Genomic DNA, 57,671 nt, shown 5'->3' on the forward strand with positions numbered 1-57,671 from the left:
GCTGAACTTGGTAAAGCAATGCTTTCAATAAATGCCGTAAAAGGATTTGAATTCGGAAGTGGATTTTGTGGATCTAAGATGAAAGGAAGTGAACATAATGATTTGTACAATCCTGATGGAACGACAAAAACAAACCTTTCAGGCGGAATTCAAGGCGGAATCAGTAATGGAATGGATATTTATTTTCGTGTGGCTTTCAAGCCTGTGGCAACAATTATGCAAAAACAAGAATCATTAGATAACCAAGGAAATATCACCGAGATGACCGGAAAAGGGCGTCATGATCCATGTGTAGTTCCACGTGCAGTTCCTATTGTAGAAGCCATGGCAGCTATAGTTTTAGCTGATTTCTATTTGATAAACAAGACCTATGTCTAATTTTTACGAACTATTTCTGTAGCGTAATGCAAATTAAGTTCACGCAACTTCTTTTAAAAACAGAAACTAAGGAACTAATCACGGTTAAAACAAAATCACCAATATAATGACGCAAGCAGAAACAAAAAAACAATCTTTTTTCTCAGGCTTAACAGGACAAATTTTGGTAGCAATGCTTCTTGGAGCTGTCTTAGGAATTATTATTCATAATTCTGTTGGGACAGAAGTTGCACAATCTTTTAGTTCTAAAATAAAAATGCTGGCTACCGTTTTTATACGATTGGTTCAAATGATTATTTCGCCTTTAGTATTTACTACACTTGTTGTTGGTATTGCTAAATTAGGAGACATAAAGGCAGTAGGAAGAATTGGCGGTAAAGCATTAGGATGGTTTTTTACAGCATCATTTATATCCTTATTATTAGGAATGTTTTTCGTGAATTTATTAGAACCTGGAGTTGGTCTTAATTTATCTAACGTTGATTTGACCACAGCATCTGAGGTAACTGCCAAAACACAAAGCTTGTCTTTTGAAAATTTCATTGAGCACATTGTTCCCAAAAGTATTGTAGAAGCAATGGCTACCAATGAAATTTTACAAATTGTAATATTTTCTATTTTCTTTGGTTTGGCTGCGGCTTCCTTAGGCGATTATGTAAAACCAGTAATAAATGCCTTAGATAAAACATCACATATTGTTCTTAAAATGGTAAACTATGTAATGAAGTTTGCTCCAATTGGTGTTTTTGGTGCTATTGCAGGCGTTTTTGCAGTTAGAGATTTTCAAGAATTGGCGATAACATATTTCAAATTCTTTGGTTCTTTTTTAATCGGAATTTCATCACTTTGGGTATTTTTAATACTTGTAGGTTATATTTTTCTGAAAAGTAGAATGACCGTATTGCTCAAAAGAATTGTTAGCCCGTTGATTATTGCTTTTGGAACAACAAGCAGTGAAGCAGTTTTTCCAAAACTTACGGAAGAATTAGAACGTTTTGGAATTAAAGACAGAATAGTTTCTTTTATGTTGCCGTTGGGATATTCTTTCAATTTAGATGGAAGTATGATGTACATGACTTTTGCAAGTATTTTTATAGCACAAGCGTATGGAATTCATTTAGATATGGGAACGCAGATGACCATGCTTTTAGTTTTAATGCTCACCAGTAAAGGAATTGCCGGAGTACCAAGAGCCAGTTTAGTTGTTGTAGCTGCAACCTGTGGTATGTTTGATATTCCTATTGAAGGTATTGCTTTGATTTTGCCAATCGATCATTTTTGTGATATGTTTCGCAGTGCAACAAATGTTTTAGGAAACGCTTTAGCAACATCAGTTGTGGGGCAATGGGAAGGTGATGATGAGATTGAAACCGCAGTAAAATAGTCTGTCAAAAATAATATTCTATAAAAAAAAGAAGCCTCATTATGAGGCTTCTTTTTTATTTATTACATTACCCTAAACTCTATATAAAGAGAGTTTCATTATCTTGTGAATACATTAAAAACAGTAATGAATTTTGTAATTTTGTTCCTGATAAATTATTAAATGTTGCTATTTCAAATCTAGGACTAATCAATTGATTTCTCATTTGATATTCTTCATTTTGGTTTTTTTGGGAATCTTTTAGCGACTGTATTGGTTTTGGGAAATTTTTTGACGTATTCATAAGATTGGTTTTTTGACGTTATTTTAAATGCCTTTTATTTTTGAGAAATAATCAAAGTCGAGTTGAAAATGAGCGATTCAAAATTAAAATCGTTAAACCATATGTTTAGTAGGGTTTAACGATTTTAATCGAAAATTAAATTGTTATAAATAATTTAATTTCACGATTTTCTATTTGATTGCTATTTTTTTAGTTGTTTTTCTTTTACCGCCTTCTTTTTTAGCGATATCTATATGAAGAATACCATCTTTATAATTGGCTTCAATTTTACTTTCATCAATATATTCAGGTAGAGAAAATGATCTGAAGAAAGATTGATAATTGAATTCTTTACGGATGTAGTTGTCTTTTTTTCTGGTTTCTTCTTTTTCTTCTTCTTTTTCAGAAGAGATAAGAAGGGTATTATTGTCAATTTCAACTTTGAAATCTTCTTTTTTCATTCCAGGAGCTGCTAACTCAATTTTTAAGTGATCATCTGTTTCTTTTAAATTTACAGATGGCAAATTGCTTCCTATGGATGAAAAATTTCTATCTGTCCAATCAAAAACATCTTTTGTGAAAAGATCATCAAAAAAAGTGTTTACAGGTACTAACGGGAATAAGCCGTTTCTTTTAACTAATGTTTCCATAATTTTTAAATTAAATTGTTGATAATTAATTGTTTAACAAATTTAATTAAGTTGTTTGTTCATGGAGTCTGAATTAACATATAAATCGTTGTAAATAAGTATATTAACGATTAATAACGTTTTTGAAAACAGAAGCTAAAAGGAATTTCTTACACCCGATATTTAGAGCTAAAAGTTAGTTAATACCAACGCTTTTTATTTTGTTTTGATGCGTTTGATTTTCTTGATTTATGCGCACCGCCACTTCGGTTTGAATTGTTTTTTTGGGCAGGAGCGCCACCTTCAGGACTTCCGGAATGCCAAGGGTAAGGATGATCAATAACAGTTTTTACATCCACTTTTATGAGTTTTTGGATGTCTTTCCAATAGGCATGTTCGTCCTTGCTACAAAATGAAATAGCAATTCCGCCGTTTCCGGCACGACCGGTTCTCCCAATTCGATGCACATAAGTTTCCGGAATATTTGGTAAATCAAAGTTGATGACAAAAGGCAATTGATCAATATCAATTCCACGAGCCGCAATATCGGTAGCAACTAATACTCCAACTTCTTTGTTTTTGAAAGCATCTAAAACGCGTTGTCGGGCATTTTGTGATTTGTCACCATGAATAGCTTCGGCTGCGATATTATTTTTGCGTAATGCTTTTACAACATTATCAGCTCCGTGTTTGGTTCTTGAAAAGACTAAAACATCAGTCAGATTTTCATTTTTTATTAAATGATATAACAAATTTCTTTTTTCTGTTTTTTCAACAAAATAAAGGCGCTGTTCAACGTTTTCAGCAGTTGAGGATACTGGAGAAACGGTCACGGTTGCTGGATCACTTAAGAACATTTCTGCAAGTTCTCTGATAGCAATTGGCATTGTTGCAGAGAAAAAGAGTGTTTGTCTGTTTTTTGGTGTAAGCTTTACAATTTTTTTGACATCATTTACAAATCCCATGTCCAGCATTTGGTCTGCTTCGTCAAGAACTAATGTGTGTAAATGATCTAAATCTATAAAGCCTTGTTTGTGTAAATCTAACAATCTTCCCGGAGTTGCAATCAAGATGTCGACTCCGTTTCTTAAAGTGTCCACTTGAGGATTTTGTGAAACACCCCCAAAAATAGTCAATTGAGTTAGGTTGGTATATTTGCCATAAGTATCAAAACTTTGTCCAATTTGAACCGCTAATTCTCGGGTTGGAGTGACTACTAAGGCACGGATTTGTTTGGCTTTTTTTGAGGAACCTACAATTCGGTGTAATTGATGTATTATAGGAATAGCGAATGCGGCAGTTTTACCTGTTCCTGTTTGTGCGCAACCTATCAGATCTCTTCCGGCTAAAACGAGTGGAATTGATTGTTCTTGAATAGGGGTTGGACTGATATAGCCTTGTTCAAATACGGCTTTTTGGATACTTTTAGAAAGTGATAAATCTTCGAATAACATATTTTTGATATTAGATATCTTGTATTAGGTACACAGATAGTTTGGCAAAGATAGTATTATTATTTTTGATGGTTGATTATGTGAATTTTCTCTTTTTAATTAAAGACAATCCCTTGTAAAAGTGATCGGTTCTAAATTATTCGTGATTTGATTTTATGAAATCAGTTACTAAATGACCAATTAATTTCCCGATTAAGTGATTGTTTTTATCTTCACCTAAATCTGGTGCTCCCTCACAAATATGTAAATAAGTGGCGTTTTTATTTTTGGCAAAAAAGGATACAAATTGACGGAGTTCTTCTACCGAAAAGCCACTTAAAGTCATAGCACTACTGGCAATATTTGGAATAGCATCCAAATCTATTTCTATACCAAAAGGATCTGTATTGACAAATTCCATTGCTTGAACCATTTCCTGATGAAAGACTTTTTCTTTTCGAATGTTGATGCTGTCATAGGTTACATAACGCACTCGGTCTTCAATTTTTTTGAGGATATCCAACACGCTTTTTGAAGTGTAATTTTCGTGTAAGCCAAAGACAAAATATTTTTTTAAAAAACCTTCTTCATAAGCATATGAAAAACCGTTTCCGCTGTGACGACCTTCTAAAATTCTAAAATCAGAATGAGCATCAAAATTAATGGCGTTTATGGATTTTCCTTTGGCAAGAGCCGCACCTTTTATATTTCCGTAAGAATTATTATGGCCACCACCAATAACGATAGGTATTTTCCCCAGTTTTATAATATTAAAAATGATATGAGAAACATCTTTATCTATTTTTTCTACTAACTGACTCAATTTTGAACGATCATCGATATCATTAAAATCCAGATGTTCTACTTCTTTCATTTCTTGACAAACATTCAATTGTCCCAAAACAATGATTTGGCTTCCTTTACAAAAACGATTGTGTTGAATATTGGCAATCCCTTTTATGGCACTATCCCAAGCCGAAGCTGCTCCGGGTCTTCCAAAATTAGCTCTGATACCAATATCTTCCGGAATTCCGAGTAAAACATATTTTGCTTCACACGTTTTCAGGAATTCGATAGGATTAGTATCTTTTGGAACCGTTATCATTTTCTCTCCAAATTTTATTTCACCACTTCTATGGTTTGTAATTTTCGCAAGATCATTAATCGTAAACGGTATAAGCTTTTCCATAAAAAAATTTTTCCAAAAATAATATATTTGTGTCAAGTTACGTTACTACCTTATATTTATTATTAAATTTGTAAAAAAAAATTTAACCGATGGAAAATCAAAAAAGTAGTTCAAGTTTAAAAGCAGTCGTTGCCGTATTGGCAATTTTATTAGTGGGGAGTTTAGTATATATATTTAAAATGTCCTCTGATGCAGAAATCGTTCAAACTGAATTGAAATCTACAATGACTGAAAAAGAATCAGTTATGAAGGATTTGCAAGAGTTAAAAGCGACTTATGATGCAGCAATTGCAGAAAATACAACAATGTCTGAAGAGTTAATTCAAGAAAGAGACAAAGTTGTAAACTTAATGGATGATTTGAATAAATCAAAAGGAGATGTTGCTTCAATGGCAAAATATAAAACTCAATTTTTGGCGCTTCAAGGAAATATGAAAACCTTAATGGCTGAAAATGAAGGATTGAAAAAACAAAATACTACTTTAACTTCACAACGTGACAGTACAGTAGTGGTTTTGGGAGAATCTAAAAAATTCAATGAAGTATTAGTAGGACAAAATGAAGAATTAGCTAAAACTGTTGAGAAAGGTTCAAAATTGACTATTTTGAACACAAAAACTTCTGCATATAAATTGAGAAGTTCTGGAAAACAAGTTGAAACTGATAAAGCAAGCAGAGCTGATGTTCTTAAAATTAGCTTCACAATTGCTGAAAACCAAATTGCTAAATCTGGAGATAAAACATATTATGTTCAAGTAATTGACAGTAAAAACAATGTTTTAGGAGATAAGAAAACAGAAAATTTTGGAGATAAAATCCTTACTTACAGTTTTGCAAGTAATGTGAGATATGAAAACAAAACGGTTAATGTATCAGAAGATTTACCAGGTAAAGATTTTGCAAAAGGAACTTATTTTATCAATGTTTTTGATAAAGACGAATTGGTTTCTAAAACTAGTTTTACTTTGAAATAATATTTTTCAAAGACAGAATAAAAAAAGAGGAACTATAGTGGTTCCTCTTTTTTTATGTCAAAATTTTACCTTCAAGAAATACAGATTCAATTAGATTACTGCCAAAGGCATAAGGCAATTGATAATAAGAAGAAATAGGTTTTGTAATGCTGAAATTAGCTTTTTTGCCAATAGTAATACTTCCGTGACTATTTGAAATTCCCATGGCGTAAGCACCATTTATTGTAGCTGCATTTATGGCTTCATCGGGAGTCATTTTCATTTTGATACATGCGGTTGACACCACAAAATTCATATTTCCGGATGGAGTGGAACCAGGGTTATAGTCGGTTGCAAGGGTTAAAGGAAGTCCCGCTGCAATTATTTCCCGCGCCGGAGTATACGGAATACTCAGAAAGTAGGAGCAGGAAGGTAAAGCCACAGGCATTGTTTCTGTGTTTTTTAAAGCTTCAATATCTTCGGGTTTCATTATTTCTAGATGATCCACCGAAAGTGCTTTGTGTTTTATTCCAGCTTGAATTCCACCAATAGAATTGAATTGATTGACATGGATTTTTGGCTTTAAGCCAAAACGAATTCCGGCTTCCATAATCTGTTCGGTTTCTTCAACGGTGAAATAACCGGTTTCACAAAAAACATCTATGAAATCAGCCAAGTTATTTTTGGCAATTTCAGGAAGCATTTCAGTTATGATACAATCAATATATCCTTTTCTGTTTGTTGCAAATGCCGCAGGAATGGCATGAGCGCCAAGAAAAGTAGCTTTAATCGTTATAGGGTAGTTTTGTGATAATTTTTGAATAACGCGAAGCATTTTGAGCTCTCCGTCGATTGTTAAGCCATATCCGGATTTGATTTCGACAGCTCCGGTTCCTAAATGCATGATCTCTTCTAATCTGGTTTTAGATTGGTCGTAAAGATCTTCTTCAGATGTTTCGTTGAGTTTTTTTGCAGAATTTAGAATTCCACCACCACGATTGGCAATTTCTTCATAGGTCAAACCATTGATTCTATCTACAAATTCCTGTTCCCGATTGCCGGCATAAACAAGATGTGTATGACTGTCGCACCAAGTAGGTAAAATCATTTTTCCCGTTGCGTCAATCCTTTTGTCGGCATTGATTGTCGGTAGGTTTTTCATCATACCAAAATCAGCAATTAAATCATCTTCAATAATTAAAAATGCATTTTTAATCGTTGGGAGAACTGCCATTTCACTTCCCGAAACTTTCAAAATCGATGCGTCTCTAATTTGAATTAATTCCTTGATATTGATGATTAAGGTTATCATGATAATTATTCAGAAACCGTTATTTCAAACATTTTATTCCAGTTTTTTCCGGTTATAAAAATGGTTTTAGTTTTAGGATTATAGGCAATTCCGTTTAAAACATCATCAGGTGTTGCATTCAATAATTTTCTCAAACCAGACATGTCTAATATTCCTTCTACAGCTCCACTGGTTGGGTTTACAACAGCAATTGCATCTTTTTGAAAGACATTAACATAAAATTTCCCATTGATTAATTCTAATTCGTTGACTGCTTTTATCTTGAAATTCCCTGAATAGACATTAATATAATCAATCATTTTTTGAGTTTCCGGATCCATTTTCCAAATTTTTTCGGTACCATCAGTCTGATAAATGTATTTTCCGTCATTTGTCATTCCCCAACCTTCAATATCTTTGTCATAAGTGAAGGTTTTTTCTAGTTTTAAAGTAGTGGCATTATAAATGAAACCTGTTTTTTCCTGCCAAGTCAGTTGATAGATTTTATTATTTATAAAGGTAATTCCTTCTCCAAAATATTTAGAATCAATATTAACTTGTTGATATACTTTTCCTGTTTTGTAATCGTATTTTCTAAAATAAGAAGCCCCTTTTTCGCCTGTACTTTCATATAGAGTATCTTTATAAAACTCTAAACCTTCAGTAAATGAAGCGGTATCGTGTGGGAAAGTATTGACAATAGTATATTTTAATGATTTAGGCTGCACATTCGAAACCAATTCGATTCGCTGTGTTGCTACTGCATTTTCTCCTTCAAAATACACTAAAGCTTTAAAGTTTTGATAGCCCAGTTTTTGGTCTTTAAATGGAAAGTTTACTTTGTCCAACCCTTTTTTGGAACCGATTTTTTTGTCATTAACATAATAAACAATGCTGTCGATTTCTTTCGATTTTGGATTTAAAATTCCTAAATCTATCGCTTCCTGAGGCTGATATTGCTCCTTAAAAGTAGAAATATCAAAAGTAAACAGACTATTTTCTTCTTTTTTTGTATCGCCACAATTGGCTAAAGTGATTCCTAATAAAATGATAAATAGGAAGTTATAATTTCTCATAGTTTAAATTTTAAAGACCCCAATATACAACCTTATTTTATAGGGGCAAAGCACTTGCAAAAATATAAAAAGGTTGTATATTTGCACCGGCAAGTCCTACACGACCAGCTCCTGCAGACTCCCCCAGGATGGGAACATAGCAAGGGTACGTGGTTGAGCGGTGCGATGTAGGTCGCTTGCCATTTTTTTTAATCTGAATTTATTTCAGATTCTTTTCGAAATTCACAGAAATAAGTAGTCTTCCTTCGGGAGGATTTTTTTATTTTTGGACAATTCTAAAATAAAAATATGAATAAAGTAGTCTTAATTACAGGCGGTTCTTCGGGAATTGGTAAATCTATTGGGGAGTTTTTACACCATAAAGGATTTGTTGTTTATGGTACGAGTAGAAATCCTGAAAAGGTTTTGAATGCTATTTTTCCTTTGATTGCTTTGGATGTCCGTGATGTGGATTCTATTGATAAGGCTGTAGCCAAAGTCATTGCAATTTCCGGAAGGTTAGATGTTGTAATTAATAATGCCGGTGTTGGGATTACCGGTCCTTTAGAAGAAATTCCAACAGCAGAAATAAAGAATAATTTTGAAACTAATTTATTTGGCCCAATTGAAGTAATGAAGGCTGTTTTGCCACAAATGCGTGCGCAACAATCAGGTTTAATTATCAATATTACTTCAATTGCGGGTTACATGGGATTGCCGTATCGCAGCGTATATTCAGCCTCAAAAGGGGCTTTAGAATTGATTACGGAAGCGTTACGAATGGAGGTAAAACCATTTGGAATTCAAATTACAAATGTAGCTCCGGGTGATTTTGCAACTAATATTGCTGCGGGGCGTTTTCATGCTCCTCTACTTAAAGGTTCTGCTTATGAAAAAACCTATGGCGACACGCTTAAAACAATGGATGAACATGTAAACAGTGGGAGCAATCCAAATGAAATGGCCGAAGCGGTATATAAAATTATACAAACTAAGGAGCCAAAAATCCATTATAAAATAGGTGTTTTTATGCAAAAATTTTCCATCGTTTTGAAGCGAATTTTGCCTGACAAAGTCTATGAAAAAATGCTGATGAATCATTATAAATTGTAATTTTGAAGCGAATTTTTTTAAACACACAATTAAATATAACTATATTATGAAATTTTTTATTGACACAGCTAATTTAGCTCAAATTAAGGAAGCACAAGCATTAGGTGTTTTGGATGGCGTTACAACAAATCCATCATTAATGGCTAAAGAAGGAATTACCGGAAAAAATAACATTTTGAAACATTATGTAGACATTTGCAACTTAGTTGATGGTGATGTAAGTGCTGAAGTAAATGCAATGGACTTTGACGGAATGGTTAAAGAAGGTGAGGAATTGGCTGATTTACATGAGCAAATTGTGGTTAAATTGCCAATGACCAAAGAAGGTGTGATGGCTGCAAAATATTTTTCAGATAAAGGAATCAGAACTAATGTTACTTTAGTATTCTCAGCTGGACAAGCTTTATTAGCTGCCAAAGCTGGTGCAACTTATGTTTCACCGTTCATTGGTCGTTTGGATGATGTATCTACAGATGGTTTAGCTTTGATCGAAGAAATCAGATTAATTTATGATAATTACGGTTACGAAACTCAAATTCTTGCAGCTTCTGTTCGTCACACGATGCATATTGTAAATTGTGCTAAAATTGGTGCTGATGTTATGACTGGACCATTATCTGCCATTTATGGTTTATTGAAACACCCATTGACTGATATCGGATTGGCTCAGTTTATTGCTGATTTCGAGAAAGGAAATAAATAAGAAACAAGTTTTAGTATAAAAAAAAGTCCCGTTTTACAGTGTAAAACGGGACTTTTTTATTTGGTTTCTAGCGAGTTATTAGTGACCTCCTCCTTCGCTTTGGATATGATTAATTCCTTGTCTTTTTAATATTTTAGGGCAATAGTAACCGTAAAAGCCTAAATATGCAAAACCAAGAAGTGGAACTATATAAGAGAAATGCGTCCATGAAATACCAAATATTCCATTTGGACTAGTTAAATCTATATCGCAGATACTTCCTTGAACCAAAGGAATAACTCCTCCTCCAAGAATCATCATGATTAAGAAAGAAGATGCTTTTCCTGTATTTTTTCCTAAACCGGCAATAGCTAAATCAAAAATAGATGGCCACATGATAGATAAGAATAATCCACCGGAGATAAGGAAGAATTTAGCAATTTCTGTATCAGGACAAACTAATCCGATAAGCATCATCAGTAATCCTGAAAGACCAAAAAGCATTAATGTTTTACCTGCATTTTTACCACCTATAAAGCTTACTGCAATAAACATTAATATCCAGATAGGATAAATATAAAAGGCAGAAACATCATGACCTGCAAATATGTTAGCTCCTATAATAACTCCAAATCCTAACGCAGGTACGATAAATTTAAGAGCAATATTAGCTATTTTTGAAGTGTTAAAAACATTTACACCACCATTCCAACGACCAATCATCAAACTTCCCCAGTATAATGCAATAAATGGCGAAATGGCATCTTCTAAAATACTGCCAAATTCTGAAGTTTTTAACAAAGCTGGTAAATTACTAATTATAGTTACCTCGGTTCCAACGTAAATAAAAATAGCCAACATTCCTAAGTAAAGCTGTGGATAGTCTAAAATGCTGAATTTTTCGTGAGCATGTTTAACTTCTGCTTCTTCTAGTTTTACAGGATCCTCAATTTTAGAAAAGTTCATAAAAATGGCTACTGCAATAAAAGCAAGTCCTAAAATGATGAACGGTGATTTAATATCTTCTAATGAAAGGGATGTTTTTTTATCATCTCCCATTCCGAACAAAGCAATCCCTAATAAAATGGCACCGATAGTTGTTCCAAAAGAATTTACACCTCCAGCCAAAGTCAAACGGTGCGCTCCAGTTGATGGGCTTCCCATTTTGATGGCTAATGGATTAGCAACAATTTGTTGAATAGAAAAACCTAAACCTACGGTAAATAAAGCGGTTAAAAAGAACGGAAAACTTTCCATTGTTGCAGCAGGAACAAATAAAAAGGAACCAATAGCTGAAAGAATTAAACCAGCAGAAAGTGTTTTTTTGTATCCAAATTTTTGTAAAACATCTACTTTTAAAGATATTAGAAAGAAAATTATTGATCCTACAAAGTAAGCTGCATAAAAAGCCCAAGCGACTAATTGTGATTGAACTTGAGATAAAGTAAATACTTTTTTGAATACTGGGATTAGAATGTCGTTTGCTGACCCGACAAAACCCCAAAAGAAGAAGACGATTATCAAAGAGATAAACTGTCCCCATTTGGTTTGCACATTTTCTGAACTCATGATTTTTTTTTGGTTTTTAAATTATTTAATATGTTTTTTGCTGCAAGACTGTAAATATATTTCTTACCTAAACTAAAAAAAAATATTTTCCTATAAAAATTATCATTTTTATATAAACAGCATTATTTATTGAACAAAGTACATTTTTGTTGAGTTTTTGACTGTGAATTAACGGGTTTTGATTAAAAATTTATTCTAAAATTTTACTTTTTGCATCTTTACTGTAATTGCGTCCGATAGGAATGGTGTAGGAATGTATTTGTATTTTATTTCCTTCAATCGACTTTACTTTGTCAATTGCAATGGTGAAGGATTTGTGAATTCTGATGAATCGATCTGCGGGTAATTCATCGGACAAAGAAGTTAAAGATTTGCGGGTGATATACGTTTTGTCTACTGTAATTACTTTTACATATTCTTTCATTCCTTCGATAAAAAGAATTTCATCAATGTTTATTTTGATCATTTTTTTATCGACTTTGATAAAAATATGAGAATCAATTCGTTGGTTTTCAATTTTGATGTTGTTTTTCAGATTGAATTCGGTTGTAATTTTATTGATGCATTTAACAAATCGTGGGAGCGGGATGGGCTTCAACAAATAATCTAAAACATCTAAATCGTAACTTTCAACAGCAAATTCTCTGAATGCACTCGTTATGATTACTCTGGTTTTATTTTCAATCAAACTGATTAATTCAAAACCGGTCATCATGGGCATATTAATATCCAAAAAAACGGCATCAACACCATTGTTGTTAATAAATTCAAGAGCTTCTAATGCATTATTAAATGTTCCAATAATTTCAAAATCTGAAAAATCAGTAAAATAATTTTGTAAGACTTTAATAGCTAGTGGTTCATCATCAATCAAAATGCATTTAATTTTCATCAGCAATGGGTATTTGTAAACGAATGATATAATAATTAAACTTCACTTTTTGTTCTAAAGTAAAGTTGTTTTTGAAAATTAATTTCAATCTTTTCTTGGTATTTTGGAGTCCAATGCCCTTTTTGGGATTATTATTTTGTGAAAGTACAAAATTATTCAGGATAACAAAATCTAAAGTCGTTCCATCAATCACTTTAAAATTAATCTTTATCTGCAGTTGCTCATTATTGGTTCCGCCGTGTTTAAACGCATTTTCAATAAGAGAAATAAGCAGTAAAGGCGGAACTTTGACGTCGTCAATATCCGATTCTATGTTTATCGTAACTTCAACATTTTCAAAACGAAGTTTTTCAATTTCAATGTAATTTTGAATATAATCGATTTCGTTGATTAGCGGAACAAATTTAGTTTCTTCGATTTCATACAGCACATATTCCATTAATTTGGAAAGCTTTATAATTACATCAGGAACTTTTTCTGAGGATTCTAATGACAAAGCATATAAGTTATTCAGCGTATTGAAGAAAAAATGCGGTTGAATTTGTGTCTTTAAATATTTGAGTTTTATTTTAAATTGTTCTTCTCTTAATACTCTATTTCGATCTCTTTCCTTAAGCCAAGTCAATGTCAGATAAACAGAAGAAGCCATTGCTAAAACATACAATTCGCCAATACATACAGCAACAATATGGTTTATTTCAAAGGGTTTGTATTCTCTGTTGGCTTCTGGCCAAATGTTTTCTGAAATGATAAAATAAGTTAATCCTGTTTTTAATAAATAAATGATAAATAGACTTAACAAAAGTGTAACGGCATATGCTATATATTTTGATTTTAATACATAGCGCGGGACCAGAACAAACAAATTGAAATACACCAGCGGAATGTGTAAAGCAAATTCTATCAAATTGGATTTAAAGGAATATTCGTAATCATTAAAATAAGCGCCCCAGCGAAGAAAATTCAGTAAGAAATACAATCCCCAAAACCAAAAATGATTTTGAAGTTTAATATCGAATTTCATTTCTTTTAAATGGCTCACTTTTTTTGGAATATTTTGAAGTTTATGATTTGCAACTTTAATCAATTTGGCAACAAAAATCGGTTTTTTCGAATAAAAAAATTTAGAAACATAAATAGTAATCATTTTGTAAACGCATTATTGAAAGAATCATGTCGTTGGTTTAAAAAACAGAGCCGTTGGTTTAAATAATTTTTTTTAGAAAATAGTTTCATTTAATTTTATAGGTATATTAAAACAATTAATATCAGCGAAGTAATTAAATCGAATAAATAAAAATAAAATGAAAAGTGCTTTAGAAATTAAACCTGACATTAGCTATAAAAGTGCCGGTAAATTTGAAGAAACCAGATATGAAAAAATTCATAACGAAATCTTCAAAAACTCAATTGAAGCGTCCGTTATCGTCGCTCAGGAAATAGCACAATTAATCAAAAGCAAGCAAGCGGAAAATAAACCGTGTGTGCTTGGTTTGGCAACCGGTTCTTCACCCATAAAAGTATATGACGAATTAGTTCGAATGCATAAAGAGGAGGGACTAAGTTTTAGTAATGTAATCACATTTAATTTGGATGAATATTATCCAATGAACAAGGAGAATAAACAAAGCTATCATTATTTCATGCACGAACATTTGTTCAATCATATTGATATAAAACCGGAGAATATCAATATTCCCGACGGAACTATAGCTCTCGATCATTTGTATCAATATTGTATTGATTATGAAATGAATATTAAAAAATCGGGTGGACTTGATTTTCAATTATTGGGAATTGGTCGTACAGGCCACGTAGGTTTTAATGAACCTGGTTCACACGTTAATTCAGGAACTCGCATTATTACCTTAGATCACATCACAAGAGTCGATGCATCATCCGATTTTAATGGTATTGATAATGTTCCAAAAAGAGCAATTACCATGGGTGTTTCAACAATTCTTAGATCTAAGAGAATTGTTTTGATGGCTTGGGGCCAAAATAAAGCTGATATTATCAAAAGAACTATTCAAGGTGAAATCAGTTCTGAAGTTCCGGCTACATTTTTACAAAATCATACCAATGCAACTTTTGTTTTAGATCAATCTGCCGCTTCTGAATTGACACGATTCAAAACACCTTGGTTAGTAGGAGAATGCATTTGGAATCAGGAATTAAAAAGTAAAGCTATAGTTTGGTTGTGTCAAAGCACCAATCAATCTATATTGAAATTAACAGACAGAGATTACAATAATAACGGAATGTCTGATTTGTTGGCGCTGGAAGGTTCTGCGTATGATTTGAATATAAACATGTTCAATGTTTTGCAACATACCATCACAGGATGGCCGGGAGGAAAACCGAACACCGATGATTCCTTTAGACCTGAAAGAGCAAATCCGGCGAAGAAAAGAGTTATTCTTTTTAGTCCGCATCCAGATGATGATGTGATTTCTATGGGAGGAACTTTTTCAAAATTGATAAAACAAGGTCATGATGTTCATGTGGTGTACCAAACTTCCGGAAATATTGCAGTAACCGATGACGAAGCTTTAAAATTCGCTGAAGTATGTAATGATTTCGTAGGAGAGGATAACAGCAAAATTAATTTTCAGGAAATAATTGATTTTTTGAATAACAAAACAGAAACACAAGTTGACTCCCTGGAAGTTCGAAAATTAAAAGGACTTATCAGAAGAAGAGAATCCTATGCCGCTACCCGTTACATAGGGCTAAAAGATACGAATATTCATTTTCTGGACATGCCATTTTATGAAACCGGACAAGTAAAGAAAAATCCAATTGGAGCAGAAGATATCGAAATTGTTAAAGATATTATTGCAAAAATAAAACCACATCAAGTTTTCGCAGCTGGTGATTTAGCAGATCCACATGGTACTCATGAAGTATGTTTGAATGCTGTTTTTGCTGCTTTGAGAGCGCTAAAATCTCAACCTTACATGAACGATTGTTGGTTGTGGTTGTATCGTGGAGCTTGGCATGAGTGGGATATTCATGAAATTGATATGGCTGTTCCGTTGAGCCCTGATGAGGTTTTACTAAAAAGACATGCCATTTTATACCATCAATCCCAAAAAGACAGAGTAATGTTTCAAGGCAACGATTCTAGAGAATTTTGGGTAAGAGCCGAAGATCGTAATAAAAACACCGCAAAATTGTATGATGATTTGGGATTAGCGGAATACGAAGCTATAGAAGCTTTTAAACGATTTGATTACTAAAAAAAAAACTATTTGTAATTACTTTTTTTTCATTGACATAAATCAAAAACCATTTTTTTGACTTGTTAAAATCGGTTTAATTTTCTAATCAAAATACTTATGAAATACATTTTAATTCTTTTATTTTCTGGCTTTGTAGCCAATGCCCAAATAAAAACAACCTCATTAGATTTGATGCCCTGGCCGCAAAAGATAGAGATGAAATCGGGTACTTTTACTTTAGATAAAAATTTTAAAGTAAACATAAAAGGACAACCTGATGCCAGAATTTTTCAAGCTGCAACTCATTTTCTTCGAAGATTAGACGGGAGAACGGGATTGTTTTTAGAACAAGGATTTGTTACGAAAGAAAATGAATTTCCCACTGCTTCCTTACAAATAAATTGTGCCAAAGCAGGAAAAACAGGATTGTATGAAGACGAAAGTTATCAATTAGAAATTCAGTCTACAGGTATAACAATCAACGCTACATCAGATTTGGGGGCAATTCATGCCTTAGAAACAGTATTACAATTGTTGCAAAACAACGCGAGTTCTTTTTATTTTCCGATGGTTAGTATTACTGATTTTCCCAGATTTACTTGGAGAGGTTTGATGATAGATGCCGCAAGACATTTTCAGCCGGTTGATGTTATCAAAAGAAATCTTGATGCAATGGCTGCTGTTAAAATGAATGTTTTTCATTGGCATTTGGTTGATGATCAAGGATGGAGAATTGAAATGAAAAAACACCCAAGATTTACAGAATTAGCTTCGGATGGGGATTATTATACACAAGAAGAAATTAAAGACATTGTAAAATATGCCGACCAAAGAGGAATTATGGTGATTCCTGAAATTGATGTTCCTGGTCATGCTACGGCAATACTCACTGCTTATCCAGAAATAGGAAGTAAAGTGGTGAATTCAAATGCAAATTTTTTAGAAAATAAAACGCAGACTTCAACGATAGCTCCCTATTCTTTAGAGCGAAATTCAGGGATTTTTACACCAACTATAGATCCATCAAATCCCAGAACATATGAGCTGTTGAGTGAAATTTTTGATGAGGTTTGTCCGCTTTTTTCGGGAAAATATTTCCATATTGGAGGAGACGAAAATGAGGGGAAAGATTGGGATGCTAATCCTAAAATACAGGCGTTCATGAAAAAGAATAAATTGGCAAACAATCATGAATTGCAAACGTATTTCACGATGCAATTAATCCCGATGCTTAAAAAACATCAAAAGGAATTAATGGGTTGGGAAGAAATCATGACAAAAAACATGTCGAAAGAGGCTGTGATTCATTCTTGGAGAGGTCCTAATGAAGGGCTTTTGTCCGGACAATCATTAGTAATTGCAGCAAAGAGCGGTTATAAAACTGTTTTGTCAAACGGTTATTATATTGATTTGATGCAAAGTGTAGCAGATCATTATTTAAATGATCCAATTGCTAAAAATATAGCGTTGACCAGTGAAGAAAGAGCAAGAATTTTGGGAGGTGAAGCTGTAATGTGGAGCGAGCTTGTAACACCGTTGACTATTGATTCCAGGATTTGGCCAAGAACTGCAGCAATTGCCGAAAGATTATGGTCAGATGCTGCAATTACTGATTTGAGCAGCTTGCGCAAAAGGTTAAAAACCATTTCTTTTAGATTAGAAGAATTGGGGATTACTCATTTGAAGAACAAAGATGTAATTTTAAGAAACATCAGTAACAATCAAAAAACAGAAGCTTTAGAAGATTTTTCAAAGATTTGTGAACCACTGAAAATATATACCAGAAATAGCGAAGGAACAGAATATAAGGTGTATTCGCCGTTGACTTTATTTGCGGATGTTTGTACCCCGGATGCGGAAGATGCAGTAGCTTTTGAGGTAGCTGTCAATCAATATTTAGAAAATAAAAGCCCTGAGAATCAAAACAGAGTTACTGATTTTCTCAAAAAATGGATTGAAATTAACTCTAAACTGATAGCGTTAAGTTCTAACGCTCCTTTGATTCAGCCTATTTTACCTTTGTCAAAAAACATAAGTGAAGCATCGCAGCAACTTCTATTGAAAATAGAAAAAAAACAAGCCGTAAATACTGCGATTTTGAGCGATTTAATAGAACAATGCAATTCAAAAAAGTATGCCGATGTAGAATTGGCCGTTTACAGCAGTTTGATAAAATTACTATAAAGAAGAAACAATTCTAAATAAAATAAGGATTGGTAAAATTGAGTTTGGTTATTTATATTTTGCCTTATTTTATTTAGAATAAATAGTAGCTTCTTTTTAATTTTTTAAATAGGTTTTTTAAAGAAGATGATATTCTAAACCTGACATTTTTGTCAGGTTTTTTTATGGAATTTAATCAAAGACTTGTCAAACTAAATTTCGATAAATGTCTTCTTTTTGATTTATAAAAATCAGTATTTTTTTGTATTTTTGCAAAAATTTTTAATAAAAAGACATTCATGTTAACAGTCAATAATTTATCAGTTCAATTTGGCAAACGAATTTTGTTCGACGAAGTAAATACTACTTTTACACACGGTAATATTTACGGAGTTATTGGAGCCAATGGTGCTGGAAAATCTACATTCTTAAAAATAATAGCAGGTGATATGGACCCAACTTCGGGACACATACATTTGGAACCAGGGAAACGCATGTCGGTTTTGAACCAAAACCACAATATGTTTGATGAGTACACCGTTCTGGAAACAGTAATGATGGGGAACAAAGTTTTATACGCCATCAAAAAAGAAATGGACGAATTGTACTTGGATTACAATGATAAAAATGCAGATCGAATAGGGGAGTTGCAAGTGCAATTTGAAGAAATGAATGGTTGGAATGCAGATTCTGATGCTGCATCAATGTTGTCAAATCTTGGTATTTCAGAGGATAATCATTATACGTTAATGGGCGATTTAGAAGGAAAAATCAAAGTGCGAGTGCTTTTGGCGCAAGCCCTTTTTGGAAATCCTGATTTGCTTATTATGGATGAGCCTACCAATGATTTGGATTTTGAAACTATTGCTTGGTTAGAAAATTTCCTTGCTAATTATGAAAATACAGTAATTGTAGTTTCGCATGACAGACACTTTTTGGATTCAGTTTGTACACACATTTCAGATATTGATTTTAATAAAATTAATCATTACTCCGGAAATTATACTTTTTGGTATGAATCAAGCCAATTAGCAGCAAAACAACGCGCACAACAAAACAAAAAAGCAGAAGAAAAGAAACAGGAATTAGAAGAATTTATTCGTCGTTTTAGCGCGAATGTGGCCAAATCAAAACAAGCTACTTCCCGTAAAAAGATGATTTCTAAATTGAATATTTCCGAAATTAGACCATCAAGTCGTCGTTATCCTGCGATTATATTTGACCAAGAACGTGAAGCTGGAGATCAGATTTTGAATGTACAAAATTTGAGTGCTTCTGTAGATGGTGAGGTTTTGTTTAAAGGAGTGGATTTGAATATGGCAAAAGGCGATAAAATCGTGTTGTTCTCTAAAGATTCGCGTGCAACAACTGCTTTCTATGAAATCCTAAACGGAAACCAAACAGCAGATTCCGGAACTTGTGATTGGGGAGTTACCACAAACCAAGCGTATTTGCCGGTAGAAAACCATTCGTTCTTTGAGAGTGATTATTCGCTTGTAGATTGGTTGCGTCAATGGGTAAAAACGGAAGAAGAGCGCGATGAGGTAAATATTCGCAGCTTCCTTGGGAAAATGATTTTTTCTGGAGAAGAAGCCTTAAAAACGTGTCGTGTTTTATCTGGAGGAGAAAAAGTACGTTGTATGTTATCTCGAATGATGATGGAAAGAGCTAACGTTTTGATGCTGGATGAACCAACAAATCACCTGGATTTAGAGTCAATCACAGCGTTTAATAATTCTTTGAAAAACTTCAAAGGTTCGGTAATTTTTACAACACATGATCATGAGTTTTCTCAAACTGTTGGAAATAGAGTAGTTGAATTGACTCCAAAAGGAGCGATTGACCGTTACATGACTTTTGATGAATATTTGGACAACGAAGGAGTTCAGGAATTAAGAACGAAGATGTATTCTTAAATAAAAATATTTTTTTTTAAATCCCATTATTTACTAATGGGATTTTTTATTTTTTCTATTTTTTGCCAAACAGTTTGCTAATCACAAAAAGGATTACTGCCAATACTATTACTACCAATGCAATTCCAAAACCCATACCAGCTTTAAAAATACCTCCAATAACTTCGCAGCTCGTGAACGATACAATCATTACAAATGCAACGATTAATTTGATTAATTTGTTTCCCATGATTTTTTTGTATTAAATGAAATTCAACAGATTAGTTTCGTATAAAAGTATCTCATTTTAAAAGTTGAATAGTTACATAATTCGTGTAAAAACTTCTATTATTCCTTTTTTAAATTATTAAAATAGGGCTCAAAAACAGGATTTTATAGCATGAATTTTAATATAAAAAATTACTTTTGATTTCAAATAGAAATTTTAATTCATATGCCAAATAATTCTTTTAATTTAAAAGCACCTAGGATAGAAGTTGTTGATGCTTTGCGCGGTTTTGCCATTATGTCGATTATGTTACTTCATAATATTGAACATTTTGATTACTATTTTTTTCCGGAATTCTTCCCGGATTGGTTGAAAGCATTGGACAAAATAATCTGGGATACTTTGTTTTTTTTATTTGGAGGAAAATCGTATGCTATTTTTGCATTGCTTTTTGGATTTAGTTTTTATATTCAAAATAACAATCAAGAACAAAAAGGGAAAGATTTCAGAGTACGTTTTTTTTGGCGATTGATACTGTTGTTTGGTTTTGGTTTTGTGAATACTCTTTTTTACTAAGGCGACATATTGATGCTTTATGCAGTACTCGGACTCACATTAATTCCGGTAGTAAATTGGAGTAATAAAGCTGTTTTTAGTATGGCTGTGATCTTGATGTTGCAACCTTTAGAATGGACTAAATATGTTTATATTTTGTTTCATCCGGATTATATTCCTGCGCCAAATACCTCTGATTTTTATTTTGGTAAAATGGGACTTTATCTGAACAGTAATTCTTTTATAGATTACGCTATCGGAAACTTGCAAATTGGGAAAATGGCTGCCATGTTTTGGTCTTGGGAAAACGGAAGATTTTTTCAGGCACCAGCTTTGTTTATGTTAGGAATGTTAGTTGGTCGAAAACAACTTTTTGTTATCAATACAGCAACATCCCGTTTTTGGAAAAAAGTATTCTTGTATTCAATCCTTTTATTTGTCCCTTTATTTATATTAAAAACACATCTACCGGATATTATTTCCAGAAAAGCAGAACTAGACCGACTTTCTGTTATCATTACTTCTTGGTCGAATGTTGCTTTTATGGCAGTTTTAGTTTCTTCATTTGTACAGTTATATCAAAAAATGAAGCTGAACAGATTGCTTTCTAAGTTGGTTCCTTTTGGCAAAATGAGTTTGACTAATTATATCATGCAATCTGTTATAGGCGCTTTTATATATTATCAATATGGGTTAGGGTTGTTTAAGTACACAGGAGCAACGTATTGTTTACTTATAGGAATCAGTTTGTTTATTTTACAATTATTATTTTGTACATGGTGGCTAAAAACCCATAAACAAGGTCCTTTGGAGTCAATTTGGCATAAAGCAACTTGGTTTTCATTTCGCAAATAATTATGCATTACACATGTAATTGTTTAAAAATGAGAAAGTCTCAACTTCAGGTTTGGGGCTTTTTTTTCGTCTAAAGGGGCGCTGATGGATTTAATTATTTTATAAAATTAGATTTTCTTCAAAAAAAAATTATATTTGAAATTCGCTAAGTTTAAATTTATACCAATTTTAAAAAATGACCAACAGTACTTTCAGTTTAAAAAATCCTAGAATAGAAGTTGTTGATGCCTTGAGAGGTTTCGCTATTATGTCAATAATGTTACTTCATAATGTAGAACATTTTGAATATTATCATTTGCCGGAATCCTTTCCGGATTGGCTTGTAGCTCTTGATAAAATAGTTTGGGATAGTTTGTTTTTTCTTTTTGGAGGAAAATCGTATGCTATTTTTGCCCTTCTTTTTGGATTTAGTTTTTACATTCAAAATGATAATCAAGTAAAGAAAGGAAATGATTTCAGGGTCCGATTTTTTTGGAGAATGATGCTATTGTTAGTTTTTGGTATGATTAACACTGCTTTTTACCAAGGGGATATTCTAACTTTATATGCCTTTTTGGGACTTATATTAATTCCGGTGGTGAACTGGAGCAACAAAGCTGTTTTTATAACTGCGGTTATTTTGATGTTACAACCTTTGGAATGGGCAAGATGCATCTATTATGCTTTAAATCCGGATTATGTGGCTCCGCCAAATTTATCTAATGCTTATTATGAAAGTATAGGGAATTTTATGAAAAACGGTTCTTTTATGGATTATGTAATTGGGAATTTGACATTAGGAAAAATTGCTTCATTATTGTGGTCTTGGGAAAACGGACGATTTTTTCAAGCTCCAGCTTTATTTATGTTAGGAATGTTGCTGGGCAGAAAACAAATGTTTACCACAACGGTTGAAAATATCCAGTTTTGGAAAAAGGTTTTGCGTTATGCTATTGTTTTATTTGTTCCCTTGTATTTATTAAAAACATATATTGCAACGCTTGTAACGAGAGTAACGATGTCTAATAAACTGTCGGTTATTTTTTCTTCTTGGTCAAATTTTGCCTTTATGTGTGTTATTGTTTCGGTTTTTGTACTCTTGTATCAAAAAGAATCAGTTGTGGGAACCCTTGCTAAGTTGATTCCATTTGGAAAAATGAGTTTGACCAATTATATCATGCAATCTATGATTGGTTCGTTTATATATTACCGTTACGGACTGGGACTTTTTGAATATACCGGCGCAACATATTGCTTGTTAATAGGTATTGTTTTGTTTTTTATCCAATTGTCTTTTTGTACGTGGTGGCTTAAAACCCATAAACAAGGGCCATTAGAATATATTTGGCACAAAGCAACTTGGATTTCTTTTGGTAAATAATAAATAATAGTTCTATTCTGAATTATTAATAAATCATTAAATCGGAATTTGTATATTTGCTCAACCAAACAAAATCGTATTATGAATCAAAAAGTATTGCTCACTTCTAAGGAAGTCAATATCATTCTGCACCGTTTGGCTTGTCAGTTAATTGAAAAACATCTAGATTTTTCGGATACGATATTAATAGGGATTCAGCCAAGAGGAACTTTTTTAGCAGAGCGTTTAAAAGATTTGTTAGAAAAGGAATATCAGGTGCCTAATATAGCTTTAGGGTATTTGGATATTACTTTTTTCAGGGATGATTTTCGTAGAACTAACAAGCCTTTAGAAGCAAATAAAACCCAGATTAACTTTTTAGTTGAGAATAAGAAAGTCATTTTTATTGATGATGTTTTATATACAGGACGCAGTATTCGTTCAGCTTTAACGGCAATACAATCTTTTGGAAGACCTTCCGGGATTGAACTTTTAACCTTAATAGACCGTCGATTTAGCCGTGATTTGCCTATTCAACCAGATTACAGAGGGCGTCAGGTAGATGCAATTAATGGCGAAAAAGTAAAGGTATGCTGGAAAGAACAAGACGGTGAAGATGGTGTTTTTTTAATCAATAATAATCAATAAAAATAGAAATGAGCGAACTAAGCGTAAATCATTTATTAGGAATAAAATATATCAACAATAAAGATATTGACCTTATTTTTGAAACAGCCGATCATTTTAAAGAAGTTATCAATAGACCCATAAAAAAAGTCCCATCCCTACGGGATATTACCATTGCCAATATTTTTTTTGAAAACAGTACCCGAACAAAACTTTCTTTTGAGTTAGCACAAAAAAGGTTATCAGCAGATGTTATCAGTTTTTCAGCGGCTCAGTCTTCTGTGAAAAAAGGAGAAACACTTATAGATACTGTCAATAATATCCTTTCGATGAAAGTTGATATGGTCGTAATGCGCCATTCAAATCCCGGAGCTGCTTACTTTTTGTCAAAAAATGTAAAAGCAAGTATCGTAAATGCAGGCGATGGAGCGCATGAACATCCTACACAAGCTTTATTGGACAGTTATTCAATTAGAGAAAAATTAGGTGATGTGGCGGGTAAAAAAGTGGTTATTGTTGGTGATATTCTGCATTCAAGAGTGGCTTTGTCTAATATTTATGCCTTACAAATGCAAGGTGCAGAAGTTAAGGTTTGTGGTCCTAATACATTAATTCCAAGGTATATTGAATCGCTCGGTGTTACAGTTGAACCTAATTTAAGAAAAGCGCTTGAATGGTGTGATGTGGCTAATATGTTGCGTGTGCAAAACGAAAGAATGGATGTGAATTTTTTCCCTTCTACCAGAGAATATGCTCAACAATATGGAGTAGATAAAAACCTTTTGGATTCCCTTAATAAAGAAATTGTAATTATGCACCCAGGCCCCATTAATCGTGGAGTTGAAATTACCAGTGATGTTGCAGATTCACAACAATCTGTAATTTTAAATCAAGTAGAAAATGGTGTTGCGATACGAATGGCAGTTATCTATCTTTTGGCTTCAAAAATTCAGTAGTTTGAGAGAAAGGTGGTAACTTAGCTTATCCGTAAATTAGAAATCTAAAAAAGATGAAAGTAGATCAAAAAGGCCACACGATTACAATTAAAGACACACAAGGTGATCTTTCTTCTTTTTTGACGAAAGTCACCAGCCAATTTAAAACATTCGAAAGCCATAATATAATTATAGATTTGTTGCATTATAATAACTTGTCTATTGACCAGATTAAGTTGTTTTTGCCATTATCTAAACAGCATAAAAAAAATAAAAAATCATTTATTATTGTTGCTTCCGATTTTGATTACAATGCAGTTCCTGCTAAATTAATTGTTGTTCCTTCAGTATTAGAAGCCCACGATATTATTGATATGGAAGAGATTGAAAGAGACTTGGGATTTTAAACCTAAATACATGGATTTTTACAAGAACTCAAAAAGACTAAACATTTTCCGAATCATAGTACTTGTTGGTTTTTTAATTTTATTGGGTGTTAATTTGTTTAGCGTATTTGTAAATAAATCAACTAATTATTGGGGAATAGCGGCAAATTTATTGATGGCTGTTTCAATGATTTTACAAATAAGACAATCCAAAAAAGAAAAGAATATTGATGCTATATAATTCAGTTTTAAATAAAAATTGGAATAAATTATAGAAAGTGTTCAATTTTAAGTCTATGCTAACTTTAAATTTAAACTAAAAATTGAAACTAACCATACTTGGTTGCTACGCAGCAACGCCGCGAACTTTTACAAATCCTACTTCCCAGTTATTAGAAATAAAAAATCGACTTTTTCTGATTGATTGCGGAGAAGGGACTCAAGTACAATTGCGCAAAAACAAAATCCGGTTTTCAAAAATCAATCATGTTTTTATTTCGCATTTACATGGAGACCATTTTTTTGGACTAATTGGTCTGATATCTACTTTTACATTGCTTAACAGAGTCACTGATTTGCATATTTATGGTCCAAAAGGAATAAAAGAAATTTGTCTGTTACAATTGCGTTTGTCAAATTCCTGGACAAATTACGGATTGTTTTTTCATGAATTAGAATCAAACGAAAGTGAAGTAATTTTTGAAGATGAAAAGGTTTTTGTGAAAACCATACCGTTAAAACATCGTATTTATACCAATGGTTTTTTGTTTCAGGAAAAGATAGGCGAGCGGAAACTCAATTTAGATGCTGTTCAAAATTATGAAATCGATTCCTGTTATTATCAAAAAATAAAAAACGGGAAAGACATTATTTTAGATGATGGAAGAGTTATTGAAAACGAAAAATTGACTTTTGATCCGCTTCCAGCAAAGAATTATGCCTTCTGTTCTGATACAGTGTATAATGAATCAATACTTCCTATTATAGCAAATGCAGATGTTTTATATCATGAATCTACATTTTTGCAATCTGAAGAGCGTTTAGCAGAAAGAACCTTGCATTCTACGGCGCAAGATGCTGCTAGAATTGCTTTTAAAGCAAATGTAAAACAGCTTATTTTAGGTCATTATTCTACTCGATATGACTCTGTAGAACTTTTTAAAGAAGAAGCTTTACAAGTGTTTCCAAATGTACTTCTGGCTGATGACGGTGTGTCGTTTGAGTTATAATTAAAAAAATCGGTGATAACCGTTATAAAAATAGTATAAAATGAAAGATTTAAGTAATTACAGGAAATCGTACGAAAAGAGCGAATTGTTAGAATCTAATATTCCGGAAGATCCTATTAACCTTTTTAACAGATGGTTTCATGAAGTCGAAGATTTTGGGGGTAATGAGGAAGTAAATGCTATGACGGTTTCAACGATTGGTTTAGATGGGTTTCCTAAATCAAGAGTGGTTTTGTTGAAAAAATTTAATGAAGAAGGTTTTATTTTTTATACCAATTACAATTCAGAAAAAGGAAAGGCCATTGAGTTGAATCCAAAGGTTTGTCTCTCTTTCTTTTGGCCTAGTATGGAGCGTCAGGTGATTATAAAAGGAATAGCTAATAGAACTCCGGAAAATATATCTGATGGTTATTTTGATTCGAGACCCGATGGAAGTAAACTGGGCGCAATAGTTTCTAATCAAAGTGAAGTTGTTCCTTCCAGAGCGTATTTAGAAGAAAATTTAAAACAATTAGAAGCTGATTATGAAGGTATAGTAATTCCCAGACCTAAACATTGGGGAGGTTTTTTAGTAACTCCTTTAGAAGTAGAATTTTGGCAAGGCAGACCAAATCGATTGCATGACAGAATTCGATTTATTGCTCAAGAAGATTATTCTTGGAAGACAGATAGACTTTCTCCATAAAGTAAGAAAAAAGAATATTTTTTAAATAAATAAATGTATTTTGTCGATATTGTTTGTTTTTTAGCGGTATTTTTAAGTTTTAAATCAAATAAAGAATTTAAAAAGCAAATATTTTACCGAATATTTTTTAATATAAAATAGGAATAACTTTTATAAGATGATTATTACTTTAGTAATTAAAGTTATAATCATCTTTTTTTTTAATAATTTTTTTTCTCTTAAAATTGAATTGTAATCCTTCTTAAGCCCATTTAATACTATTGTTTTTATAGAACATTTTTTAATATTGATATTTTCCTTTTTTTACAGCATTATAATTTCTTTAAGTTTTATGATTTTTTAGTGCTATGTAATTTCTTTTTTTTTGACTAATTCATAATTTGCGTTTTAAATATTTTTATTTTATGTAGTATATGTACTATGAAAAATAACAAAATATGTATTTCATCGATTATCTTGTGTGTTTTAGCGATGTTTTTTGTAAATTTGAGTAATAATTCAAAGCAGTTATTCACTTAAAGTTACACAATTTAAATTACCATTGCCATGAAATCAACAATTATCCGTTCGTTAATGCTTATAGCAATTATGTTCACAATGAATTCTTGTTCTCCTGATTCTGCTGATTCATCAGACGTAAGTTCAACTATAGCTTCTACATCTACTCTTGTAAAATATTCATATAGTGCATCTGAATTAGAAACTTTAAATTTAATCAACACTTACAGGGTTAGTATCGGATTAAACGCTTTGGAAAAAAATGATTATGTTTCTTTTAAATCTGAAGAACATGATAATTACATGATAACAAACAATATAGTTAGCCACAATGATTTTGTAGCTCGTTCTGAAGATATTATGAAAAAAGTTGGAGCAAAATCAGTTTCTGAAAACATTGCATTCAATTACAATTCTCCTCAAGGTGCAGTTGATGCTTGGTTAAAAAGCCCATCTCACAGAGAAAACATAGAAGGTAATTTTACTCACTTTGGAATTGCAATAAGAGAAAATCCTGCTACTGGTAAAAAATATTACACTAATATATTTATTAAAATATAAATTTAAATTCTTTATTTTAAACTAAAAAACTACCTTTTTGGCGGTTTTTTTTTATTTGTAATCTATTTATATTATATCAATAAATTGATGCAATGACAAAAGTAAAATGCCTTTTTAAGGACTTTTATAATGTGTCTTTCTCACTAATTAATATTCTTGTAGTAAGATTTATTTCAAACAAAAAAGCTACCTTTTTTAGAGACAGCTTTTTGAATTTTAAGATTAAAGTATTTATAAGGCAGTGATAATAAATTCACTTCTCCTGTTTAGTTGATGTTCTTCTTCGGTACATTTTACCCCGTCTGAACATTTATTTATCAACTGTGTTTCACCATAACCTTTACCGGTTAATCTACTGGAATCGATGCCGTTTTTGATTAACCATTGTACAGTAGATTTTGCCCTTCTTTCAGATAATGCTTCATTATATTTGAATGTTTGTCGGCTATCAGTATGTGAACGAATATCTAATTTCATTGTTGGATTTTGGTTTAATACATCTAATATTTTTTCTAAATCTAATGCAGCCTCAGTTCGAATGAATGATTTGTCTAAATCAAAATAAATCATTTTTATACCAAAACATTTACCTAAATCATCACCAATCGCTACTTTACAAGTTGCTTTTTCAAGCGCAATAGGTAAAGTTGTTTTTCCGTTTGATACTGCTATTGTGATTTTTTGTTCTTTGGTAGTGTACTCTTGTTTTTCAGCTCTTATATTGTATGTTTTACCACATTCAACCTCAAAAGAATAGTAGCCATTTCCGTCTGTAATAATAGTACTAATACTATTGAATTGATTATCAAACAAAGAAACTTTTGTTCCGGGAAGTATTTCAGATGTTTCTAAATCAGTTACAATTCCGGATAATTCTTGCAAGCAAATTAGTTTTCGGGTCTCTAAAAATTTATAAATATCATCAGATCCTTGTCCGCCATCTCGGTTAGAAGTAAAGAAACCTTTTCTGGATTTAGTGTCAATTAAATAAGCAAAATCATCTTTGGGAGAGTTTATGTCAGAACCCACATTTTGGACTTCTCCAAAAGTTCCGTCTGAATTTATTTTGGACATAAATACATCTAATCCTCCAAGTCCTGGATGTCCGTCTGAGGCAAAATAAATTTCATTCTCATCAGTTATATTAGGAAAAGTTTCTTTTCCTTCGGTATTGATTGTATTGCCTAAATTTTCAGGTGTTCCAAAGCTTCCTTCTTCATTTATTTTTACTTTAAACAAATCAGATTGTCCCAAAGTTCCTGGCATATCCGATGCGAAATATAGTGTTTTTTCATCCGGACTTAGTGCAGGATGTCCTGTACTATAATTATTGCTGTTGAATGGTAATTCAGTAATATTTGTCCATTTATTTTCTGCTAAAGTGGCCTTGTATATCTTTATTAAAGTAATTTTATTTTCATTTTTTCCCTTTTTACCATCGAGATAGTTGTTTCTGGTGAAATACATTGTTTTTCCATCTTTTGTAAAAGTAGGAGTGGACTCATGAAATTTTGAATTTACAGTTGCGTCAAATTTAGTAATCGTCCCAGGAGTAATCTCTTCCCCTAAATCCGAAGTGTATAGATTGGTGAAATATTGACCAGTCCATTTGTGTTTGCGTTGACCAAGACTTCCGGTATCTCTCGCTGATGCAAAAACTAGTTGGTTTGAGTTTATTGCGCTTCCGTAATCTGAATATTTAGAGTTAATTCCCGCATCTTCAATCTTATATCTGCCAGAATTAGCTTTTATTACTTCTAAATAATTGCTGTCTTTTTTGAAAAGTTTTGCTCTGGTTTCGTTACCAGATTTTTGACTGAATTTTTCCAGCATTTCATTCGCTTGGTTTTCTTTCCCTATTGCTTTTAGTGATTGTGCGTAGCGATAATAATATTCAGGTTCCAAATCCGGAGTTAAGGCATACAATTCACCATACCATTTTGCTGCTTTTTCAAAATCAGAATTGAAGTAGTAGGCATTTCCAAGTTTTTGAAACATATCGGCAGATTTGTATCCTTTTTCAGCGACTCTTTCATAGGTTTTTATAGCATCTACATAAGCATAGCTGTCATATTTCTTATCGCCAGAAATGATTTTAGCTTTCTGTGAATACCCGTTGAATGAAAAAACACTTACTATTGTGATGTAAAGGAGTATATAATTTTTCATAATAATTATTTTTAGAAGAATCTTGGAGTTGTAATTTTACCGTTGTTTTTAAATATTTCATAACGCAAGAATATTTCATGTGAACCAGAATTGTAATTTTCTAAGTTTGTTGTTTCTTGGTCATACCCGTATCCTATATACATGCCATCTGAAACCTGAAATCCAACCATAGCGCTCATTGCTGCACTCCATCGATAAGCTACTCCAATAACAAATTTTTCGTTGATCATAAAGTTTCCTGAAACATCTATTTGAAGTGGTGCGCCTTCGGTCATTTTTGATAGAAATGCAGGTTTAAATTTAATTGAATCGGTAAAATCAAAAACGTATCCAGCGATTAAGTAGTAATTGATTTTTTCTTTGAAAATAGCTACTTCATTATCATCATATCTATTTGTTTCAATAAAATTTGGAATTGAAAGTCCCACATACGCTTTGTCAGAATGTAAATATACACCGGCACCAATATTTGGGGAAAATGTATTGTAATTTTGTAAAGACGGATCACCTGCTTGGGCGGGAGTCAATCTTGATTCATCTAAATCAAATAAATTAGCGGTTGCTTTGACTCCAAATGAAAGTTTATAAGTTTCTGAAGTGGGCACAGTATAAGAAAAATCAGCTGAAATTGTATTTTCGTGAGTAGGGCCAATTTTATCATTTATTAAAGAAATTCCTAACCCTAAGTTACTCGAATTTAAAGGAGTATTCATCGATACAGTATTTGTAACAGGAGCTCCTTCTAATCCAACCCATTGGGTACGATGCAATGCAAACATACTTAATGCACCTCTTGAACCTGCATATGCTGGATTTATATTAATTGTGTTGTACATATATTGAGTAAATTGAGCATCTTGTTGTGCAAAACTTACAAAGGTTGTAAACATCAAAACGATAGAAAATATTTTTGTTTTCATAGTAGCTGCTTATTATTTTAGTTGGCTATCAAATTTATTCTTTAAAAAAATACTTAAGTTCATCAGAAGAAATAGTAATAGAGTTTATTTTAAATTTGGGTTTTCATAATCTTACCTATTTAGAACCTGAGGACTTTGTATCGCCCTCAGGAATTAAATTATTTACTTAGGTATAAATACCCGTCTTTTTTATTAGTTACAATGTTGTTATTACCATCAATAGAAGTGTAATTCAAGATGTAAAAATAGGTTCCTGTTGGAAGTCCTGATGATTGACTTATAGTTGTTCTGCCACTAGAAGTACCATCAAAATAATTGGTTTCATTATTATAATTTTTTGTTTCAAAAACTAAAACGCCCCAACGGTTGTAAATCTCAACTGTATTCTCAGGATAACATATTACATCATCAATATTATCAATTACAAATTTCTGATTGAAAGCGTCACCGTTTGGAGAGAAAGCATTATGAACAAATATCGATTCACAAGGTAATACTATACAATCATCATTTATGGCAATATTTAATACAATACTTCTAGGACAAGTTTCATCATTTATTTTATATTCAAATGATACCGAACCTAAAGGCAGTCCAAAAGGAGAAAGTATACTTCCTTGTAGAGCATTAGTCGTATTAGTGTCGATCCAAGTTCCGTTAGTAGGAGTACCTTGAGGTAGTAAGTTCAATAAGTCTAATGTTGATGTATCTGCGTTACAAGAAGAACTATTGATAATCGTTTGAATAGCTCGTGTACCCGTTACCTCCCAAGTACAAGAAACGGTATTGAAAGTCGCCGTTTCGTAGCAAGCCAAAGCAGGTTGTTCCGGTTTAGTACCCGTTACTTCCCAAGCACAAGAAACGGTATTGAAATTCGCTGTTTCGTAGCAAGCTAAAGCAGGTTGGTCCGGTTTAGTACCCGTTACTTCCCAAGCACAAGAAACGGTATTGAACGTGGCCGTTTCATAGCAAGCAGTTATAGGTTGTTCCGGTTTAGTACCCGTTACTTCCCAAGCACAAGAAACGGTATTGAACGACGCCGTTTCGTAGCAAGCAGTTATAGGTTGTTCTGGTTTAGTTCCTGTTACCTCCCAAGCACAAGAAACGGTATTGAACGTGGCTGTTTCGTAGCAAGCTAAAGCAGGTTGGTCCGGTTTAGTACCCGTTAGCTCCCAAGCACAAGAAACGGTATTGAACGTCGCCGTTTCGTAGCAAGCTAAAGCAGGTTGGTCCGGTTTAGTACCCGTTACCTCCCAAGCACAAGAAACGGTATTGAAAGTCGCCGTTTCGTAGCAAGCAGTTATAGGTTGTTCCGGTTTAGTACCCGTTACTTCCCAAGCACAAGAAACGGTATTGAAAGTCGCCGTTTCGTAGCAAGCTACAGCAGGTTGTTCCGGTTTAGTACCCGTTACCTCCCAAGCACAAGAAACGGTATTGAAAGTCGCTGTTTCGTAGCAAGCCACAGCAGGTTGCTCCGGTTTAGTACCGGTTACCTCCCAAGCACAAGAAACGGTATTGAACGACGCCGTTTCGTAGCAAGCAGTTATAGGTTGTTCTGGTTTAGTACCGGTTACCTCCCAAGCACAAGAAACGGTATTGAACGTCGCCGTTTCGTAGCAAGCAGTTATAGGTTGCTCCGGTTTGGTACCCGTTATCTCCCAAGCACAAGAAACGGTATTGAAATTCGCCGTTTCGTAGCAAGCAGTTATAGGTTGTTCTGGTTTAGTTCCTGTTACCTCCCAAGTACAAGAAACGGTATTGAACGTCGCCGTTTCGTAGCAAGCAGTTATAGGTTGCTCCGGTTTGGTACCTGTTACCTCCCAAGCACAAGAAACGGTATTGAAAGTCGCCGTTTCGTAGCAAGCAAAAGCAGGTTGCTCCGGTTTAGTACCGGTTACCTCCCAAGCACAAGAAACGGTATTGAACGTGGCCGTTTCATAGCAAGCAGTTATAGGTTGTTCCGGTTTAGTACCCGTTACTTCCCAAGCACAAGAAACGGTATTGAAATTCGCTGTTTCGTAGCAAGCTAAAGCAGGTTGGTCCGGTTTAGTACCCGTTACTTCCCAAGCACAAGAAACGGTATTGAAAGTTGCTATTTCGTAGCAAGCCACAGCAGGTTGCTCCGGTTTAGTACCCGTTACTTCCCAAGCACAAGAAACGGTATTGAAATTCGCCGTTTCATAGCAAGCCAAAGTAGGTTGCTCCGGTTTAGTACCCGTTACTTCCCAAGCACAAGAAACGGTATTGAAATTCGCTGTTTCGTAGCAAGCCAAAGTAGGTTGCTCCGGTTTAGTACCCGTTACCTCCCAAGCACAAGAAACGGTATTGAACGTCGCCGTTTCGTAGCAAGCTAAAGCAGGTTGTTCCGGTTTAGTACCCGTTACTTCCCAAGCACAAGAAACGGTATTGAACGTCGCCGTTTCGTAGCAAGCCACAGCAGGTTGTTTCGGTTTAGTACCCGTTACTTCCCAAGCACAAGAAACGGTATTGAACGACGCCGTTTCGTAGCAAGCAGTTATAGGTTGTTCTGGTTTAGTTCCTGTTACCTCCCAAGCACAAGAAACGGTATTGAAAGTCGCCGTTTCGTAGCAAGCAAAAGCAGGTTGCTCCGGTTTAGTACCGGTTACCTCCCAAGCACAAGAAACGGTATTGAACGTGGCCGTTTCATAGCAAGCAGTTATAGGTTGGTCCGGTTTAGTACCCGTTACCTCCCAAGCACAAGAAACGGTATTGAAATTCGCTGTTTCGTAGCAAGCCAAAGTAGGTTGGTCCGGTTTAGTACCCGTTACTTCCCAAGCACAAGAAACGGTATTGAAATTCGCTGTTTCGTAGCAAGCCAAAGTAGGTTGCTCCGGTTTAGTACCCGTTACCTCCCAAGCACAAGAAACGGTATTGAACGTCGCCGTTTCGTAGCAAGCCAAAGTAGGTTGCTCCGGTTTAGTACCCGTTACTTCCCAAGCACAAGAAACGGTATTGAAAGTCGCCGTTTCGTAGCAAGCCACAGCAGGTTGCTCCGGTTTAGTACCCGTTACTTCCCAAGCACAAGAAACGGTATTGAAATTCGCCGTTTCATAGCAAGCCAAAGTAGGTTGCTCCGGTTTAGTACCAGTTAGCTCCCAAGCACAAGAAACGGTATTGAAAGTCGCCGTTTCGTAGCAAGCTACAGCAGGTTGTTCTGGTTCAGTGCCGGTTACCTCCCAAGCACAAGAAACGGTATTGAAAGCCGCTGTTTCATAGCAAGCAATTATAGGTTGTTCTGGTTTAGTTCCTGTTACCTCCCAAGCACAAGAAACGGTATTGAAAGTCGCTGTTTCATAACAAGCAGTTACAGGTTGTTCCGGTTTAGTCCCCGTTACTTCCCAAGCACAAGAAACGGTATTGAAAGTCGCCGTTTCGTAGCAAGCCAAAGTAGGTTGCTCCGGTTTAGTTCCTGTTACCTCCCAAGCACAAGAAACGGTATTGAAAGTCGCCGTTTCGAAGCAAGCCAAAGTAGGTTGCTCCGGTTTAGTACCTGTTACCTCCCAAGCACAAGAAACGGTATTGAACGTCGCTGTTTCGTAGCAAGCAGTTATAGGTTGCTCCGGTTTAGTACCCGTTACTTCCCAAGCACAAGAAACGGTATTGAACGTCGCCGTTTCGTAGCAAGCAGTTATAGGTTGTTCCGGTTTAGTTCCTGTTTGTATTGAACGTCGCCGTTTCGTGGTTTAGTACCCGTTACCTCCCAAGCACAAGAAACGGTATTGAACGTCGCCGTTTCGTAGCAAGCCACAGCAGGTTGTTCCGGTTTAGTTCCTGTTACCTCCCAAGCACAAGAAACGGTATTGAAAGTCGCCGTTTCGTAGCAAGCCAAAGTAGGTTGCTCCGGTTTAGTACCTGTTACCTCCCAAGCACAAGAAACGGTATTGAACGTCGCTGTTTCGTAGCAAGCAGTTATAGGTTGCTCCGGTTTAGTACCCGTTACTTCCCAAGCACAAGAAACGGTATTGAACGTCGCCGTTTCGTAGCAAGCAGTTATAGGTTGTTCCGGTTTAGTTCCTGTTACCTCCCAAGCACAAGAAACGGTATTGAACGTCGCCGTTTCGTAGCAAGCCACAGCAGGTTGTTCCGGTTTAGTACCCGTTACCTCCCAAGCACAAGAAACGGTATTGAAAGTCGCCGTTTCGAAGCAAGCAGTTATAGGTTGTTCTGGTTTAGTTCCTGTTACCTCCCAAGCACAAGAAACGGTATTGAACGTGGCCGTTTCATAGCAAGCAGTTATAGGTTGTTCTGGTTTAGTTCCTGTTACCTCCCAAGCACAAGAAACGGTATTGAACGTCGCCGTTTCGTAGCAAGCAGTTATAGGTTGTTCTGGTTTAGTTCCTGTTACCTCCCAAGTACAAGAAACGGTATTGAAATTCGCCGTTTCGTAGCAAGCCAAAGCAGGTTGCTCCGGTTTAGTACCGGTTACCTCCCAAGCACAAGAAACGGTATTGAACGTCGCCGTTTCGTAGCAAGCCAAAGCAGGTTGCTCCGGTTTAGTACCTGTTACTTCCCAAGCACAAGAAACGGTATTGAAAGTCGCCGTTTCGTAGCAAGCCACAGCAGGTTGCTCCGGTTTAGTCCCTGTTACCTCCCAAGCACAAGAAACGGTATTGAACGTCGCCGTTTCGTAGCAAGCCACAGCAGGTTGTTCCGGTTTAGTCCCCGTTACTTCCCAAGCACAAGAAACGGTATTGAACGTCGCCGTTTCGTAGCAAGCAGTTATAGGTTGTTCTGGTTTAGTTCCTGTTACCTCCCAAGTACAAGAAACAGTATTGAACGTCGCCGTTTCGTAGCAAGCAGTTATAGGTTGTTCTGGTTTAGTTCCTGTTACCTCCCAAGCACAAGAAACGGTATTGAAAGTCGCTGTTTCGTAGCAAGCCACAGCAGGTTGTTCTGGTTTAGTGCCGGTTACCTCCCAAGCACAAGAAACGGTATTGAAAGTCGCCGTTTCGTAGCAAGCCAAAGCAGGTTGGTCCGGTTTAGTACCCGTTACTTCCCAAGCACAAGAAACGGTATTGAACGTCGCCGTTTCGTAGCAAGCAGTTATAGGTTGTTCTGGTTTAGTTCCTGTTACCTCCCAAGCACAAGAAACGGTATTGAAAGTCGCCGTTTCGTAGCAAGCCAAAGCAGGTTGCTCCGGTTTAGTACCTGTTACTTCCCAAGCACAAGAAACGGTATTGAAAGTCGCCGTTTCGTAGCAAGCCACAGCAGGTTGCTCAGGTTTAGTCCCTGTTACCTCCCAAGCACAAGAAACGGTATTGAACGTCGCCGTTTCATAACAAGCAGTTAGAGGTTGCTCCGGTTTAGTTCCTGTTACCTCCCAAGCACAAGAACCTGTGTTGAACGTTGCCGTTTCGTAGCAAGCAGTTATAGGTTGTTCTGGTTTAGTTCCTGTTACCTCCCAAGCACAAGAAACGGTATCGAATGTAGCTGTTTCATAGCAAGCAGTTATAGGTTGTTCTGGTTTAGTTCCTGTTACCTCCCAAGCACAAGAAACCGTATTGAACGTCGCCGTTTCGTAGCAAGCCACAGCAGGTTGCTCCGGTTTAGTCCCTGTTACCTCCCAAGCACAAGAAACGGTATTGAACGTCGCCGTTTCGTAGCAAGCAGTTATAGGTTGTTCTGGTTTAGTTCCTGTTACCTCCCAAGCACAAGAAAGGGTATTGAAAGTCGCTGTTTCGTAGCAAGCAGTTATAGGTTGCTCCGGTTTAGTACCCGTTACCTCCCAAGTACAAGAAACCGTATTGAAAGTCGCTGTTTCGTAGCAAGCTAAAGCAGGTTGTTCCGGTTTAGTACCCGTTACCTCCCAAGTACAAGAAACGGTATTGAAAGTCGCCGTTTCGTAGCAGGCTAATCCTATTGGTTTTGTCGGACCATTCACTGTAACAATTTGTTCACAAGTTGCTTTGTTTCCACATGCATCTGTGACTGTCCATGTAACAGTAGTATCACCAATAGGAAATATTGCAGGAGCATTATTTGTCACTGTAGGTGTAGAACAATTATCATCAATTGTAGGGTTTCCTAATGTAACATTTGATGCTCCACAAGTTCCTAAATCTGTATTTACAATAATATTTGTAGGACAAATAATTGTTGGTAAGATATTATCGTTTACTGTTATGTTTTGAATAAATTCTGAAGAGTTCCCACAAACATCAGTTGCTTTATATGTTCTTATAATACTGAATTTATTTGCGCAAGTTCCTGAAATAATTTCATCACCTAAATGACTGATAATAACAGATTCCTGACAATTGTCAGTAGCGGTAATAGCTGATATATTTATTGCAGGTACATCAGCGGAACAAAGAACAGTCGTATCTAATGATCCTGCTGTATTAGAAATAACAGGGGGAGTTGTATCTTTTATTGTGATTGTTTGACTCACTGATGTTATACCACATGCAGAGGTTATTTGAAAAGTTCTATTAACTATAATTGGACATGTACCACTTTTTGTATCTATATAAGACAGTGAATACATCCCAACATTTGCATTATTGGAGAATGAACCTCCTGCTGTTGTTAATTGTGATAAAGTAATATTAACAGCAGTTTCACGATAAGCAAGGTTTGTAATAGCACTAGTGGAACAGCCTTCAATAGTTGTATTAGTTGGGCCTGTAATTAATGGTTTTGGATACACAAGTACTTTTAATTCTTTTTTTGGACCAATACAAGAGTTAGTTTGTCCTTCGGCAACATAATAAGTAAACTCACCTGCAGTAGTTGTAGAAGGTGTTATTGATGTTTGAGCAGAAGAGGTTAACGTAGTATAATAATATAATGTATAGGCAGGATTGCTTGCTGTTGCTGTTAAAGGCTGAGCAACATCGTCTATACAATATTTAATATCAGTTGTGGAAGGTTGTGAAGTAATGTCAGTTACTATTATTTTAAATTCAAAATAACAACCGTTACTTACTCCAGGAGGAACTGCATAATAGGTTGAAGTTCCTACTACCGCTGGAAAAGGGTTGTTTATTGTATATTCGATTGTTGACCCTGTTACTATTGGATACGAACTATAAAAAGTAGATCCTGGAGGAAATGCACCGCTGATATCAGTAATAGGAATTGTTGTTGCTTCTTTGCAAAATGTAAAAGAAGTAATTGGAGGGGTGGACTGACAGTTGGTATTAACAAAATCTGCTGCATTAATGGTAATTACATGTGGAGCAGGTATCACATTTCCTTCACAATTTCCTCCCGAAGTATATCCTTGAATTAATGATTTATTACTTACACTTACTAATGAATTTACACCAACACCATTTAACAAGCCGTTGACAAGAACTACATTATTACAGTTTGCATTTTTTAGTAAAGTACAATCTTCAGTTACATTAAATTTGAATGAAAGCTCAGCTAATACAGTATTTGGGTCATTATTTGCGGGTAATGGTAATGTACCAAAATCCCATACAATAGATCCATTTGCACCAACGGTAGGTTCAAAAGTTAAATTATTAGGGGTTGGATTTGGAGAGAAATTAATGGTCTTTTGAGCACTATTAGCTACATATGTTGTATTGTAAGGAACGGGAATTGTAATTTTTGTGTCTTTTACAGGTTCTGTTCCTCTATTTTTTATTTGAATTTTATACTCTAATTGTTGACCAGGTAGAGCAGTATAAGGTCCGGCGCCAGCTGGTGAACCATTAATTGAAACAGCCGAAACAACTCCTTCAATTTCAGGAACATAAGCATCAACGGCCATGGCAATTGCGAAAATTACATAAGTGTCAATTGTTGATCCGTATTGAAAATTAGTTGAATTTTGATTATTTCCTATTATACTTTTGTCTGAATTAGGTAAATTAAACATACTAATGTCTAATCCTGAATTGTTTGTTAAAATTGGATTTCTAGCATTTCCACCTGTTTGAATAGATGAATTAAAGAAGTTATTTGTTGTGTTTCCGGTATGATTCAGACTTAAATAATTCGAAGAATTTAATTTTTGTATTTTGAAATAATCGCCGGTATAATTCACATCACCTTCACCAGCCATTATTCCTAATTTAATGCCTACATCACCAGTTGTAACAGAATTAAAACCTGTAACCGGAATGTTATAATTTACAGTTGTACTTTCTTTTACCCAGGCATGACCATCAAAAATAGTGATATCTCTATTTTTCATAGCAGAATTTTCATAGACAACAATTAATCCCCAACCTCCGTAAGTTCCGATATCACCACCTAAATTTCCTTCTTTTAAGGCTATATCTGCAGCAAAATATTCCCCAATTCCATGATCTTTTACATAGGAAGTAACTTCTGCATAAGCGGTATACATAAAACCGTCTTTTGTCGTAGGGAAATATATATCGGTAGCGGTAAATTCATCGTAAGTCGATGATCCTGGACCCTTAAATGAAATTTTTCTTTTATTTAAAGTCTTGGTTAAAGAACCTTTTGTAACAGAAAAATTATCTGGATTAGGATTGCTTTGCGATACTCGTCCTGTCCAATATAAACCCGCATATACAACTTTTGCACAACTTGAAGCGATACCATTATCAGTCGGTAATACTAATGTTGATGAGGATGAATTTAAAGTATTTGGATCACCGTCAATGTCAACATACTTCATAGTATTGTTTCCATTGGTTTTTGAATCTGTATAATCTTGAAGTGTTAAATTAGTATTACCCATCATGGTAAAATTTCCTTTAACATTATACGTCTTTTTCGAAGGAGTAAATGAAGAAGTTCGTTCCTTAAACGGAACCATAACTTGCGCATTTGATGTAAAATAGCTTCCTAGTATAAAAAATAATATAAATAAATAGTTGATTTTATTTGCTATTATATAATGAGAGTAGTTTTTTTTCATAACGATAACTTTTAATGGTGATTTATCAGATGATCAATTTATCCTCCAATTGATATTTTGTAAATAATCGTGTATTGTGGATTAGGATTTTGTATCAATTGATTGATATTCATTTCGTTAGTCTGAATGTTTGATAAAATATAGATGTATTTTAATTTGTTGAAACCTGAAAACTGTGATAAATCGATAGTTTTGCTTAAATCTGAAATAGAATTAATCTCAATAGTGACTATTTCAATATCATTTTTTAAAGTTGCTGATGAACCAATCGTACTTATTGAATTGATTTCTGTAAAAAAAGAAGTTGGTTTTTCTCCATATGTTTTTATTTCCCCTGAAAAAAAATAGACAGCTGATTGTAGATCATATAATAAATGTTCTAATTCAGTTGCACTAGCATTCTGCCCAGATGCCTTTAAATTCTGTATGTAAGAATCAGATGGAATGGATTGAGAATAAATAGTTGTACTATATAACACAAAAGCAATAAAAGGTAATATGCTTTTTAACGAAAAAGATAATCGGTTGTAAACTGCGATTATGTGTTCGGATTGCTTAAAAATTTGATTTGGGATATTTGTTTTCATACAATCAGGATTTTAATTTTTTGTAAAATATTTTGATATAAAAAGTTGTTTCATAATTTAATTTTAAATCATATTTTTCAATTTTGAAAAAAAAGTAAGAATATAAAGTTAAATGCAAGGAGTTGATTTGGTGCTTTTTATCTGTAAAAAACCTAAATAATCGATGAAAGGACGTTTTTAGTTAAAAAAAATAAAAAATTAGTATATTTTTAACTAATGTTTGTTAACATGTGTTTGATTTTGTGTTAATTAGGTTTGGTATTTTTTAATTTGTCTTAATAACTTTTTTGGGATAACAATTTGAAAATGTTTTTTATATAAAAGTTTAAAAAATAAGATGATAAACTTTTCTTTTGTAAATTGTAGCTTAAATATTGGATGCTTTGTAAAACCAATTAAGAAAAGATACTCTACTATGAAAAATTTAATATTAATTAGACATGCAAAATCAAGTTGGGAAGCTCCATTAAAAGATTTTGACAGACCTTTAATTAAGAATGGTATTCTTGATGCTCATTTGGTTTCTTCGAATATATCTGATTTTATTCCGAAAACGTATCTAATTTGGAGTAGTCCTGCCAGAAGAGCTTCTGATACAGCACTTATTTTTGCTCAAAATATAGTATATCCAATTGAAAGTATCGTTTATAAAAAGGAACTGTATACATTTGATGAAAACCAATTGGAAAAAGAGATTAAATTATGTGATAATAGTTTTGAAAGTGTTATTCTTTTCGGACATAACGAGGCTATTACAAATTTTGTTAATAAATTTGGAGATGTTTTTATAGAAAATGTTCCCACCTCCGGATTTGTATCTTTACAATTTGATACCGACAGTTGGGTGAATATCAATAAAGGCAAAACCAAAAAAACAGTATTCCCAAAAGATTTAAAATAAAAATTGTGTTAGAACAAAAATATATTGACAGAGAAAAAAGCTGGTTGGCTTTTAATGCAAGAGTACTTCAAGAAGCGTCAGATGAATCAGTACCACTTTTAGACAGACTTCGATTTTTAGGGATTTTTTCTAATAATTTAGATGAATTTTTTAGAGTTCGTTTCGCTGCAATCAGACGATTAAGTTTAACAGGAATATCAGGTGAAAAGTATCTTGGAGGCGTTTCTGCACAACAATTGCTTAAAGATATTACTGAAATAGTTATTAATCAACAAGCAGAAAGTTTAGAAATTCTTAGTGATATAGAAGCTAAGCTTGAAACTGAAAACATATTTACAATTGATGAAAATAATGTTTCGGCAGAGCAGAGAAATTTTATAAAAGATTTTTTTGTTCAAAAAGTTAGCCCGGAATTAGTTACAATTATCCTTAATGATTTGGCACAATTTCCATTATTGAAAGATACTTCAGGATATTTGGCTGTTAAATTAGTGATGAATAGTAAGGATAAAGCAGTTTCTTTAAATGAAACTAAACCAAAATTAGAAGTTCGCTATGCAGTAATCGAAATTCCAAAAACAATCAACCGATTCGTAGTTTTACCTTCCGAAAATGAAAAGCAATATGTAATCATGTTAGATGATGTAATCCGACTTAATTTAAGCAGGATTTTTGACATTTTTGATTACGAAAGTGTTTCGGCACACATGATAAAAATTACAAGAGATGCACAATTAGACATCGACAGTGATTTGAGTAAAAGTATGCTTGAAAAAATTGCTACAAGTGTAAAAGATCGAAGAATTGGGGAGCCGGTTCGTTTTATTTATGATCAATCTATAGAAAAAGATACTTTAAAATATTTCCTTTCCAATATGGGAATTGATGCCACCGATAGTATAATTCCAGGTGGAAGATATCATAACAGGAGAGATTATATGGATTTTCCAAACCTTGGGAGATTCGATTTATTGTATAAAAGTAATCCACCTTTGCAAATTCCAGGATTGAGTTTGGATGAAAATATCATGAAAAAAATTGCCCTGAAAGATTACATGATTCATGCGCCATACCAATCTTATTCGTATGTTATCAAGTTTTTGCGCGAAGCAGCTTTGGATCCAAAAGTTACTTCTATAAAAATTACATTGTATCGATTGGCCAAAAATTCACAGATTATTAGTTCGCTTATAAATGCGGCCAAAAATGGTAAAAAAGTAACTGTTCAAATAGAATTGCAAGCTCGTTTCGATGAAGCCAGCAATATATCGTATGCGGAACAAATGCAAACCGAAGGAATTGAACTCATTTTTGGAATTAAAGGATTAAAAGTACACAGCAAAATTTGTGTAATCGAAAGAATTGAAAACAAAAAAGTGAAGCGTTACGGGATTATTTCCAGCGGAAATTTCAATGAGACAACAGCAAAATTTTATACAGATGTAACCCTTTTTACCTGCCATCAAAAAATTCTAAAAGACATTTCTAAAATTTTTGATTTTTTCGAAATAAACTATAGAATACATCGTTACAAACATCTTATTGTTTCACCTCATTACACCAGAACTCGTTTCTACAAAATGATTGACAGAGAAATTGTTCACGCAATAGCAGGTAGAAAAACATATATGAAATTGAAAATGAACAGTTTGTCTGACTTTGATATGATTGATAAATTATATGAAGCCAGTAGAGCAGGGGTGAAAATACAACTCGAGGTGAGAGGAATTTGCTCGTTAATTCCAGGAATTACTGGAATGAGCGAAAATATAGAAGCCATAAGTATCGTTGATAATTATTTAGAACATTCAAGAATTTATATTTTTGGAAATGCTGGACTAACCGAAGTTTATATTTCTTCGGCAGATATTATGACCAGAAATATAGACGGAAGAGTTGAAGTGACTTGCCCAATTTATGATCAGGACATCAAACAAGAATTAATAGATATTTTTGATTTAGCATGGAAAGGCAATGTTAAAGCCAGATATCATTCTCATAAATTAGACAATAAATACAGAGAAAGAGGAGATAATCCTGTTTTTAGGGCTCAATTAGAAACCTATAAATACTATCAAAATAAAATAACCGTAGAAGAGGAAATCGTTTAATTCTAAATTTGGTTTTTGGAAAAACGTTTATCAAATAAAGGAATTAACAAATCAACGAATCATCAGGAAATGATAAAAATAAAAAAATATGCAGCAATTGATATTGGATCTAACGCGATGCGTTTATTGATTGCAAATATTGTGGAACAAGACGGTAAAGAAACACAATTTAGTAAAAGTTCTTTGGTTCGTGTCCCAATCCGTTTAGGACAGGATGCCTTTACTGTTGGTGCAATTTCCGAAGAAAATATAGAAAGAATGTGTGATGCTATGAAAGCTTTTAATCTGTTGATGAAAGTGCATAAAGTAGAGCGTTATATGGCATTTGCAACTTCAGCAATGCGTGAAGCTTATAATGGAAAGGAAGTTGTAGCAATCATCAAGAAAAAAGCCGATATAAAAATTGAAATTATTGACGGAAAAAAAGAAGCTGCCATTATTGCGTCAACTGATTTACATCATTTGCTGAAAACAGACAAAACCTATCTTTTTGTAGATGTTGGTGGTGGAAGTACGGAGTTTACTTTATTTTCGAATGGTAAAATGATTATTTCCAGATCTTTCAAAGCTGGAACGGTACGATTGCTGAATAATATGGTTTGTGATGTGGTTTGGGATGAAATAGAAAAATGGATTAAAACAAATACCAGTGATTATGACGAAGTAACATTGATTGGTTCCGGTGGAAATATCAATAAATTATTCAAAATGTCTGGTAAGCAACAAGAAAAGCCATTGTCTTACATCTATATTAACTCGCAATATGCTTTTTTGAATTCACTTACTTACGAACAACGAATTGCAGAATTAGGTTTGAATTCAGATCGTGCCGATGTAATTATACCTGCAACACGAATTTATCTTAATGCAATGAAATGGAGTGGCGCCAGAAATATTTATGTGCCAAAAATAGGTTTAGCAGATGGAATTGTAAAAGCCATGTATTATGGAAAAATTTAAAAAGCCCGTTTACAGTTGATTTTTAGACCGAAAAATAAATAGTATTTTACTCAAAATTATTCATAGACTCAATTAAAAACAAAACGTTTTTTAATTGAGTTTATGCATTAATATCTAATCCAAAAGTAGTTCTCAAGAGTTCTATATTAGGATTTATTTCATGTAATCTGTTGTAGCGATCCTGGTCATTGAAACTTCTTTTACTTTCAAAACTTTCGTTTACTATTACTTCAATAGTAATGTCATGATTGTGTAAATGTCCTTTTAAATATCCTAAAAGCCCATTAAGTTCACTTTCAAAATCTAATTTTGAACCTTCATTTGGGAGTTCAATCGATATGGCGGTTCCGTTTAATTTTGGATCATTAATTAAGAGTAACGACTCCATAATTTTATATCCTTTATCGCCCAAACGTTGCGCATATTTGTTCCAATGCAGTAACATTTCAGTTTCCGAAAAAGCTTCTGTAGGTAAATGAGTGACTTCTTTTACAATGCCTTTATTATTTTCTTCTAATGCTTTTTTAGCACGAATACTAGACAAAGAAAGCGCTGAAATTTTTGTCCCATTGTCGTCCAAAGGGTTGTATTGAGGAATAATTGGAGTAACCGGAATAGGTTTTTGAATTTCAATAGCTGGAGTTTCAGTCCCTTTTTCTGCAACTTTAGTTGGAGTTTCTTCTTTGACAGCAGGTTTACTTTCAACTATAGAATAATCATTCCTTCTGTAATAAGTGGGCGGAATTATATATTGCTCAACTTTTTTTTTTCTCCATCAAAAGTGATAGAGGCAAGTTGCATCAAGCAAAGTTCAACGAGTAATCGCTGGTTTTGACTGACTTTATATTTCAAATCGCAATCATTTGCAATTTCAATACCTTTCAATAAAAAATCCTGGCTACATTTTTGAGCTTGTATTCCGTACATTTTTTGAGCTTGTTCACCAACTTCTAATAAAGAAAGTGTTGAAGGCGTTTTGCTGACTAATAAGTCTCTAAAATGAGACGCTAATCCGGATACAAAATGATGTGAATCAAAACCTTTTGATAAAATGTCATTGAAAGCCATCAGTAGTTCCGGAATTTTATTTTCTAGAATCAAATCCGTTACATTGATGTAGGTTTCATAGTCTAAAACATTCAAATTCTCAGTAACCGCTTGGCGTGTCAGGTTGCTTCCGCAAAATGAAACTACTCTGTCAAAAATTGACAACGCATCTCGCATGGCACCATCTGCTTTTTGAGCGATAATATGCAAAGCATCATCTTCATAATTGACTCCTTGACTTTCTGCTACATCGGCCAGATGTTCTTTAGCATCTTTTACAGTAATTCTTTTGAAATCAAATATTTGACAACGGGATAAAATCGTTGGTATAATTTTGTGTTTTTCGGTCGTAGCCAAAATAAAAATGGCGTGTTTTGGTGGTTCTTCCAATGTTTTCAAAAAAGCATTAAAAGCTGCCGAAGACAACATATGCACCTCATCAATAATATATACTTTGTATTGTCCGGTTTGCGGTGGAATTCGAACTTGGTCAATTAAATTACGAATATCATCAACAGAATTGTTTGAAGCTGCATCTAATTCGAAAACATTAAACGCAAAATCTTCATTTGGATCATCGTATCCGGGCTGATTTATTTTTCGAGCCAAAATACGGGCACAAGTTGTTTTACCCACACCACGAGGTCCTGTAAATAATAAGGCAGAAGCAAGGTGGTTGCTTTCTATGGCATTCAATAAAGTATTGGTAATGGCTTTTTGTCCCACAACATCTTTAAATGTTTGAGGACGATATTTACGAGCCGATACTACAAATTGTTCCATTAGAATTTTATTGGTTGACAAATATAGCAGGAAATAATCCAAATGCCAAAAAACAAATCCCAAAATCAATAATCATTATATTTTAAAATTTCCAAGCAATTATTTTCAACTGCTCATGCTTAATTTATTTAAAACAATCGTAGTTTCATCATCGGAATTTGCTGAAAATCCAGCTACAAAAACTCCTTTTTTACCAAAAACGGATTCTATCCCATACACCACAGATTCTTCATCGGGATCCGTATCTCCTTCATAGCGGTATATGTGTTTTACCTCATAATTTTGCGGATTTATTTTAATATCTTGTTGATGAAGGTTGAAATCATAGGTAAAACCCTTTTCATTCAAATCTTCTAAAGCTTCTAAAACTGTGGTATAATGATAGGTTGGTTTCATAATTAATGGAGATTAATTGTTTGATAATAAAGTTAAATAATTTATTATCAAGTAATTGCAAAACTATTGTTAAAGTAAATACACGAATCTTGGCAACCAATGATTAATATTGTAAGTTTGCGCCGCAGACCGCCTTATCGTCGTTCGCTTACAGCGAAGGGAGGAAAGTCCGGACACCATAGGGAAGCATAGCGGGTAATACCCGTCGGTTCGAGTAATCGGATTAGGACAAGTGCAACAGAAAGTATGTACAGATAATGCTGTAGTGAAACCAGGTAAACTCTATGCGGTGAAATATCAAGTATATCAGCATTTAAGGGCTTCTCGTCCGTTGCTGAAGGGTAGATAGCTTGAACTTACGAGTAATTGTAAGTCTAGATAAATGATAAGGCTCCGATTTTTCGGAGACAGAATCCGGCTTATAGGTCTGCATTTTTTTAATTCTTAATAGAACTTCCAGTCGCTTTTTTTGTGTTTTTCTTTCAAAAGATTTCCTTTTGTATATTTCCTTAATCTAAAATCTAAACTGCATATTAGTAAAATTTTTATTTTTACTTTATTTTAGGTATCCGGATAGCTTTTATAATTTAAAGTCATTTGTTTTAAATTATGAGTAGTATTATGAAGTTTGATTCTTTTTTAAAATATTTTTATTTTTTACAGTTATCAAAAAAAAGCATGTCAGAAATACCTGAATTTAGGATTTTAGCAATTTGCATATGATTAAGACTATATGTAATATCATAGATACTTTTTCAATGTCTGCTATTTTGTTAGATAATGAATTTAAAATTTTATATTTAAATAATTCCGCTTTAGAGGTAACTAAACTTTCATTGTCTGATGCTAAAGGAAATGATTGTAGTATTTATTTTCCAGATATTAATTTTTGTTTAGCCAATAAGTCAAAATCTGTAGAAACAAGATATATAGATACTAGTGGTAAAACTTTTGATATCGTTTTAAAATATGAAGAAGTGCTGTCAGATCTTTGCTCTGGTTTATTATACATAACTTCTGATCCTAAAACAGCGATTAATCAATCAAATTATTCTCAAATTAGATTAAATATATATAAAGAAAGACTTCATTTTTTTGAATCTTTTTTAAATCACTCCAATCAAGGAATTCAAGTTTTTAATAGTCAAGGTCTTTTGATTTATTTAAACAAAAGTGAAACGGCCAGACTTGGAATAAAATTAAGGCAACACACCCAATATCACATCTGGGAGATTGAATCCTATTTTGAGAATGAACTTCATTGGAAAAATGTAATAACAGAACTTAAGGCAAATAATCATTATAGTTTTTTATCAAAAAACATCCAAGACAATGGGAATGTTATTAATTTATCTGTAAATATTCAGTACAGAAAAATTAATGATGAAGAATATTTTGTTTTGACAAACACTGAAGTTTCAGATTATCTGATTCAAAAACATGTAGTTGAAGAAAAGGCCGATCAAGTTGTGCTATTTAATAAAAATATTCCGGCGGTTGTTTATCAATTTGTTGTTGATAAGAGTAAACAAGGGTATTTTACGTATGTAAATGAATCATTCGAAAAGATGTTTGGTTTTCAATTACCATTATTTGAGAAAAATTGGATCACTTGCTTAGAATTTGATGTGTCTTATTTAGAGCCATTTTTGAACTCATTAAATAATGTCATAAAACAGAAAGAAGAATATAATTATACCTGGAAATTAATGTTGCCTTCCGGCGTGAAAAAGTGGTTTCAAGTAAATGCGTTACCTACCTTATTAGAGGATAAAATAATTTACAGTGGAATAATTTTAGATATAACAGAACGAAAAGAACAGGAAGCCGAAAATAATAAAAAGCAAAAATTTAACGAAACTATTTTAGACAATATCCCAGCCGATATAGCTGTTTTTGATCAAAATCACAATTATCTTTATGTTAATTCAACTGGGATAAAGAACGAAGAGATTAGAAAATGGCTTATAGGTAAAAATGATTTTGATTATTGTGATTTCAGGGGAGTAGATACAACCATGGCAAAATCAAGAAGAAAACTTTTTGAAGAAGCTATGCGAACACAAAAGCAAGTAGAATGGATAGATGAATACCATAAGGAAGGTAAAGATAGTTATGTAATGCGAAGATTTTCACCGTCTATCATTGATGGTGAATTTAAATATATGATTGGTTATGGTGTTGATATTACAGAATTAAAAAACACACAGAATATTGTAATTAAAAACCAACAGCGTAATGATTTAATATTACAATCTTCATTCGATGCTGTAGTGAAATTTAATGCAAATGGAGCAATTACTTTTTGGAATCCCAAAGCAGCACTATATTTTGGTTGGAGTTCTGAAAATGTACTTGGAAAAAGAGTTTATGATGTCATTTTTCCAAAATCAACCAGGAATTTTCATGCTGAAGATGTAGAGCAGTATTTAATGACCGGTAAAGGATATACTTTTAATAAACTATTGGAACTTTCAGGTATTAATAAAAACAAAGGAGAATTTCCTATTGAAATAACTATTCTGCCTCTTACTGAAACAAATGAAGATGTTACTTTTTGTGCTTTTATCCGAGATATAACATCTAGAAAATCAAAAGAATTAGAAATACTAAAAGCGAACCAATTACTTAAAAATCAAAATACTGAATTAGAGCAATTTACTTATATCACATCACATGATTTACAAGAGCCTTTGCTTACGCTTATCAGTTTATCTGAACTTTTATTAGAGGAATACACTGAAGTATTAGATGAGGAAGGGAAGCTGTTTGTAGAATTTATAAACAAATCAGCCAATAGAATGAGGGCTTTAATTGCCGGATTGATGGAATATGCAAGAATTGATAAAAGAGAAGCACTCGAAGAAATTGATTGTAATGAATTATTAAAAATTGTCTTAACAGATTTAGATGATAGAATAAAAAGAAATACTGCAGTGGTAACTATTGAAAATTTGCCTGTTCTGAAAGCATATCCTACGTATTTGCGATTGCTATTTCAAAATTTAATTAGTAATGCTATTAAGTTCAAAAAAGTAAATGGTACACCAGAGATTATAATTTCAGGAATTGAGCGTGATAAAGATTGGGTATTTACAGTTTCTGATAATGGAATTGGTATTGCCAAAAAAAATATTGAACAAATTTTCACCATATTCAAAAGACTCAATAGTCAAGAGGAGTATGAAGGATACGGTATTGGATTAGCACATTGTAAAAAAATTGTTAGTTTGCACGGAGGAGATATTTGGGTTGATTCAGTTTTAGAGGAAGGAAGTCGTTTTAATTTTACAATTACAAAGAAAATATAACAATGGGACATAGAATAGCGAATGTTTTGCTAATTGATGATGATAGCACCACAAATTATTTGCATAAAAGAGTAGTGTTAAAAACGAACTTATGTTCAACTCCAATTGTAGCTACCGATGGAGAAAAAGGGCTTGAGGCGTTGTTAGGAATAAATAATTCAAATATTAATTTTGAGGATTATGTCTTGATTTTTTTAGATCTAAATATGCCAGTCATGGACGGATGGAACTTTTTAAAGATTTTAGAGAAGATTAAAGAACAATTAAAGTTTAAATTTCTTCTGTTTGTAGTGAGCTCCTCTATAAATGGAGATGACATTGATCGGGCTGAAAAGAATTATTTAGTCGCTAAATATTTGAAAAAGCCAATGAATATTGAACTCATTGAAAATATGAAATTGGAGTTTTTATTGAATTAAGTTTGTAGTTTAAAATAAAAAACAATTCCAACTTTCGTCGGAATTATTATATGAATTGTAGTGAAATTTATTTGTTATTCTTCTTCAGAATTCACTATTCTGGAATCTTCATTTGTTTCTTTTTGTGATTCAAATTCAAAAAAACTAAAAATAGAACCTCCGTAACTTTTCTTGAAGGAGAAATGCATCATGTGATCCAGTTTGGTATATTTCGAATGTTCGATAACCATCATTCCTTCTTCATTTAGCAATTCTTTTTCGAAAACTAATAAGATGATTTTCTCGAAAGTTTTTTGGTCCAAAGCATAAGGTGGATCCGCAAAAATAATATCATATGACGTTTTGCATCTTTCTAAATACGTGAAAACATCACTTTTTGTGGCGGCAATATTAAAATCATATTCGGCTGCGACTTGTTTGATGAATTTTACACAACCAAAATCACCATCAACAGAAGTGATTGGCATGCTTCCCCTTGAAGCAAATTCGTAACTGATATTTCCGGTTCCTGCGAATAAATCTAATACTTTAAGTCCTTCAAAACTGAAATGGTTGTTCAAAACATTAAATAATGCTTCTTTAGACATGTCGGTTGTGGGGCGAACGGGCAATCCTTTTGGTGGAAAAATGCGTCTTCCTTTGTATTTTCCTGAAATGATTCTCATGAGTTGAAAAGTATAAAATGATTTCTGTTTTCGGCCTCAGAAAAATAATTGTTCCATCGCAAATCTTCCACATCTAGGAGTGAAACGTTGCGAATGTATTTGTAAGCGATTTTGAAATAATCACTTTCGGTATCAATATTTCCGATTAGTTCCAATGGGAAATTTTCCGGATTTAAGTTCAATTGTTCGGCAGTAAATAAGATGTAATACAAGAAATCTTCCGGCGTGTTGTAATCAAATGAATTGAAAAGCAATAATTTTTGGTTCTGAACCACAATGATTTCAAAATGACCGGTATTAATATGTACAAACATTTTTTTATCATCCTTATTTTTCGAAGCAACTAATAATTTGGAAACCAAAATACTATTGGCATGTTTGTAATCGAAAGAACCAAATTGGTCAATAAAAAAATTATTGATATTCACATACGGAATGTAAACCGTATTCATTTGATAGTTCGGAATTTCATCAAAAGCAAAAAAATCAGTTTCAAAAACCTTCGTATTGTATTGCAAATAACTGCCTAAAAAGTTTTCGTCAAATAACGGTTCCGGAACAAAAGTAGAAAGATTATTGTTGTGAATCACCAAAATTTCATCATAGGAATCCTTTAATTCTGGATAATCTCGGAAAGCATCTGCAAATAAATCTTCAATTTTTGTGGCTTTATGAAACGTATCAAAATGCACTTCGTTAAAGGAAGTTACCGTATTATTTAGCGTATCAAAACAACAAAAAGAAAGTCCCGTCAAGGAAACTTGAATGGAAAGTTTTTTATATTTTTTTTCGGCTATATTCATAATACTATTGGTTTTTTCAACAACGCAAACTTACAAATTTTAAAATCAATAACAATTGCTATGGCAAAATTCAATAGCAGTAATTGAAAATTGAAATTGCTATTCACCTTGAAATTGAAAAAACATTCTTTACTTTGCAGTCAAATAACACGAAATGAATTCCTCCCTGTTTTATAGCCTTTTACAAAAAAAATTCCCTTTTCAACCCACGTATAAACAGGATGTTTTTTTTCAAAAAATCGCTATTTTTTTAACTGAAACCGATAATAGAACCATTTTTGTTTTAAAAGGATACGCAGGAACTGGAAAAACAACCGTAATTTCTACGATTGTAAATAGTTTATTAGACATTAATAAAAAATATGTTTTGCTCGCGCCAACGGGCCGTGCAGCTAAAGTAATTGCTAATTATTCGAACAAACCGGCTTTTACGATTCATAAAAAAATATACTTTCCCAAGAAATCTTCCGGTGGTGGCGTTTCGTTTACGTTGCAACAAAACAAACACAAGAATACTATTTTTATCGTAGATGAAGCTTCGATGATTTCGGATACCAATTCCGATTCTAAGTTATATGAAAATGGTTCTTTGCTTGATGATTTGATTTCCTATGTGTATTCAGGAACCAATTGCAAAATGATTTTACTGGGTGATACGGCTCAGTTGCCTCCGGTGAATTTGGATATCAGTCCGGCTTTGGACATTCGTACTTTGGGAATGAATTATGATAAAGAAGTAGAACATATTGAATTGGACGAAGTCATGCGTCAAGAAGAAAATTCCGGGATTTTGCATAATGCGACAGAGCTTCGGGAATTATTGAAAGATTCATTCATCACTGATTTCCAATTTGATCTTAAGAAATTCAAAGATATAGTCCGGTTGACCGATGGTTATGATATTCAGGATGCCATAAATTCCGCCTACAGCAATTACAGTATAGAGGACACCGCTTTTATTGTTCGTTCGAATAAAAGAGCGAATCAATATAATGAGCAAATCCGAACCAAAATCCTCGATAAAGAAAGCGAACTTTCCACAGGCGATTTTCTGATGGTGGTAAAAAACAATTATTTTTGGTTAAAAGATTCTGATGAAGCGGGTTTTATTGCCAATGGTGATATTATCGAAATATTAGAAATTTTTAATATCAAAGAATTATATGGTTTTAAGTTTGCCAAAGTAAAAATCCGAATGATTGATTACCCGAATCAGATTCCATTTGAAACGGTATTATTAATGGACACCATAAAAAGTGAATCGCCATCATTAACTTATGAAGAATCCAATAGATTGTATCAAGAAGTGTTGAAAGATTATGAAGGTGAAACCAAATTCAAGCAATTCCAAAAAGTGAAAGCCAACGAATATTTCAACGGTCTTCAAGTTAAATTTTCGTATGCAATTACGTGCCATAAATCTCAAGGTGGTCAATGGAATACCGTTTTTATAGAACAACCGTATTTGCCGGATGGCATCAATCGAGATTATATTCGCTGGTTATACACGGCTATGACCCGTGCCAAAAATAAATTATATTTAATAGGATTTAAGGATGAGAATTTTGTGGAATAAATTTAAAAAATAATGAAGCAAAGAATAGCACATATTGCTTTGGTTGTTACCGATTATGATGAGGCGATTGCTTTTTATACTCAAAAATTGCATTTTGATTTAATTGAAGATACTGTTTTAAATGATACAAAGCGATGGGTTTTAGTTGCACCAAAAGGTACAATTGGGTTCAGTTTGTTACTAGCAAAAGCAGTAAATAATGAACAATTAAATAGAGTAGGAAATCAAACTGGTGGACGCGTTTTTCTATTTTTAAATACTGATAATTTCGAAAGAGATTATCAAAATCTACTGGACAATCAAGTTGAAATTATTAGAAAACCTATCCTGGAAGCGTATGGTAAAGTAGCTGTTTTTGCTGATATTTACGGCAATCTTTGTGATTTGATAGAACGAACGGATAATCAAGGGTAAATAGAACATATTTATTATGAACACACTAAACGACTTACATAAAATTTCAGGCTCTTTTTCGAATACCAAAAAAATGCCAGTGCTATTTTTAGGACACGGCAGCCCCATGAATGCGATTGAAGAAAATCAGTTTGTGACGGGTTTTCAAAATTTGGCTAAAACGTTACCGCAACCGAATGCCATTTTGTGTATTTCGGCGCATTGGTTTACCAAAGGGACAAAGGTTACCGCAATGGAAATGCCCAGAACGATTCACGATTTTGGTGGTTTTCCGCAAGCGCTGTTCGATGTGCAATATCCTGCCAAAGGAAGTCCAGAATTAGCAGTAGAAACCAAACAATTATTGACACCGGTAGAAGTAGAGCTGGACGAACATTGGGGCTTAGATCACGGTGCTTGGAGTGTTATTAAACATTTATATCCCGAGGCAAATGTTCCTGTAATTCAGTTGAGTATTGATTACACCAAATCTGGTCAATACCATTTTGACTTGGCTCAAAAATTAAGTGCGTTGCGTACCAAAGGAATCTTGATTGTAGGCAGTGGTAATATTGTTCATAATTTGAGATTAGTCGATTTTCAGAATTTCGAAAAAGATAATTATGGTTACGATTGGGCAATTGAAGCAAAGGAAACTGTCAATAATTATTTACTGGACGGTAATTTTCAGCCACTGATTGATTATGAAACACAAAGTAGAGCACTTCAATTGGCAATTCCTACGCCGGAACATTATTTGCCCTTGATTTATACTTTGGGATTAAAAGGAAAAACAGAAGAACTGAGTTTGTTCAATGATAAGTTATTAGGAGGTTCGTTGAGTATGACTTCGGTGAAGATTATGTGATAAAATCTCTTGATTGAGAGATTGTTTTTAATTTGATTAATAGAAAAAATATAAATAAGTAATGAAAATAATAGCAGTCATTCCAGCCCGTTATGCATCAACCCGATTTCCCGCTAAACTGATGCAGGATTTAGGAGGAAAAACAGTGATTTTAAGAACTTATGAAGCCGCGATAAACACGCAATTGTTTAATGATGTTTTTGTGGTAACAGATTCCGATTTAATTTTTGATGAAATCGTTTCTCATGGCGGAAAAGCCATCAGGAGTATCAAGGAACACGAATCAGGAAGTGATCGAATTGCGGAAGCTGTCGAAAATCTGGACGTTGATATTGTGATAAATGTTCAAGGAGATGAACCATTTATCGATGCGGAACCTTTGGCAAAAGTCATTGAAGTTTTCAGAAATGATTCGGATAAAAAAGTGGATTTAGCTTCTTTGATGCGTGAAATCACTAATGAAGACGAAATTAATAATCCGAATAATGTAAAAGTGGTCGTGGACCAAAACGGATTCGCATTGTACTTTTCGCGTTCGGTAATTCCATATCCAAGAGAGAAAAATGTAGGTGTTCGATACATGCAACACATCGGAATTTATGCGTTTAGAAAACAAGCTTTATTAGATTTTTACAGTTTACCAATGCAATCTTTGGAAGCATCCGAAAAACTGGAGCAATTACGCTATCTTGAATTTGGAAAACGAATTAAAATGGTCGAAACGACACATGTCGGAATCGGTATTGACACTCCGGAAGATTTAGAGAAAGCGAGAAAAATGCTGTAATTTATTCTAGATTTTCATGGTCAAAATAGCCTCTGGTTTTTATTTTGGTGGAAAAGAAATTTAAGAAAAGCACAATAAAGAACAGAAATAATAAGGCTTGGGTACTCACTAAGAATTTCCCAATTGTTGTTACCGGATAATAATCGCCATATCCTATAGATGACGAAGTCACAATGCTGAAATAAATCGCATCAAACCAATGGTGAAAGGGTTTGTTCAGGTAATTGTCACAGGAATAAAAAACGGCATAAGCAAACGCAATTTCTAAATAGTTAAAAAAAAGCAACAGCATAGATCGTTTATAAGAACGTGGTTTTGAAAACATATCCGAAGCAAAAATGAGTGTTGGAATATAAAATACAGTTTCTAAAAAAACGTAAATCAGAATCCCAATAAGCCATTGATTGTTTTGCCAATGGTTTATTAAAATCAATATTGGAAATACTACTTTGAGCAAAACATAAAAATCTAAAGCTAAATCCTGGTATTCAATTCCTTTTTTACTGGCCCAATATTTAATGTAAATTCCTGGGAAAAGTAATTGTGAAGAGGAGAGAAATAAACGAACTATTTTTTCCAGACCATTGTCATCCTGATGGTCGTTGTTCCAGATAGATTGAATGTTTTGTATCCGTTTCTGAATGGGATTGAACTTTGGTTTTGCCCCTTTTGATGTTTTTCCTAATAACAATTTTTTTACAATTGTTTTCATTGTAAATGAAGATTAGTTATGCATTCTAAGGTACGAAAAAAAATACATTTTTGTACAGAATCAGACTGTGAATTTAGTTTAACTTCTCAATTACAATCAATTCGTTATGCATTTCAATACGCGGAATGGTTTTTATTTTGAATTGATTTTTATAAAATTCTGTTACATAGTGTTCATTTCTCAAATTGTCTTTTTCATTCAAACACATGGTATTGAATAATACAAAACCGTTACTTTTTAATAAATGACAAATGCGATGAATAAAGAATTTTTCAAATAAAAAATTGGGCATCATAGTATCTTGAAAAATATCAATGATGATTAAGTTGTATTTATCTTTGGTTTTCAAAACAAATTCGAAAGCATCTTCGATATGAAGGTCTAAATTTTGAATTTCATTTAGCTTAAAATAATTATTTGCAATTTCGATTATTTCGGCATCAATTTCAACTCCTGTAATTTTTCCTTTAAATTTGATTTCGTCTACCAATGTTTTAATAACACTTCCTCCTGCAACACCTAAAACTAAAACAGAGTCCATTGCTGTTATTTTTTCAAAACCAATATTCTTCAATCCAATTTTTAAAATGCGTTGTAAGCTACCGTAGGAATAATTTGTGTTTTCAGAATCTAATACTAATTCACCATTTGCCCAAGTAACTTCTATAGATTTGCTAATAGCAGATTTTGTCTGATAGATTTTTATTGGAACAAGATAGCTGAAAAGTTTTTGAATCATTAGGGCAGTTTTTCTCAAAAATAAGATTTAAATTATTTATTTTGTAAGAAATAGTAAAAGAATGAAGAAACAATTTTACAAATGGATATTTTTCAGGCTGATGGGTTGGAAAATTGTAGGTTCCATTGATCCGGATATTAAAAAATGCGTAATGATGGTAATGCCTCACACAAGTAATCATGATTTTTATTTGGGGGTTTTTACGCGAGGAATTACAGGATTAGAGATGCATTGGGTAGGAAAAAAAGAATTGTTTCGTTTTCCTTTCGGGTTTTATTTCAGATATATGGGGGGTGAACCATTAGACAGAACGGGCGGATTAAATAAAGTAGATTCAATTGCTGCTATTTTTAAAAGAAAAGAAGTTTTTAGACTTGCTGTTGCTCCCGAAGGGACTCGTACCAAAGTAGCGGAACTTAAAACCGGATTTTATTATATTGCTTTGAAAGCCAATGTGCCCATAATTCCAGTAGCATTTAATTTTGGTAAAAAAGAAGTTAACCTTGGAAGTCCTATGCTACCATCAGGAAATATTGATTTAGACATGAGTATTTTAACCCAACATTTTATAGGCGTTGAAGGAAAAATTCCTGAAAACGGATATTTTTTTGAAAATAAATAGAAAACCCCGATTCAGATTTTCTGAA

General features: G+C 33.5%; 50 protein-coding genes and 2 other RNA genes (1 of these 52 cut by a window edge). 30 read left to right on the forward strand and 22 right to left on the reverse strand.

Annotation, left to right across the window (positions count from 1 at the left end; genetic code table 11):
* On the forward strand, window positions 1-378 hold the 3' portion of the coding sequence (aroC, locus tag O6P34_RS10505) for a chorismate synthase (RefSeq protein ID WP_269684461.1). 684 nt of this gene lie to the left of the window's left edge; 378 of the gene's 1,062 nt are visible here — the last part of the coding sequence; the start codon falls outside the window, past its left edge; it ends in the stop codon at window positions 376-378.
* Window positions 379-484: 106 nt separating this feature from the next.
* Complete coding sequence (locus O6P34_RS10510; RefSeq protein ID WP_269684462.1) at window positions 485-1,762, forward strand: dicarboxylate/amino acid:cation symporter; 1,278 nt, start codon at window positions 485-487, stop codon at window positions 1,760-1,762.
* A 79-nt stretch (window positions 1,763-1,841) separates the two neighbouring features.
* Here the strand turns inward: O6P34_RS10510 and O6P34_RS10515 are convergent, their stop codons facing one another.
* From O6P34_RS10515 to O6P34_RS10530, 4 genes are all read right to left on the reverse strand, one after another.
* A complete protein-coding gene (locus tag O6P34_RS10515; protein WP_269684463.1) occupies window positions 1,842-2,045 on the reverse strand; it encodes a hypothetical protein in 204 nt (67 codons plus the stop codon).
* Between the two features lie 170 nt (window positions 2,046-2,215).
* Window positions 2,216-2,674 (reverse strand): Hsp20/alpha crystallin family protein, encoded by a 459-nt coding sequence (locus O6P34_RS10520; protein ID WP_269684464.1) that lies wholly within the window; start codon window positions 2,672-2,674, stop codon window positions 2,216-2,218.
* Window positions 2,675-2,853: 179 nt separating this feature from the next.
* Window positions 2,854-4,107: a DEAD/DEAH box helicase gene (locus O6P34_RS10525; protein ID WP_269684465.1), complete on the reverse strand. Its 1,254-nt coding sequence runs from the start codon at window positions 4,105-4,107 to the stop codon at window positions 2,854-2,856.
* Window positions 4,108-4,243: 136 nt separating this feature from the next.
* Window positions 4,244-5,275, reverse strand: a complete 1,032-nt coding sequence (locus O6P34_RS10530) for a formimidoylglutamase (RefSeq protein ID WP_269684466.1) — start codon at window positions 5,273-5,275, stop codon at window positions 4,244-4,246.
* Window positions 5,276-5,364: 89 nt separating this feature from the next.
* Between O6P34_RS10530 and O6P34_RS10535 the strand changes: the two genes are divergently transcribed.
* Window positions 5,365-6,249, forward strand: coding sequence for a DUF8428 domain-containing protein (locus tag O6P34_RS10535; protein ID WP_269684467.1), 885 nt, complete (start codon window positions 5,365-5,367; stop codon window positions 6,247-6,249).
* Window positions 6,250-6,301: 52 nt separating this feature from the next.
* On the opposite strand, the gene hutI is transcribed toward O6P34_RS10535, so the two are convergent.
* Window positions 6,302-7,540, reverse strand: coding sequence for an imidazolonepropionase (gene hutI, locus O6P34_RS10540; protein ID WP_269684468.1), 1,239 nt, complete (start codon window positions 7,538-7,540; stop codon window positions 6,302-6,304).
* A gap of 5 nt (window positions 7,541-7,545) precedes the next feature.
* Entirely contained in the window at window positions 7,546-8,595 is a 1,050-nt protein-coding gene (locus O6P34_RS10545) for a glutaminyl-peptide cyclotransferase (RefSeq protein WP_269684469.1), read from the reverse strand.
* 87 nt (window positions 8,596-8,682) lie between these two features.
* On the opposite strand from O6P34_RS10545, the gene ffs reads away from it, so the two are divergent.
* The 3 genes from ffs (at window position 8,683) to fsa (ending at window position 10,390) form a co-directional block, all read left to right on the forward strand.
* Window positions 8,683-8,780: signal recognition particle sRNA small type (gene ffs / locus O6P34_RS10550), an RNA gene on the forward strand.
* A 103-nt stretch (window positions 8,781-8,883) separates the two neighbouring features.
* Window positions 8,884-9,687 (forward strand): SDR family oxidoreductase, encoded by an 804-nt coding sequence (locus tag O6P34_RS10555; protein WP_269684470.1) that lies wholly within the window; start codon window positions 8,884-8,886, stop codon window positions 9,685-9,687.
* A gap of 46 nt (window positions 9,688-9,733) precedes the next feature.
* Entirely contained in the window at window positions 9,734-10,390 is a 657-nt protein-coding gene (gene fsa / locus O6P34_RS10560; protein ID WP_269684471.1) for a fructose-6-phosphate aldolase, read from the forward strand.
* Between the two features lie 78 nt (window positions 10,391-10,468).
* Here the strand turns inward: fsa and O6P34_RS10565 are convergent, their stop codons facing one another.
* From O6P34_RS10565 to O6P34_RS10575, 3 genes are all read right to left on the reverse strand, one after another.
* On the reverse strand, window positions 10,469-11,938 hold the full coding sequence (locus O6P34_RS10565; protein WP_269684472.1) for an MFS transporter: 1,470 nt from the start codon (window positions 11,936-11,938) through the stop codon (window positions 10,469-10,471).
* A gap of 190 nt (window positions 11,939-12,128) precedes the next feature.
* A complete protein-coding gene (locus tag O6P34_RS10570; protein WP_269684473.1) occupies window positions 12,129-12,830 on the reverse strand; it encodes a LytR/AlgR family response regulator transcription factor in 702 nt (233 codons plus the stop codon).
* Window positions 12,820-13,854: a sensor histidine kinase gene (locus O6P34_RS10575; RefSeq protein ID WP_432419574.1), complete on the reverse strand. Its 1,035-nt coding sequence runs from the start codon at window positions 13,852-13,854 to the stop codon at window positions 12,820-12,822. Before O6P34_RS10575 ends, O6P34_RS10570 begins: the two co-directional genes overlap by 11 nt.
* Before the next feature lie 280 nt (window positions 13,855-14,134).
* Between O6P34_RS10575 and nagB the strand changes: the two genes are divergently transcribed.
* The 3 genes from nagB to O6P34_RS10590 all read left to right on the forward strand — a co-directional run bounded on the left by nagB (window position 14,135) and on the right by O6P34_RS10590 (window position 20,133).
* A complete protein-coding gene (nagB, locus tag O6P34_RS10580; protein WP_269684474.1) occupies window positions 14,135-16,072 on the forward strand; it encodes a glucosamine-6-phosphate deaminase in 1,938 nt (645 codons plus the stop codon).
* A 99-nt stretch (window positions 16,073-16,171) separates the two neighbouring features.
* A complete protein-coding gene (locus O6P34_RS10585) occupies window positions 16,172-18,238 on the forward strand; it encodes a beta-N-acetylhexosaminidase (RefSeq protein ID WP_269684475.1) in 2,067 nt (688 codons plus the stop codon).
* 278 nt (window positions 18,239-18,516) lie between these two features.
* The gene (locus tag O6P34_RS10590) at window positions 18,517-20,133 is read left to right on the forward strand and encodes an ABC-F family ATP-binding cassette domain-containing protein (protein WP_269684476.1); all 1,617 of its coding nucleotides are present in this window, start codon (window positions 18,517-18,519) and stop codon (window positions 20,131-20,133) included.
* A 55-nt stretch (window positions 20,134-20,188) separates the two neighbouring features.
* On the opposite strand, the gene O6P34_RS10595 is transcribed toward O6P34_RS10590, so the two are convergent.
* The gene (locus tag O6P34_RS10595) at window positions 20,189-20,362 is read right to left on the reverse strand and encodes a hypothetical protein (RefSeq protein ID WP_269684477.1); all 174 of its coding nucleotides are present in this window, start codon (window positions 20,360-20,362) and stop codon (window positions 20,189-20,191) included.
* Window positions 20,363-20,566: 204 nt separating this feature from the next.
* Between O6P34_RS10595 and O6P34_RS10600 the strand changes: the two genes are divergently transcribed.
* The 10 genes from O6P34_RS10600 to O6P34_RS10645 all read left to right on the forward strand — a co-directional run bounded on the left by O6P34_RS10600 (window position 20,567) and on the right by O6P34_RS10645 (window position 28,011).
* Window positions 20,567-20,917, forward strand: a complete 351-nt coding sequence (locus tag O6P34_RS10600) for a heparan-alpha-glucosaminide N-acetyltransferase domain-containing protein (protein WP_269684478.1) — start codon at window positions 20,567-20,569, stop codon at window positions 20,915-20,917.
* A gap of 81 nt (window positions 20,918-20,998) precedes the next feature.
* On the forward strand, window positions 20,999-21,751 hold the full coding sequence (locus O6P34_RS10605) for a DUF418 domain-containing protein (RefSeq protein ID WP_269684479.1): 753 nt from the start codon (window positions 20,999-21,001) through the stop codon (window positions 21,749-21,751).
* A gap of 175 nt (window positions 21,752-21,926) precedes the next feature.
* Window positions 21,927-23,111 carry a DUF418 domain-containing protein gene (locus O6P34_RS10610; protein WP_269684480.1) on the forward strand — a complete coding sequence of 395 codons (1,185 nt, stop codon included), beginning with the start codon at window positions 21,927-21,929 and terminating at the stop codon, window positions 23,109-23,111.
* Window positions 23,112-23,192: 81 nt separating this feature from the next.
* A complete protein-coding gene (gene pyrR / locus O6P34_RS10615) occupies window positions 23,193-23,738 on the forward strand; it encodes a bifunctional pyr operon transcriptional regulator/uracil phosphoribosyltransferase PyrR (RefSeq protein WP_269684481.1) in 546 nt (181 codons plus the stop codon).
* A gap of 8 nt (window positions 23,739-23,746) precedes the next feature.
* Window positions 23,747-24,673, forward strand: a complete 927-nt coding sequence (locus tag O6P34_RS10620; protein WP_269684482.1) for an aspartate carbamoyltransferase catalytic subunit — start codon at window positions 23,747-23,749, stop codon at window positions 24,671-24,673.
* Window positions 24,674-24,726: 53 nt separating this feature from the next.
* Window positions 24,727-25,059, forward strand: coding sequence for a ribonuclease Z (locus O6P34_RS10625; protein ID WP_269684483.1), 333 nt, complete (start codon window positions 24,727-24,729; stop codon window positions 25,057-25,059).
* 10 nt (window positions 25,060-25,069) lie between these two features.
* Window positions 25,070-25,279, forward strand: coding sequence for a hypothetical protein (locus O6P34_RS10630; protein WP_269684484.1), 210 nt, complete (start codon window positions 25,070-25,072; stop codon window positions 25,277-25,279).
* Between the two features lie 82 nt (window positions 25,280-25,361).
* The gene (locus O6P34_RS10635; protein ID WP_269684485.1) at window positions 25,362-26,267 is read left to right on the forward strand and encodes a ribonuclease Z; all 906 of its coding nucleotides are present in this window, start codon (window positions 25,362-25,364) and stop codon (window positions 26,265-26,267) included.
* 40 nt (window positions 26,268-26,307) lie between these two features.
* On the forward strand, window positions 26,308-26,952 hold the full coding sequence (gene pdxH / locus O6P34_RS10640) for a pyridoxamine 5'-phosphate oxidase (protein WP_269684486.1): 645 nt from the start codon (window positions 26,308-26,310) through the stop codon (window positions 26,950-26,952).
* Window positions 26,953-27,498: 546 nt separating this feature from the next.
* Window positions 27,499-28,011 (forward strand): CAP domain-containing protein, encoded by a 513-nt coding sequence (locus O6P34_RS10645; protein WP_269684487.1) that lies wholly within the window; start codon window positions 27,499-27,501, stop codon window positions 28,009-28,011.
* Window positions 28,012-28,242: 231 nt separating this feature from the next.
* Here the strand turns inward: O6P34_RS10645 and O6P34_RS10650 are convergent, their stop codons facing one another.
* The 5 genes from O6P34_RS10650 to O6P34_RS10670 all read right to left on the reverse strand — a co-directional run bounded on the left by O6P34_RS10650 (window position 28,243) and on the right by O6P34_RS10670 (window position 40,553).
* Complete coding sequence (locus O6P34_RS10650) at window positions 28,243-30,180, reverse strand: OmpA family protein (RefSeq protein ID WP_269684488.1); 1,938 nt, start codon at window positions 30,178-30,180, stop codon at window positions 28,243-28,245.
* An 11-nt stretch (window positions 30,181-30,191) separates the two neighbouring features.
* Window positions 30,192-31,100 (reverse strand): PorP/SprF family type IX secretion system membrane protein, encoded by a 909-nt coding sequence (locus O6P34_RS10655; RefSeq protein WP_269684489.1) that lies wholly within the window; start codon window positions 31,098-31,100, stop codon window positions 30,192-30,194.
* Between the two features lie 158 nt (window positions 31,101-31,258).
* The gene (locus O6P34_RS10660) at window positions 31,259-34,588 is read right to left on the reverse strand and encodes a T9SS type B sorting domain-containing protein (RefSeq protein WP_269684490.1); all 3,330 of its coding nucleotides are present in this window, start codon (window positions 34,586-34,588) and stop codon (window positions 31,259-31,261) included.
* 161 nt (window positions 34,589-34,749) lie between these two features.
* Window positions 34,750-39,966 (reverse strand): HYR domain-containing protein, encoded by a 5,217-nt coding sequence (locus tag O6P34_RS10665; protein ID WP_281324522.1) that lies wholly within the window; start codon window positions 39,964-39,966, stop codon window positions 34,750-34,752.
* Between the two features lie 38 nt (window positions 39,967-40,004).
* Window positions 40,005-40,553, reverse strand: a complete 549-nt coding sequence (locus O6P34_RS10670; RefSeq protein WP_269684492.1) for a hypothetical protein — start codon at window positions 40,551-40,553, stop codon at window positions 40,005-40,007.
* Window positions 40,554-40,968: 415 nt separating this feature from the next.
* On the opposite strand from O6P34_RS10670, the gene O6P34_RS10675 reads away from it, so the two are divergent.
* The 3 genes from O6P34_RS10675 (at window position 40,969) to O6P34_RS10685 (ending at window position 44,525) form a co-directional block, all read left to right on the forward strand.
* Window positions 40,969-41,454 (forward strand): SixA phosphatase family protein, encoded by a 486-nt coding sequence (locus tag O6P34_RS10675; protein ID WP_269684493.1) that lies wholly within the window; start codon window positions 40,969-40,971, stop codon window positions 41,452-41,454.
* Window positions 41,455-41,459: 5 nt separating this feature from the next.
* Complete coding sequence (gene ppk1, locus O6P34_RS10680) at window positions 41,460-43,565, forward strand: polyphosphate kinase 1 (protein ID WP_269684494.1); 2,106 nt, start codon at window positions 41,460-41,462, stop codon at window positions 43,563-43,565.
* 69 nt (window positions 43,566-43,634) lie between these two features.
* On the forward strand, window positions 43,635-44,525 hold the full coding sequence (locus tag O6P34_RS10685) for a Ppx/GppA phosphatase family protein (protein WP_269686753.1): 891 nt from the start codon (window positions 43,635-43,637) through the stop codon (window positions 44,523-44,525).
* A gap of 100 nt (window positions 44,526-44,625) precedes the next feature.
* On the opposite strand, the gene O6P34_RS10690 is transcribed toward O6P34_RS10685, so the two are convergent.
* From O6P34_RS10690 to O6P34_RS10700, 3 genes are all read right to left on the reverse strand, one after another.
* A complete protein-coding gene (locus tag O6P34_RS10690) occupies window positions 44,626-45,105 on the reverse strand; it encodes a DNA polymerase III subunit gamma/tau (protein ID WP_269684495.1) in 480 nt (159 codons plus the stop codon).
* Window positions 45,106-45,269: 164 nt separating this feature from the next.
* Window positions 45,270-46,355, reverse strand: coding sequence for a DNA polymerase III subunit gamma/tau (gene dnaX, locus O6P34_RS10695; RefSeq protein WP_269684496.1), 1,086 nt, complete (start codon window positions 46,353-46,355; stop codon window positions 45,270-45,272).
* A 105-nt stretch (window positions 46,356-46,460) separates the two neighbouring features.
* Window positions 46,461-46,751: a hypothetical protein gene (locus O6P34_RS10700; RefSeq protein WP_269684497.1), complete on the reverse strand. Its 291-nt coding sequence runs from the start codon at window positions 46,749-46,751 to the stop codon at window positions 46,461-46,463.
* Between the two features lie 121 nt (window positions 46,752-46,872).
* Here O6P34_RS10700 and rnpB point away from each other — a divergent pair.
* The 3 genes from rnpB (at window position 46,873) to O6P34_RS10715 (ending at window position 50,481) form a co-directional block, all read left to right on the forward strand.
* Window positions 46,873-47,189, forward strand: an RNA gene (gene rnpB, locus O6P34_RS10705) — RNase P RNA component class A.
* Between the two features lie 320 nt (window positions 47,190-47,509).
* Window positions 47,510-50,062: a PAS domain-containing sensor histidine kinase gene (locus tag O6P34_RS10710; RefSeq protein WP_269684498.1), complete on the forward strand. Its 2,553-nt coding sequence runs from the start codon at window positions 47,510-47,512 to the stop codon at window positions 50,060-50,062.
* A 2-nt stretch (window positions 50,063-50,064) separates the two neighbouring features.
* The gene (locus tag O6P34_RS10715) at window positions 50,065-50,481 is read left to right on the forward strand and encodes a response regulator (protein ID WP_269684499.1); all 417 of its coding nucleotides are present in this window, start codon (window positions 50,065-50,067) and stop codon (window positions 50,479-50,481) included.
* 74 nt (window positions 50,482-50,555) lie between these two features.
* Here the strand turns inward: O6P34_RS10715 and O6P34_RS10720 are convergent, their stop codons facing one another.
* Both O6P34_RS10720 and O6P34_RS10725 read right to left on the reverse strand, forming a co-directional pair.
* Window positions 50,556-51,146 (reverse strand): RsmD family RNA methyltransferase, encoded by a 591-nt coding sequence (locus O6P34_RS10720; protein WP_269684500.1) that lies wholly within the window; start codon window positions 51,144-51,146, stop codon window positions 50,556-50,558.
* On the reverse strand, window positions 51,143-51,949 hold the full coding sequence (locus O6P34_RS10725; RefSeq protein ID WP_269684501.1) for a DUF3822 family protein: 807 nt from the start codon (window positions 51,947-51,949) through the stop codon (window positions 51,143-51,145). The genes O6P34_RS10720 and O6P34_RS10725 overlap by 4 nt, the downstream gene beginning before the upstream one ends.
* Before the next feature lie 154 nt (window positions 51,950-52,103).
* Between O6P34_RS10725 and O6P34_RS10730 the strand changes: the two genes are divergently transcribed.
* The 4 genes from O6P34_RS10730 to kdsB all read left to right on the forward strand — a co-directional run bounded on the left by O6P34_RS10730 (window position 52,104) and on the right by kdsB (window position 55,573).
* On the forward strand, window positions 52,104-53,525 hold the full coding sequence (locus O6P34_RS10730; RefSeq protein ID WP_269684502.1) for an ATP-dependent DNA helicase: 1,422 nt from the start codon (window positions 52,104-52,106) through the stop codon (window positions 53,523-53,525).
* 12 nt (window positions 53,526-53,537) lie between these two features.
* Window positions 53,538-53,939: a VOC family protein gene (locus O6P34_RS10735; protein ID WP_269684503.1), complete on the forward strand. Its 402-nt coding sequence runs from the start codon at window positions 53,538-53,540 to the stop codon at window positions 53,937-53,939.
* A gap of 16 nt (window positions 53,940-53,955) precedes the next feature.
* The gene (gene ygiD, locus O6P34_RS10740) at window positions 53,956-54,786 is read left to right on the forward strand and encodes a 4,5-DOPA-extradiol-dioxygenase (RefSeq protein ID WP_269684504.1); all 831 of its coding nucleotides are present in this window, start codon (window positions 53,956-53,958) and stop codon (window positions 54,784-54,786) included.
* 61 nt (window positions 54,787-54,847) lie between these two features.
* Complete coding sequence (gene kdsB / locus O6P34_RS10745; protein ID WP_269684505.1) at window positions 54,848-55,573, forward strand: 3-deoxy-manno-octulosonate cytidylyltransferase; 726 nt, start codon at window positions 54,848-54,850, stop codon at window positions 55,571-55,573.
* Window position 55,574: 1 nt separating this feature from the next.
* Here kdsB and O6P34_RS10750 read toward each other — a convergent pair whose 3' ends face one another.
* Together O6P34_RS10750 and O6P34_RS10755 are read right to left on the reverse strand one after the other, a co-directional pair.
* Complete coding sequence (locus tag O6P34_RS10750) at window positions 55,575-56,285, reverse strand: potassium channel family protein (RefSeq protein WP_269684506.1); 711 nt, start codon at window positions 56,283-56,285, stop codon at window positions 55,575-55,577.
* Between the two features lie 73 nt (window positions 56,286-56,358).
* On the reverse strand, window positions 56,359-57,024 hold the full coding sequence (locus O6P34_RS10755) for a spermidine synthase (RefSeq protein WP_269684507.1): 666 nt from the start codon (window positions 57,022-57,024) through the stop codon (window positions 56,359-56,361).
* 61 nt (window positions 57,025-57,085) lie between these two features.
* On the opposite strand from O6P34_RS10755, the gene O6P34_RS10760 reads away from it, so the two are divergent.
* A complete protein-coding gene (locus tag O6P34_RS10760) occupies window positions 57,086-57,646 on the forward strand; it encodes a 1-acyl-sn-glycerol-3-phosphate acyltransferase (protein WP_269684508.1) in 561 nt (186 codons plus the stop codon).
* Window positions 57,647-57,671: the final 25 nt, after the last annotated feature.

The sequence above is a fragment of the Flavobacterium lacustre genome (genome assembly GCF_027474525.2).
In the GTDB taxonomy this organism is placed as follows: domain Bacteria; phylum Bacteroidota; class Bacteroidia; order Flavobacteriales; family Flavobacteriaceae; genus Flavobacterium; species Flavobacterium lacustre.

Bases quoted from the DNA above. Each gene is read 5' to 3' on its own strand.
- O6P34_RS10520 (WP_269684464.1), bottom strand. From the start codon at position 2,674: ATGGAAACATTAGTTAAAAGAAACGGCTTATTCCCGTTAGTACCTGTA.
- nagB (WP_269684474.1), top strand. From the start codon at position 14,135: ATGAAAAGTGCTTTAGAAATTAAACCTGACATTAGCTATAAAAGTGCC.
- O6P34_RS10565 (WP_269684472.1), bottom strand. From the start codon at position 11,938: ATGAGTTCAGAAAATGTGCAAACCAAATGGGGACAGTTTATCTCTTTG.
- O6P34_RS10670 (WP_269684492.1), bottom strand. From the start codon at position 40,553: ATGAAAACAAATATCCCAAATCAAATTTTTAAGCAATCCGAACACATA.
- O6P34_RS10610 (WP_269684480.1), top strand. From the start codon at position 21,927: ATGACCAACAGTACTTTCAGTTTAAAAAATCCTAGAATAGAAGTTGTT.
- O6P34_RS10710 (WP_269684498.1), top strand. From the start codon at position 47,510: ATGTCTGCTATTTTGTTAGATAATGAATTTAAAATTTTATATTTAAAT.
- O6P34_RS10755 (WP_269684507.1), bottom strand. From the start codon at position 57,024: ATGATTCAAAAACTTTTCAGCTATCTTGTTCCAATAAAAATCTATCAG.
- O6P34_RS10595 (WP_269684477.1), bottom strand. From the start codon at position 20,362: ATGGGAAACAAATTAATCAAATTAATCGTTGCATTTGTAATGATTGTA.
- O6P34_RS10750 (WP_269684506.1), bottom strand. From the start codon at position 56,285: ATGAAAACAATTGTAAAAAAATTGTTATTAGGAAAAACATCAAAAGGG.
- O6P34_RS10585 (WP_269684475.1), top strand. From the start codon at position 16,172: ATGAAATACATTTTAATTCTTTTATTTTCTGGCTTTGTAGCCAATGCC.
- O6P34_RS10685 (WP_269686753.1), top strand. From the start codon at position 43,635: ATGATAAAAATAAAAAAATATGCAGCAATTGATATTGGATCTAACGCG.
- hutI (WP_269684468.1), bottom strand. From the start codon at position 7,540: ATGATAACCTTAATCATCAATATCAAGGAATTAATTCAAATTAGAGAC.
- O6P34_RS10625 (WP_269684483.1), top strand. From the start codon at position 24,727: ATGAAAGTAGATCAAAAAGGCCACACGATTACAATTAAAGACACACAA.
- O6P34_RS10545 (WP_269684469.1), bottom strand. From the start codon at position 8,595: ATGAGAAATTATAACTTCCTATTTATCATTTTATTAGGAATCACTTTA.
- O6P34_RS10605 (WP_269684479.1), top strand. From the start codon at position 20,999: ATGGCTGTGATCTTGATGTTGCAACCTTTAGAATGGACTAAATATGTT.
- O6P34_RS10620 (WP_269684482.1), top strand. From the start codon at position 23,747: ATGAGCGAACTAAGCGTAAATCATTTATTAGGAATAAAATATATCAAC.
- O6P34_RS10675 (WP_269684493.1), top strand. From the start codon at position 40,969: ATGAAAAATTTAATATTAATTAGACATGCAAAATCAAGTTGGGAAGCT.
- O6P34_RS10555 (WP_269684470.1), top strand. From the start codon at position 8,884: ATGAATAAAGTAGTCTTAATTACAGGCGGTTCTTCGGGAATTGGTAAA.
- O6P34_RS10655 (WP_269684489.1), bottom strand. From the start codon at position 31,100: ATGAAAACAAAAATATTTTCTATCGTTTTGATGTTTACAACCTTTGTA.
- O6P34_RS10720 (WP_269684500.1), bottom strand. From the start codon at position 51,146: ATGAGAATCATTTCAGGAAAATACAAAGGAAGACGCATTTTTCCACCA.
- O6P34_RS10650 (WP_269684488.1), bottom strand. From the start codon at position 30,180: ATGAAAAATTATATACTCCTTTACATCACAATAGTAAGTGTTTTTTCA.
- pyrR (WP_269684481.1), top strand. From the start codon at position 23,193: ATGAATCAAAAAGTATTGCTCACTTCTAAGGAAGTCAATATCATTCTG.
- O6P34_RS10760 (WP_269684508.1), top strand. From the start codon at position 57,086: ATGAAGAAACAATTTTACAAATGGATATTTTTCAGGCTGATGGGTTGG.
- O6P34_RS10510 (WP_269684462.1), top strand. From the start codon at position 485: ATGACGCAAGCAGAAACAAAAAAACAATCTTTTTTCTCAGGCTTAACA.
- O6P34_RS10525 (WP_269684465.1), bottom strand. From the start codon at position 4,107: ATGTTATTCGAAGATTTATCACTTTCTAAAAGTATCCAAAAAGCCGTA.
- O6P34_RS10575 (WP_432419574.1), bottom strand. From the start codon at position 13,854: ATGAAATTCGATATTAAACTTCAAAATCATTTTTGGTTTTGGGGATTG.
- O6P34_RS10715 (WP_269684499.1), top strand. From the start codon at position 50,065: ATGGGACATAGAATAGCGAATGTTTTGCTAATTGATGATGATAGCACC.
- O6P34_RS10725 (WP_269684501.1), bottom strand. From the start codon at position 51,949: ATGAATATAGCCGAAAAAAAATATAAAAAACTTTCCATTCAAGTTTCC.
- O6P34_RS10570 (WP_269684473.1), bottom strand. From the start codon at position 12,830: ATGAAAATTAAATGCATTTTGATTGATGATGAACCACTAGCTATTAAA.
- O6P34_RS10535 (WP_269684467.1), top strand. From the start codon at position 5,365: ATGGAAAATCAAAAAAGTAGTTCAAGTTTAAAAGCAGTCGTTGCCGTA.
- ygiD (WP_269684504.1), top strand. From the start codon at position 53,956: ATGAACACACTAAACGACTTACATAAAATTTCAGGCTCTTTTTCGAAT.
- O6P34_RS10645 (WP_269684487.1), top strand. From the start codon at position 27,499: ATGAAATCAACAATTATCCGTTCGTTAATGCTTATAGCAATTATGTTC.
- O6P34_RS10700 (WP_269684497.1), bottom strand. From the start codon at position 46,751: ATGAAACCAACCTATCATTATACCACAGTTTTAGAAGCTTTAGAAGAT.
- O6P34_RS10735 (WP_269684503.1), top strand. From the start codon at position 53,538: ATGAAGCAAAGAATAGCACATATTGCTTTGGTTGTTACCGATTATGAT.
- O6P34_RS10665 (WP_281324522.1), bottom strand. From the start codon at position 39,966: ATGAAAAAAAACTACTCTCATTATATAATAGCAAATAAAATCAACTAT.
- O6P34_RS10530 (WP_269684466.1), bottom strand. From the start codon at position 5,275: ATGGAAAAGCTTATACCGTTTACGATTAATGATCTTGCGAAAATTACA.
- O6P34_RS10600 (WP_269684478.1), top strand. From the start codon at position 20,567: ATGCCAAATAATTCTTTTAATTTAAAAGCACCTAGGATAGAAGTTGTT.
- pdxH (WP_269684486.1), top strand. From the start codon at position 26,308: ATGAAAGATTTAAGTAATTACAGGAAATCGTACGAAAAGAGCGAATTG.
- fsa (WP_269684471.1), top strand. From the start codon at position 9,734: ATGAAATTTTTTATTGACACAGCTAATTTAGCTCAAATTAAGGAAGCA.
- kdsB (WP_269684505.1), top strand. From the start codon at position 54,848: ATGAAAATAATAGCAGTCATTCCAGCCCGTTATGCATCAACCCGATTT.
- dnaX (WP_269684496.1), bottom strand. From the start codon at position 46,355: ATGGAACAATTTGTAGTATCGGCTCGTAAATATCGTCCTCAAACATTT.
- O6P34_RS10515 (WP_269684463.1), bottom strand. From the start codon at position 2,045: ATGAATACGTCAAAAAATTTCCCAAAACCAATACAGTCGCTAAAAGAT.
- O6P34_RS10590 (WP_269684476.1), top strand. From the start codon at position 18,517: ATGTTAACAGTCAATAATTTATCAGTTCAATTTGGCAAACGAATTTTG.
- O6P34_RS10730 (WP_269684502.1), top strand. From the start codon at position 52,104: ATGAATTCCTCCCTGTTTTATAGCCTTTTACAAAAAAAATTCCCTTTT.
- O6P34_RS10630 (WP_269684484.1), top strand. From the start codon at position 25,070: ATGGATTTTTACAAGAACTCAAAAAGACTAAACATTTTCCGAATCATA.